Genomic DNA, 55,631 nt, shown 5'->3' with positions numbered 1-55,631 from the left:
GCATGGTCTCGGTGCCGTAGGCGGTGATGCCGTATTGCCGGCCCGCCTCCCACAGCGTCTCCCAGAGCTTGCGGCCCATCGGAGCGGGGACGTTGACCTCGAAGCCAATCTCGCCGGTGAAGCTGACGCGGAAGAGGCGCGCGGGCATGCCCGCCACGGTGCATTCCACGCAGGACATGTGCGGGAAGGCCTCCTCGGTCAGCTCCACGCCCTCGACCAGCGGCGCCAGCAGCTTGGCGGCATCCGGGCCGTTCAGCGCGACGGTCGACCACTGCTCGGTCGTCGAGGTCAGCCAGACATCCAGGTCGGGCCATTCGGTCTGCAGGTAGTCCTCCATCATCGCCAGCACGCGCGGCGCGCCGCCGGTGGTGGTGGTGACGTGGAAGCGGTCCTGGCCGAGCCGGCCGATCACGCCGTCGTCGCGGATATAGCCGTCATCGCCCAGCAGCAGCCCGTAGCGGCAGCGGCCGATGCCGAGCTTGGTCCAGGGGTTGGTGTACATGCGGTTCATGAACTCGACCGCATCCGGGCCCACGACCTCGATCTTGCCCAGCGTGGAGGCGTCGAAGATGCCGACCGAGCCGCGGGTCGCGGCGCATTCGCGCGCCACGGCCTGGTCCATGCTCTCGCCCGCCTTCGGGAAGTACCAGGCGCGGCGCCACTGGCTGACCGGCTCGAAGACCGCGCCGTTTTCCGCGGCCCAGCTATCGATATGGGTCTTGCGCAGCGCCTCGAAATGGCCGCCGCGGTGATAGCCCGCGAAGGCGCCGAAGGTGGTGGGCGTGTAGGGCGGGCGGAAGGTCGTCAGGCCGACCTGCGGCTGCTTGCGCCCCAGCGCGTCGGCGGCAATGTTCAGGCCGTTGATGTTCGACATCTTGCCCTGGTCGGTCGCCATGCCGTTGGTGGTGTAGCGCTTGACGTGCTCGATCGACTTCATGCCCTCGCGCACGGCCAGGCGCAGGTCCTTGGCGGTCACGTCGTTCTGGTAGTCGACGAAGGCCTTGGCCTTGCCCGGAGACAGGTCGGTCGGCAGCTCCTTGTGGGTCGCGCCGGTGCCGGTGCGGTCGTTCTTGACGGCCGGAACTCCTGCCACGGCCGACTGGCCGAGCGCGGCGGCGACCTCCTGGCCCTTCTCGGCCCCGTCCGCAAGCGCGGCGGCGATGCCCCAGAGGCCGCGGCCCGCGCCCGCGATCACGCAGTCCTCCGGCGTGTAGGCCGGCAGGAAGGTGGTGCGGTCGTCGTCCCAGGCCAGCTTGCCCTGGGTATGCGAGAAGAGATGCAGCGACGGCGTCCAGCCGCCCGACATCAGAAGCGCGTCGCAGGCGATTTCCTCGGCGGCGCCGACCTGGCCCGACTGCATCGGGTTCACGCGGACGGATTTCACCCGCAGCCGGCCCTTGGTGCCGGTCGCCGTATAGCCCTTGAGCACGCGGATGCCGCGCGACTTGGCGCCCTCGACGAGCTCCGCGCGGATGTCGCCGCGGGTGTCGACGATGGCCTGCACCTTGGCCCCCGCATCGGCGAGGTCGAAGGCGGCGTACCAGGCGCTGTCATGCGAGGTGACGACGGCCGGGCGCTTGCCGACGAGGACGCCGTAGCGGTTCAGGTAGGTCTGGGCGGAGCCCGCCAGCATCACGCCGGGACGGTCGTTGCCGTGGAAGACCAGCGGCTTTTCAAGCGCGCCCTGGGCAAGCACGACCTGCTTGGCGCGGACGCGCCACAGGCGTTCGCGCGGGGTGTTCTCGGGCAGGGTCTCCAGATGGTCGGTCAGCTTCTCGACCAGGCCGATCAGGTTCTGGTGGTAGTAGGCGATCGCCGTGGTGCGGGTCATGATCTTGACGCCCGCGGCCTTCAGCGCGGCCAGCTCGGCCGCCAGCCAGTCCCAGGCCGGCTTGCCGTCGATCACGGCCTGCGGCTCGGACAGCAGCGCGCCGCCGGCTTCGGGGTTCTCGTCGACCAGGACGACCTTCAGCCCCTCGACGGCCGCCGCGCGGGCGGCAGCCAGCCCGGCCGGGCCGGCGCCGACGACCAGCACGTCGCAATGCGCGTTGCGCGAGGCATAGGTGTCCGGATCCTCCTCGGTCGGGCTGACGCCCAGGCCCGCGGCGGCACGGATGAAGGGCTCGTAGACCTTGTCCCAGAAGCTGCGCGGCCACATGAAGGTCTTGTAGTAGAACCCGGCCGAGAACAGCATGTAGGCGGCGTCATTGACCGCGCCGATGTCGAATTTCAGGCTCGGGTACTTGTTCTGGGAATTGGTGGTCAGCCCCTCCCAGATCTCCTGAACGGTGGCGCGGGTGTTCGGCTCGAACCGGCCCTCGCCGCGGCGGGTGCCGATCAGCGCGTTGGGCTCTTCGGAGCCGGCCGCAACCGGGCCGCGCGGGCGGTGGTACTTGAACGACCGGCCCATCAGGTGGACGCCGTTGGCGAGCAGCGCGGAGGCCACGGTATCGCCCTTGGCGCCCTTGAAGCGCTTGCCGTCGAAGGTGAAGCTCACCGCGCGCGAGGTGTCGACGCGGCCTTTGCCGGGAACGCGGTACTGGCTCATTTGCCGTTCTCCGTCAGGGTTTCCAGCGCGGGACGCGGAGCGCCCGCCTCGTAGGTGGTGAGGAACTTGTCGGTGATCGTGTTGCGCACCGCGTTGAAGAACCGGCCGCAGCCATGGGCATGGCGCCAGCGCTCGTAATGGTTGCCCTTCACGTTCTCGCGCAGGAACAGGAAGGCTTCCCACTCCTCGTCGGACACGGCCGAGGGGTTTTCCGGGCGGGCGATATGCGCCTCGCCGGCATAGGTGAACTCGACCTCGGGCAGGGTCTCGTCGCAATAGGGGCAGTGGATCAGCAGCATGTCGTAGTCCTCAGTGCGCGACGGCGGCGGCGGCGGCTTCGTCGATCAGGCGGCCGGTGCGGAAGCGATCGAGCGTGAAGGGGGCGTTGATCGGGTGCGGCTCGTCCTTGGCGATGGTGTAGGCGAAGACATGCGCCGAGCCCGGCGTCGCCTTGAACCCGCCAGTGCCCCAGCCGCAGTTGACATAGAGGTTCTGGACCGGGGTCTTGCCGATGATCGGCGAGCGGTCCGGGGTGTTGTCGGTGATCCCGCCCCATTTGCGCAGCATGCGCATGCGGTTGAAGATCGGGAAGACCTCGGAGATCGCCGCGATCGTGTGCTCGATCAGCGGCAGGCCGCCGCGCTGCGAGTAGGACACGTACTGGTCCGTGCCCGAACCGATCACCAGCTCGCCCTTGTCGGACTGCGAGCAGTAGGCATGGACAGCGTTCGACATCACGACGCAGGGGAAGATCGGCTTGACCGGCTCGGAGACCAGCGCCTGCAGCGGCATGGACTCCAGCGGCAGCCGGACGCCCGCGGTCGCCATGACCATGCTGTTGTGCCCCGAGGCCGAGACCGCGACCTTCTTGGCCTTGATGAAGCCCTTGGCGGTGTCGACGCCCGCGACCGAGCCGTCGGGATTGCGGCGGATCGCGTTGACCGCGCAGTTCTGGATGATGTCGACGCCGCGCTCTGCCGCGCCGCGGGCATAGCCCCAGGCCACCGCGTCATGGCGCGCGGTGCCCGCACGTTCCTGCAGCGCGCCGCCCATCACCGGATAGCGCGCATCCTTGGCGATGTTGATCGGCGGGCAGTATTCCTTGCACTCCTCCGGCGTGAGCCAGCGGTTGTCGACGCCGTTCAGGCGGTTGGCGTGGATGTGCCGCTTGAAGCTCTGCACGTCATGCACGTTATGCGCCAGCATCAGGCAGCCGCGGTTCGAGTACATGACGTTGTAGTTCAGCTCCTGGCTGAGCCCCTGCCACAGGTCGACGGAATGGTCGAAGAGCCGCGCGCTCTCGTCATAGAGGTAGTTCGAGCGGATGATCGTGGTGTTGCGGCCGGTATTGCCGCCACCGAGCCAGCCCTTGTCGATCACCGCGATATTGGTGATGCCGTGTTCCTTGGCCAGGTAGTAGGCCGCGCCCAGACCGTGCCCGCCGGCGCCGACGATGACCACGTCGTACTCGGCCTTGGGCTGCGATTCAGGCCATTGCTCGGTCCAGGCCTTGTGGCCGCCGAGGGCGTTCTTCACCAGGTTGAATGCGTTGAAGCGCGTCATGTCGGGGTAGCCTTCTACGGAGGAGTAGACGGAGAATAGTTCCCGGTGCAAAGATGCGATTGGAGGAAAACGACAGCGGGAAAGCAGAATCGCGTCATGGCCATGCCGATTGCCCCATCCAGGAAGCGCCTGCGTGTCGCGTTTCTTCTTGCCGACCGCTTCACGCTCTCGGCTTTCGCGAATTTCGTCGACGTGCTGCGGCTGGCCGCGGACGAGGCGGACCAGTCGCGGCCGATTCTATGCGACTGGTCGGTGCTGTCGGACACGATGGAGAATGTCCGCTCCAGCTGCGGCGTGCGGGTGGAGCCCGACCGGCGACTGCGCGACGCGGGCGAGTTCGACTACATCGTCGTGGTCGGCGGCATCATGGGCGACCGCGCGGCGCTGTCGCAGCCAATGCTGGCCTTCCTCAAGGCGCGCGCCGCCGCGGGCGTGCCGATTGCCGGGCTCTGCACCGGGGTCTTCATCCTGCAGGAGGCCGGGCTGCTCGCGGGCTACCGCTGCTGCGTCAGCTGGTTCCACCACCAGGATTTCCTGGAGCGCTTCGAGTCCGAGCGCCCGGTCTCGGACCAGATCTTCGTCATCGACCGCGACCGGCTGACCTGTTCGGGCGGGCATGGCGCGGCGCATCTGGCCGCCTTCCTCGTGCAGCGCCATGTCGGCCAGTCGGCGGCGATCAAGAGCCTGAACATCATGATGATCGACGAGGCGCTGGAGGGCGAGCGGCCGCAGCCGGGCCAGCAGCTCAGCCGCCGCGCCAGCGACCCGCTGGTGCGCCGCGCGGTCCTGCGGATGCAGCAGCATATCGAGATGCCGCTGCCGGTGGGCGAGATCGCCGCCGCGCTCGGCGTGGCGCGGCGCACGCTGGAGCGCCGCTTCCTCGCCGATCTGCGGCAGACGCCGCTGAAGGTCTATCTCGATCTGAGGCTCGAGCGCGCGCTGGTCCGGCTGCGCGAGACCGAGGCGACCGTGGCGGATATCGCGCTCTCCTGCGGGTTCTGCGACGCCTCGCACCTGACGCGGACGCTGCGCGCCGAACGCGGCATCACCCCGGCCGAATACCGCCGCGCCCGCGCCGCGCCGGATGAGGACGCGATGGCCGTGGGGGTGATGCTGCCGCCGCGCGACTGAGCCGGTAAGAACCTTAGGTTCGCCTTGCAAGCCATTGTGAACGCTATATAATGATGCCGACTCCCAGGCAGAGGAAAGGACCCTCCCCATGGCCGATTTCCGCGATGTCCTGCCGCTCGAGGCGCTGCGCCCGGGCCTGGTCACGCCCGCGCGCATCGACGGGCAGGTGATCGCCCTGGCGCTGGTCGACGGCCAGCCGCGCGCCTTCCAGAGTCTCTGCCCGCATGACAAGGCCTCGCTTCAGGGCGGCAAGGTCGAGGGCTGCGAGCTGCACTGCCCCCGCCATTTCGCCCGCTTCGACCTGTCGACCGGCAAGGTCTCGGCCGGGTGGCGGGTCGACGACCTGAGGCTCTACCCGGCGCGGATCGCCGGGGACCGTGTCGAGGTGGACGCCGACGCCGTCCGGCAGAACCCGCCGGACGGCGCGAAGAAGGTCTGGGACTTCACCTGAGCCCGCGAGCCCAGGCGCAGGATCAGGCCCAGAGTCAGGCGAGAACCGGATCGGGGATCAGCGGCGAGTCCGCCTCGAAGCTCTCGCCGTTCTTCAGGCACATCACCGGGCGGACCAGCTTGTCGGTCACCACCTCGACGCCGGAATTGTCGAAGAGCTTGAAGCGGCCGTCAAGGATCTCCAGCACCGAGATATCCGCCGCGCGCCCGACCTGCAGCGAGCCCAGCTCGTCGGACTTGCCCAGGACGCTGGCCGGGTTCTCGGTGACGGTCGCCACCACGTCGTTCAGCGACATGCCCAGCGTCATCAGCTCGGTCATCGCGACGGTCAGGTTGAAGGGCGCGGCGCCGAAGAACGGGTTCGACTCGCGCACGTCCTTCTGCAGCCCCTCGGGCGGCACGGTGACGTTGAAGCCGTGCATGTCGGCGCCCAGCGTGAAGGGCTTGATGCCGCTGTCCAGCACCTTCTTCGCCACTTCGAAGCTGAAATGCGAGCCATGGCCGACATCGACGCGCACGCCGCGGGCGATCGCCTCGAAGACGATCGGATGGACTTCGCCCTCTTCGGAGACGAAGCCGCCGGGATGGCGGGTGAACGGGTGGGCAAGCATGTCGCCCTCTTCCATGATCGGCACCAGCTCGCGGATCAGCTCGTCGGGATCGGGCACCGGGCCTTCCTCCAGCGAGGGCCAGAGCTGGCCGAGATGGATGTAGAGCGGCAGGCCCAGCTCCTTCGAGATCTGCTTGCCGATCTTGATGACCTCCATGCCCCAGCGCGACTGGCCGCCGATCTCGGCATGGGCCTTCACGCCGCGGACGATGTCGAGATTCTCCTTGCCGACCCGCACCGTATGCTCGGCATTGACGCCGTGGGGGCCGTAGAGATCGGGATACATGTGGCCTTCGAGCCCGCCCACGAGATAGGCGGAGATGAAGCAGTAGAGCTTGGTCTTCGAGCTCTGGTCGAGATAGTGCTTGAACCCGCCCAGCGTCATGCAGGAGGGCCCGCCCTGGTCGATGATCGTGGTCACGCCCGAGCGCACGCCGACCATGTCGGGGTTCAGCCCGAACTTGCCGGTGACATGCTGGTAGACATGGCCATGGGTGTCGATCATCCCGGCGGTGACGATCTTGCCCGCCGCGTCGATCACCTCGGCCCCGTCCGCCGCGATATCCGCGCCGATCGCCGCGATCTTGCCGTCCGCGACAGCCACATCGAAGATCCCGTCCCGTCCGGTCGCCGTGTCGATCACCCGGCCGCCCTTGAGAACCGTATCGTATCCCTGTTTCATCTATATACCTCTTATTGCACGGAAACCACGGCAGGAACGCTTACGGGACAGGCAGCAAGAGCCTGACTGCAATGTCAATTCATGCGTTTCCGCGGCATCTTCTTGAATTCATCAGTAGACTGACTATCCTGCCATTTCAAGACAGGAAAGCTTATCACTCCGACAAGGACCGCTTATGGACGCGACCGTCATCAACGACCCCGAAACGCTGGAGGGGCTGGCCGCCGCCTTTGCCCGCTACGAGCGCGCGCTGACCGGCAACCTGCTGGAGGAGATGGACGATCTCTTCTGGCACGACAGCCTGACGGTGCGGCTGGGCGCGGGCGAGAATCTCTACGGCATCGAGGCGATCCGCGCCTTCCGCGCGGCGCGGCCCTCCAAGGGGCTCGACCGCAGCCTGCAGAACACCGTGCTGACCACCTTCGGCACGGAATTCGGCACCGCCTGCACCGAATTCACCCGCGAGGGCAGCCCGCGGACCGGGCGGCAGACCCAGTCCTGGGTGCGCTTCCCCGAGGGCTGGAAGATCGTCGCCGCCCATGTCTCGCTGATGGAGGGCTGAAAAATGACGATCTGGGACGGAATCGCGCCGCGCCTGACCGGCTGCCTGCCGCTTGCAGAGGCGCGGCCCGAACTGCCCGCGCGGGCGCTGCTTCATGCCGGGCCGGGCTATGCCAGTCCGGCGAACTGTCCGGTGCCGGTGCGGAACGCCGCCATTGCCGCGATCCTCGCCGAGGGCTGGGCAGAGACGCCCGACGCCGCGGCGGCGATGCTGGCAGAGGGGCGGATCCCGGTCCTGCCGGCGCAGGATCACGGGGTGGTCACGCCGCTGGCCTGCGTGGTCTCGCCCGCGATGCCGGTGCTGCGCGCCGAGGCCGGGGAGGCCGTCGCGCTGTCGCCGGTGAATGACGGCCCGCTGCCGGGCGCGCTGCGCTTCGGCGCAGCGGAGCCGGCGGCGCAGGCGGCGCGGATCGCCGAGATGCAGGCGCTGGCTGCACCGCTCGACCGGGCGCTTTCGGGCGGGATCGCGCTCTTGCCGCTGATGGCGGAGGCGCTCGGCGCGGGGGACGACCTGCATGGCTCGGTCGCTGCGATGACGGCGCTTCTGGCGGACCGGCTGGGGCTCGGGGGCGCGGCCGGGGACTATGCCCGGACGCCGCTTTTCGCGCTGAACCCGGTGATGGCGGCGGCGGCGGCGATGCTTTCGGCCGCGGCGGCCGCCAATCCGGTGCCGATGGTGATCGCGGCCGGGGGCAATGGCGTCGAGTTCGGCTGGAAGACCTCGGAGGATCCGTCCCGCTGGCACCGCGCCCCTGCCCTGCCCCCGGTCGGGCCGCGGATGGATGGCGGCGCGGCGGAGGTGCTGCCGGCGATCGGCGACAGCGCGGTGATCGACGCGCTCGGGCTGGGCGGTCCGGTTCTGCGCCATGCTCCGGCTCTGGCCGGGGCGCTGGCGCCCTTCCACCCGGCGGAGCGCTTCGCCCCGTCCGAGGCCTTCTTCGCCGCCCATCCCGATCTGCCGGAGGACATCCTTCTCGGCCTGCCGGCGGCCGCGACCGCCGCCCATCCCGGCATCATGCTGGCGATGCTGGGCGCGGGCGGCGAAGGGCTTGTCGGGCGCGGGCTCGCCCCCTGGCCCGCGGAGCCGGCCGCGGCGTGACCCGGGGGGCTGCGTCAGGAGGCGCGCAGCTTCTCCGGCTCGAAATGCGGGATCGCCGAGACCAGCTTCTGCGTATAGGCGTCCTGCGGCGCATGCAGCACCTGCTCGGCGGTGCCGGTCTCGACGATCCGGCCGCGGTTCATCACGATGACCCGCTCGCAGAGCAGCCGCACCACGTTCAGGTCGTGGCTGACGAAGATATAGCTCATCCCCAGCTCGCGCCGCAGCCGGTCGAGTAGCTGCAGCACCACCGCCTGCACCGAGACGTCGAGCGCCGAGGTCGGCTCGTCGAGGATCAGGAGCAGCGGGTCGGTGGCGATGGCGCGCGCGATGCCGACCCGCGCCTTCTGCCCGCCGGAAAGCTGATGGGGATAGCGCGTCAGGAGGTTCGCGGGCAGCCCGGCCATCTCGGCCAGCTCGGCGACCTTGCGCGCGATCTCGCCGCCGTCGCGCATCCCCGAGATGCGGCGCAGGGGCTGGGCGATGGCCTCGGCCGCCGACCAGCGCGGATCGAGGCTGTCATGCGCGTCCTGGAAGACCATCTGGATGCGGCCGCGTTCGGGCATGCGGGCGAAGCGGGCGGAAGGGTGCTGGACGATGTCCTGCCCGTCGAAGACGACCGAGCCGCTGGTCGCGTCCTGCAGCCGCGCGATGATCGAGGAGGTGGTGGACTTGCCGCAGCCCGACTCGCCCACCAGCCCGAGGCTCTCGCCGCGCATCATCTGGAAGCCGATCCCGTCGACCGCGCGGAAGGGCGCGGGCTTCTTCGCGAAAAGCCCGCCGCCGCGGCGCGGGAATTCCTTGACCAGGTCGACCACTTCCAGAAGCCGCTCCGGCCCCGGCGCGCGCTTCTTCGGCGGGGCGATCGAGGGCGGCGCCTCGGGCAGCCCGCCGGTCAGGTCCGCCAGCTCCGAGCGCGGCCCCGGCGAGGCGGCGATCAGCTTCCTTGTATAGGGGTGCTGGGGATTGGTGAAGAGCTGGGCGACTGGCGCGCGCTCCACCACATGGCCCTTCTCCATCACCACGATCCGGTCGCAATACGCGGCGGCCATGCCGAGGTCATGGGTGATCAGCACCACCGACATGCCGCGTTCGCGGGTCAGCTCCCGCACCAGATCCATCGTCGCCTTCTGCGTGGTCACGTCGAGCCCGGTGGTCGGCTCGTCGGCGATCAGCAGCCGCGGCGAGCAGGCCAGCGCCAGGGCGATCATCACCCGCTGGCACATGCCCCCCGACAGCTCGTAGGGATAGGCGGCGTAGCGTTCCTCGGGGTCGTTGATCTTCACCTGGCGCAGCAGGTCGATCGCCTTGGCCTTCGCATCCGTCCGCCCGGCCAGCCCGTGGCGCTTCAGCACGTCGCCGATCTGCTGGCCGACGGTCATGATCGGGTTCAGCGCGGCGCGCGGGTTCTGGAAGATCATCGAGATCTCGCGGCCGCGCAGCTCCCGCTCGCGTCCCTTGACCGGCTTGCCGTCATATTCGACGCCGCCATGGGTGACGCGCCCGGCCTGGTCGAGAAGCCCGATCACGGTATAGGCGCTGACCGACTTGCCCGAGCCGCTTTCCCCGACGACGCCGACCACCTCGCCCGGGGCGACCTCGAAGCTGACTTCGTGCAGGGCCTGGACCTCGCCCTTGCGGGTCCGGAAGGCGATCGACAGGGTCTCGACTTTCAGGAGCGGTGCCATGGCGGGCCTCATGTCCGGCGGGTGGGGTCGACCATGTCGCGCAGGCCGTCCCCCATCAGGTTGAAGCAGAAGACGGCGAGCATCAGCGCCGCGCCGGGGAAGAGCGCGAGCCACCATTCGCCCGAGACGATGTAGCTGGCGCCCTCGGCGACCATGATGCCCCATTCGGCGGCGGGCGGGCGGACGCCGAGCCCGATGAAGCTGAGCCCGGCCGCGTTCAGGATCGCCCATCCGAGGTTCAGCGAGATCTGCACCATCATCGGCGGCAGCACGTTGGGGAAAAGCTGGGTGGCGAGGATCCGCAGATCCGAGGCGCCCGAGAGCCGCGCCGCCTGGACGAAGCCCGCATTGCGGCGCACCGCGACCTCGGCCCGGGCGACGCGGATGTAGAAGGGCAGGTTGATGACCGCGGTGGCGTAGATCACGTTCTGCACGGTATTGCCCATGGTCGCGACCACGCCCATGGCCAGCACGAAAAGCGGGAAGGCCATGATCGTGTCGGAGAAGCGCCCGACGATCCGGTCGGTCCAGCCGCCGCGGAAGCCCGCGAGGCAGCCGAGCGCCGAGCCGATGGCGAAGGACAGCGCCACCGCCGAGAAGGCGATGCCCAGATCCAGCCGCGCGGCGACGATCACGCGCGAGAGGACGTCGCGGCCCAGATGGTCGGTGCCGAAGGGATGCGCCAGCGTCGGCGGCTGCAGCGCATTGACCGCGCGGGTGGCCAGCGGGTCATAGGGCGCGATCCACGGCCCGAAGAGCGCCATCGCCGCCAGGAGCGCGAAGAGGCCGAAGCCGATGACGGTCAGCGGGTTCTCCGAGACCGTGTAGCGGAAGCGGGCAAGTGCGGCCATCTCAGCTCTCCAGCCCGACGCGCGGGTCGATCAGGGTGAGGATCACGTCGATGAAGAGGTTCACGACGACGAAGAGCAGCGCCATGCACAAGACGAAGCCCTGCACCGCGGCATAGTCCGAGGCGACCAGCGCGCCGATCGCGTAGGAGCCGATGCCCGGCCAGGAGAAGACCTTCTCGACCAGCACATTGGCGCCGAGGAGGAAGGAGAAGACCATGCCCAGCGTCGTCAGCACCGGCAGCGCGGCATTGCGGAAGGCATAGACCCAGAGCACCCGGCCGCTGCGCAGCCCGTTGGCGCGGGCGGTGCGGACATAGTCGCCCGAAAGCGCCGAGAGCATCGCCGCGCGGGTCATCCGCGCGATCGGCGCCAGCGCGAAGAGGCCGAGCGTCACGGCGGGCAGCACCATCTGGCGCAGCGCGGCCCAGAAGACCTCCCAGTCGCCGGCCAGCAGCGCGTCGATCGTGTAGAACCCCGTCACCTGCGGCGGCGAGAGATAGAGGAAGTCGAGCCGCCCCAGCGGCGACGGCGCCCAGCCGAGGATGTAGTAGAAGATGTAGATCAGGAAGAGCCCGGTGAAGAAGGTCGGCAGCGACACCCCCGCCGTCACCAGCACCCGGCACAGATGGTCGATCCAGCTGCCCGGCCGCGTCGCCGCCAGCACGCCCAGCGGGATCGCCACGGCCATGGCGAAGAGGAGCCCGGCGAAGGTCAGCTCCAGCGAGGCCGGAAGCCGGGTCGCCAGCTCCTCCAGCACCGGACGGCCGGTCGAGAGCGAGTTTCCGAGATCCCCCTGGACGAGATCCCGGATGTAGAAGAGGAACTGGACCGGAAGCGGATGGTCCAGCCCCAGCTCTGCCCGCACCTGCGCGATGGTGTCGTCATCGGCCATCAGCCCGGCGAAGAACACCGCCGGATCCCCGGGCAGCGCCCGGGTCAGCAGGAAGGTGATGACGATCACGCCGAAGACCGGAGGGATCGCCTGCAGGATCCGGCCGCCGATGCGGGAGAGCTTTTCCATGGGTCAGCCCTTGGACATGTTCGACAGCGCCAGCTGCCGGTGGAACCAGGAGACATAGCCGTCGACTTCGGGCTTCATCGCCGCGTCCAGATAGGGCTGGTAGAGCGGGATGCGCGGCACGTCCTCGAAGGCGATCTCCATCATGCGGGTGATGTTCGGCGCATAGGCCGGATCGTCGGTCTCCATGGTCAGGGTCTCGTCGACCAGCGTGTCCATCTCGGGATTGGTGTAGTTCGACGAGTTGAACAGGTGCCCCTCGATATAGGCCCAGTAGAAGTAGTAGTCGGGATAGTTCAGCCAGCCGCCGAAATTCTCCAGATGCATCGGCAGGCGTTTCTCGACCAGCGCCGCGGTGCGCCAGTTGGCCCCCGGGATCTTGTCGAGCGTGGCGGTGATGCCGATCTTGCCGAGCGCTTCCTGGATCAGCAGCGCGGTCGGCTCCATCCAGTCGGCGAGGCCCAAATTGTAGGACAGCGTGGTCTCGAACCCGTCCTCGAAGCCCGCCTCGGCCATCAGCGCCTTGGCCTTCTCCAGGTCGGTCGCATAGGGGAAGGGCTGCGGCCATTCGATGGTCGAGGGCGACATCTCGGTGCCGCCCCACATCGGCTTGCCGCGGCCATAGGCGCCCGCCGCCAGGATGTCCTCGTAGGGCAGCGCATAGGCGATGGCCTGGCGCACCAGCTTGTTGTCGAAGGGGGCGTATTTGACGTTCAGCCCCAGCACGTGCAGGCAGTTGTCGACCGGCGCGCCCTGGACCTTGGCCTTGCCGCTCTCGCCCAGCTCCTTGGCGTCCTTGGCGGGGACGTCCATGTAGAAATCGACATCGCCGCGCTCCAGCAGCGCCCGGCGGGTCGCGGCGGAGGGCACTTCGCGGACGATGACGCGCTTCAGCGCGGGCAGCTCGCCCAGCTCCCAGTCGTCATTGCGCTCGTAGACGAATTGCTGGCCGGCATCCCAGCGGGTGATCTTGAACGGGCCCGAGCCGGCCGGGTTCTCGTGCAGGTACTCGGTCGCCCAGGGATCGTCCTCGGTCGCGTGCTCCTTGGCGACTTTCGAGTTGATGACCAGCGGCACCGGCACGGCGAGGTCGGGCAGCGCCAGCTTCGAGGGCGCGGGCAGGTCGACGCGGAAGGTGGTCTCGTCCACCGCCACGAACTGCTCGGGCTTCGACATGGAGCCCGCCGACATCTGCACCAGCGGGAAGCCGCCCAGCGTCACCGCGCGGTCGAAGGACCATTTCACGTCCTCGGCCGTGACCGGCGTGCCGTCCCAGAACTTCGCCTTGGGGCTGATCTTGAAGGTGATCGACTTGCCGTCTTCGGACACCTCCCAGCTCTCGGCGATCTCGGGCTCGATCACGGTCGAGTCGTAGGACAGCGTGCCGTCCTCCAGCGTCTTGGTGCCGAAGCGCACGAGCCGGTCGTAGACATTCACCGCCACCTGGTAGGACGGGCGGTTGGTGCCCGAGCGGTGCAGGTCGAGGCTGTTGATCGTGTCGCCGATCACCACCACGAGCGTGTCGGACCCGGCCGCTGCCGAGGCCGGCAGGGCGCGCAGGAAGGGAAGCAGGGCCGCGCCGCCAAGCGCGGCGGAGCCGGTCTTGAAAAAGTCGCGTCGTTTCATCGTCATCTCCATGTCGGTCGTCAGCTGGCCGCTGCCGCGGTCTTGCTTTCATTCTCGAGGAAGGCCCGCCAGCCGCCGAATTGCGATATCTCGGTGGCGGTCTCGGTGGCCGCGGCTTCGCAGAGGAAGCCCAGAACACTGCGGCCATCGGAAATCGTCAGTGTGCCGATGGTCAAGGGGGACGGCACGCCTTTCATGAAATTTCCCATCTGCGATGCGGGAATTGCCCAGAGCTCCACCGCGATGGAATGGCCCTGCTCATTTGCGCCGCAGCGCACGAGTCCCGGCCGCTTGGGCGGGCCGCCCGCGAGGCTGTAGAACCGGTAGGCCGGGGCCGTTTCAGCCGCCTCCAGGAAGCGCCCGCCGCGCGAGGCGATCTCGTGATTGAGCGGCAGGCCGGACATGTGGGCACCGACCGCGGCCAGCACGATCTCGTCCTCCGCCGGTCCCGGCGCGGGGCCCGAAAGCGGCGGCAGCGGCCAGCCCATCGCCCCCGGCGCGCCGGCCAGCCCGGCCTGCAGCACGCGGCCGAGCGAGGCGAGGAGCCCGTCCTTCCCGGCCGCCGCGATCAGCGTGACATTGCCCGGATGGCCGTCGCCGCGTGGCATGACCGGCACCGCCAGCGCCGCCATGTCGAGGAGGTTGACGAAATTCGTGTAGGTCCCCAGCCGCGAATTGGCGGCCACCGGCTCGGCCTCGATCTCGGCGAGCGTGCAGAGCGTCGGGATGGTCGGCACGCAGAGCATGTCGAGCCCGGCCATCATCTCCTCCGCCCGGCGCGCGAGGTCGCGGAACCGGTACTGCGCGCGGAAGGCGTCGGTGGCCGAGAAGCGCTCTGCCTTGCCGACGATCTCCCGGATCACCGGCAGGATCTCGTCGGGGGTCTCGCGCATCATGTCCTCGATCACCGCGTGGCGCTCGGCCACCCAGGGCCCGTCATAGAGCATCACGGCGATGTCGTAGAGCGGGGTGAAATCGAGCGGCCGCAACCGGTGCCCCTGGCCTTCGAGATGCGCCAGCACCGCGTCGAAATTCGCCTCCTGCAGCGCGTCGCCGAAGAATTCCCGCGTCGCCTGGTCCGGCACGCCGATGGCGAGCTGCGGCACCGGGCCGGGCGCGGGCGTGGCGACCGGGCGGGCATAGCTGTCGGCGGCGTCATAGCCTGCGGCGGCGCGGAAGGCGGCATGGGCGTCATCGACGCTCAGCGCGAAGACCGAGACCGTCTCGCAGCTCCGGCAGGCTGGAACGACGCCCGTGGCCGAGAGCGCGCCGAGGGTCGGCTTCAGCCCGACAATGCCGTTCATCGCCGCCGGGACGCGGCCCGACCCGGCCGTGTCGGTGCCCAGCGAGAAGGCGACAAGCCCCTTGCCCACCGCCACGCCGGAGCCGCCCGAGGAGCCCCCCGGCACCAGGTCGGGATTGATCGCATTGACCGGCGCTGGCCCGGTCGTGCGGGTGCCGTTCAGCCCGGTCGCGAACTGGTCGAGGCTGGCCTTGCCCACCGGGATCGCCCCGGCCGCGCGCAGCCTGGCAACGGCAAAGGCGTCGTTTTCAGGGGTATAGGCGAAGGCCGGACAGCCCGCCGTGGTCGGCCAGCCCGCCACGTCGATATTGTCCTTCACCGCGAAGGGAAGCCCGTAGAGCGGCATCGCCACCGGATCGAAGGGCCCGAGCGCCTCGGCCATGGCCACCAGCTCCGCCTCTTCGCCGAGATGCAGGAAGATGCCGGGATCGTCTGCTGCCCGGATGCGGCGCAGGCATTCGCGCATCGCATCGGCCGGCGAAAGACCCGCGGCATAGGCCGCGTGCAGGGTGGAGAAGTAGAAGGGGAGGTCCTGGATCATGCGGTCTGTCCGTTCTGGCTGCCCCCACAGGGAACCACTCGCCTCTGCAACGCGATACTGCTATTTTTGCGCCATCGCGATGCGTTTTTTGCACTGCCACCCGGAGGGGACCATGCGCTTCCAGACCACGCTGAGATATATCGACATGGTGGCGCGCACCGGCTCCATCCGCCGCGCGGCCGACTCGCTGTCGATCACCTCCACCGCGCTCAACCGCCGGATCCTCGCCTTCGAGGAAGAGCTGGGCGCCGATGTCTTCGAGCGGATGTCGACCGGGGTGCGGCTCTCGGCGGCGGGCGAGCTGCTGCTGCAATCGGCGCGCAACCAGCTCGGCGAGATGGAGCGGCTGCGCGCGCAGATCGCCGACCTGAAGGGCGAGCGGCGCGGCCATGTCTCGATCGGCTGCTCGCAGGCGCTGCTGCCCTATTTCTTCCCCGAGCAGATCGCCGCCTACCGCGCGCTGCATCCGCTGGTCACCTTCAATGTGATGCAGCGCGACCGCGCCGCCGCGGAGGAGGCGCTGGCCGATCGCAGCGCCGATCTGGCCGCGGTCTTCGAGCCCGCGCAGCTCACCGATTTCCACGTCCTTCTGGCGGTCGACCAGCCGGTCCATGCGGTGATGGCCGCCGACCATCCGCTGGCCTCCGAGGCAGCGCCGCGGCTGCGCGACTGCCTGCGCTATCCGCTGGTCCTGCCCTCGCGCAGCATCTCGGTGCGCAGCCTGCTCGACAGCGCGGCGCGGCGGGTCTCGGCGCGGATGCAGGTGGTCGCCGAGTCCGACAATTTCGAATTCATGCGCAACCTGACCCTGGCCGAGCCGGTCATCGCCTTCCAGATCCCGATCGGCCTGCCCGGCCCCGCCCGCGGCGACGGCACCGTCAGCCGGCCCGTCGACCGGCGCGACCTGGCCGCCGGGCAGATCTACCTGGGCCATCTGCGCGGGCGCGTGCTGCCGGTCGCGGTGGCGGGCTTCGCGCGGCAGATCCAGCAGGTCCTGGCCGACCGCTACGGCTGAGCCCCGCACAGGGAAAATCGGCCTGTGGACATGCGGCGGAAAATATGCACTGTAGACTGATAATCAGTATGCTTGCAAATTTGCGCAGATAAAACTCCGCAGCAGGGGGCAGGAACGTGAACATCCCGCGACAAGGCGTCGGCGCGCCGGTCAGGCGTCTCGAAGACGACAGGTATCTCGAAGGCCGCGGCCGCTTCGCCGGCGACATCCGCATGCCCGGCATGCTGGAGGTCGCCTTCCTGAGAAGCCCGGTCGCCCATGCCGGGCTGCGCGGCGTGGCCAAGCCCGAGGGCGCCGCGCACCAGGTCTTCACCGCCGCCGATCTGGAGGGCGTCCGGGGCATCCGCGCCGATAGCGGCCTGCCGGGCTTCCGCAGCTCGGTCCAGCCGGTCCTGGCCGCAGACCGCATCCGCCATGTCAACGAGCCCGTCGCCGCCTGCGTCGCCCCGAGCCGCGCCGAGGCCGAGGATCTGGCCGAGGCGACCGGGCTCGATCTCGACATCCTGCCGGCCGTCCATGACATGCTGAAGGCGCGCGACCCCGATGCGCCGCTGCTGCATGACGGCTGGGAGGAGAACGTCTTCCTCGAAAGCGGCTTCGAGCAGGGCTTCGAGGCGGCCAGCGCGGACGCGGCGATCCGCATCCGCCGCCAGTACCGCACCTCGCGGCAATGCATGTCGCCGATGGAGGGGCGCGGCGTCGTCGCCTATGTCGACGAGCAGGCCGACCAGCTGGTCGTCATCACCTCGACCCAGATGCCGCATATCGTCCGCAACGGCCTGGCCGAATGCCTCGGAATCGACCAGGGCCGGATCCGCGTGATCGCCCCCGATGTCGGCGGCGGCTTCGGCTACAAGGGCATCCTGCTGGCCGAGGAGGTCATGCTGGGCTGGCTGGCGCTGAAGCTGCGCCGCCCGGTCCGCTGGATCGAGGACCGCCGCGAGCAGCTGGCCGGGAACGCCAATTGCCGCGAGCACTGGTACGACATCACCGGCTATGCCTCGGCCGACGGCCGCCTCCTGGCCGTGGAGTGCGAGGCCATCGTCGATAGCGGCGCCTATTCCGCCTATCCCTTCTCGGCCTGTCTCGAGGCCGCGCAGGTCGCCTCGATCCTGCCCGGACCCTACAAGATGGACGGCTTCCGCTGCCGCACCTGGTCGGTGGCGACGAACAAGCCCGCGATCCTGCCCTATCGCGGCGTGGCGCGGACCGGCGTGTGCTTCGCGATGGAGCTGATGATGGACGAGCTGGCCCGCGGCATCGGCATGGAGCCCGCCGAGTTCCGCCGCCGGAACCTGGTCACCGGCAGCGAGATGCCCTTCGTCAACATCACGAACAAGATCTTCGATTCCGGCGACTATGTCGAGGCGCTCGACCGCTCGCTCGCCGCGCTCGACCTGCCCGCGCTGCGCGCGCGCCAGGCCCGGGGCGAGCCGGACGGCCGCCATCTGGGCGTCGGCATCTCGATCTTCTGCGAACAGGGCGCGCATGGCACCTCGGTCTATTCCGGCTGGGGCATCCCGATGGTTCCGGGCTTCGAGCAGGCCACCGCGCGGATGACCCCCGATGGCGGGCTGGAGCTGCGCGTCGGCGTGCAGAGCCACGGCCAGAGCCTGGAGACCACGCTGGCGCAGATCGCCAACGAGGTGCTGGGCGTCGATCCGGCGAAGGTGAAGCTGGTCCATGGCGACACCGCGCTGACCCCCTATTCCACCGGCACCTGGGGCTCGCGCTGCATCGTCATGGCCGGGGGCGCGGTGGCGACCGCCTGCGAGGAACTGGCCGAGCGGGCGAAGAAGATCGCCGGGACGCTGCTGCAGGCCGACCCCGACGCGATCGTGCTCGGCAATGGCGAGGCGCGCGGCCCCTCGGGCTCGGTCACGCTCGCCGAGATCGGCTCCGTCTGGTACCACCGTCCGCAGGATCTGCCCGAGGGCGTCGATCCGGCCGGGCTCGAGGCCACCAAGGGCTACAAGACCGTGCGCGACACCGGCACCTTCTCCTATGCCTGCCACACGGCCGTGGTGCTGGTCGATCCCGGCACCGGCGCGGTCGAGATCGAGGATTACCGCATAACCGAAGATGGCGGCGTGCTGGTCAATCCGATGGTGGTCGACGGCCAGGTCTGGGGCGGCGCGGTGCAGGGGATCGGCACCGCCCTCTACGAGGAAATGCCCTATGACAGCGAGGGACAGCCCTTGTCCACCACGCTGGCCGAGTACCTGCTGCCCGGCGCGGCCGAGGCCCCCTCGATCCCGATCGCCCATATGGAGACCCCCTCGCCGATCAGCCGCTTCGGCCAGAAGGGCATCGGCGAGAGCGGCGCCATCGGCCCGCCCGCGGCCATCGGCAATGCGGTGAATGACGCGCTGCGCGCCTTCGGCGCGGCCATCGACCAGGTGCCGATCACGCCCGAGCGCGTGATGGCCGCCCTTGCCCGGGGAGAGCGCGCATGAAGGCCGCCCGTTTCGATCTGCACCTCGCTGCCGATGCCGCCGAGGCCGTGCGCCACCTGCAGGGCGATGACGCCAAGCCCGTCGCGGGCAGCCAGTCGCTCGGCCCGATGCTGAACCTGCGCCTCGCCCGGCCCGGACTGCTGGTCGATGTCACCCGCTGCGCGGAGCTGCGCGCCGTCACCGAGGAGGCGGAGGACGTGCTCTACGGCGCGGCGCTGACCCATGCCGAGTTCGAGGATGGCGCCCTGCCCGATGCCACCCCCGGCTGGCTGGCCCCGATCGCCCGGCGCATCGCCTATCGCGCGGTCCGCAACCGCGGCACGATCGGCGGCTCGATCGCCCATGCCGATCCGGCGGCCGACTGGGTGGCGACGATGACCGGGCTCGGCGCCTCGGTGCGGATCCTCGGCCCCGAAGGCGCGCGCGAGCTGCCGATGGCGGAATTCGTCACCGGCGCGCTTTCCACCGCGCTCGGCCCGGACGAGATCGTCACCGCCATCCGCCTGCCGCGGCGCGGACCGGAGGCGCGCTGGTCCTACTGGAAATTCTGCCGCAAGGTCGGCGAATTCGCCAAGGCCTCGGCCTGCGTGCTGGCCGATCCGGCACGGGACGAATACCGCGTCCTCGCCGCCGCGATCGAGCGCGCGCCGGTCGCCCTGCCCGATCCGCGGGCGCTGATCGAGGGCCGCGCCGATCCGCGCGAGGCCGTCGAGGCCGCCCTGCCCTTCCTCAGCCCCGAGCGCCGCGCGCTCCAGGCCACCGCCACGAGCCGCGCGCTCGCCGCCCTCGAGACCGGAGTTCCCGCATGACCGCCTTCACCGTCAACGGCCAGGAGGTCCGCTTCGAGGGCGAGCCGCGCACCCATCTGGCGGATTTCCTGCGCGAGGACATGGGGCTGACCGCCACGCATCTGGGCTGCGAGCACGGCGTCTGCGGCGCCTGCACGCTGGTCAAGGACGGCCGCCCGGTGCGCAGCTGCATCACCTATGCCGCCGCCTGCGAGGGCGCCGAGATCCGCACGCTGGAGGATTTCCGCGACGACCCGCTGATGGCGCGCATCCGCGCCGCCTTCAAGGAGCATCACGGGCTGCAATGCGGCTTCTGCACGCCGGGGATGCTGGCCACCGCCTATGACATCGCCACCCGCCTGCCCGATGCCGACGAGGCGCGGATCCGCGAGGAGCTGTCGGGCAATCTCTGCCGCTGCACCGGCTACATGGGCATCGTCGCCGCCATCCGCGCGGTGCTGGCCGAGGGCCCGCATGCCCGCCCAGAAACGCCTGCGCGCGCGCCCCAGATCGGCCGCGCAAGCTTCGGCCGGCCCGCATCTCCGGCACCGGCCGCCGCTGCACCCGGTCCCGCCCCGGGCTCGACCCGGGGCCTCCCCCGGCCGCTGACGGGCGCGACGGTGCTTGCGCGCGAGATCGCCCTGCCGCTGCCCGCAGCCGAGGTCTGGGCCGTGCTCGGCGATATCCGCAAGGTCGCCGCCTGCCTGCCCGGCGCCGCGGTCGAGCGGGTCGAGGACGGCATTGCCGACGGCAGCTTCACCACCCGCATCGGCCCGATGAAGGCCGCCTTCCGCGGCACCGCCCATGTCAGCTACGACACGGAGGCGATGACCGGCCGGGTCGCGGGCCAGGGCGGCGATGCCGGCTCGCGCTCCTCGGCGCAGGGCGAGATCGGCTTCGCCCTCGCCGGAGACGGCCCGGAGGCCTGCCGCCTCTCCTGCGAAATCGGCTACCGACTGACCGGCCCGCTGGCCCAGCTCGGCCGCCCCGCCATCGTCGCGGGCATCGTCGACCGCATGCTGGAAGATTTCACCGCGAATATCGCCGCCGCTGCCCGGGGCGACGCCCCGGCGGTCGCCGCGCCACCCGGAATCGCGGGTTTGATCCTGGCCGCGCTCCGCAATATCCTGCCTGGCAAGCGAGACGGAGGAGAGGCCTCTTGACGGAAGACATGAACGCGGCGCCCGAGCTGCCGCCCGAGGACACGGGAGAGTCGCCGGCGCTCCTGCGCGCGGCCTGCGACAACGACTGGGCCGAGACCGGGCTGCGCGACCGCCCGGGCTTCCTGATCCGGCGGCTGCACCAGATCCATACCGCGCTCTTCATGCAGGAATGCGCCAGCGAGGGGCTGACCCCGGTGCAATACTCGGTGCTGACCGCGCTCGGCCAGATGGGCCCGTCCGAGCAGATCGCAATCTCCCGCGCGGTCGGGCTCGACCGGACCAGCACGGCGGATGTCATGCAGCGGCTGGAGAAGCGCAAGATGATCCGGCGGCGGACCTCGCCGAAGGACCGCCGCTCGAAGATCGCGACGCTGACCGAGGTGGGCGAGAGCCTGCTCGAGCGGATCGACGCCGCCGCTTCGGCCGCGCATACAAGGACGCTGGAACCGCTCGGCCCCGACGAGCGGCGCGAGCTGATGCAGGCGATGCGCAAGATCGTCGACGCCTATCCGGATCTTGAGCGCAAGTCCTACTGAGACGGCCGGGCGCGGGCCCGGCCGCTCCGGTCACAGCCCCATATAGGCCTCGCGGATGCGGGCATCCCCGGCCAGCACCGTGCTGGGGCCGGTCATCGTCACCCGCCCGGTCTCGATCACGAAGCCCTGGCTCGCCAGGTCGAGCGCGGTCATCACGTCCTGCTCGACCAGCAGGATCGTCAGCCCGGTGCGGTTCACCTCCATCAGCGCCTCGCCCAGCGTCTCGACCAGACGGGGCGCGAGCCCGAGGCTCAGCTCGTCGATCATCAAGAGCCGCGGCGCCGACATGATGCCCCGGCCGATGGCGCACATCTGCTGCTCGCCGCCCGACATGGTGGTCGCGTCCTGGCCCGCCCGCTCGCGCAGGATCGGGAAGGTCTCCATGACGAAGTCGAGATCGCGCGCGACCTGCGCCTTGTCCTGGCGCAGATAGGCGCCGAGCATCAGGTTGTCCCGCACCGAGAGCCCCTTGAAGAGCCGCCGGCCCTCGGGCACATGCGCCACCCCCGCGCCGAGGACCGCATCCGGCGCGGCGCCGCCGATCTCGGCCCCGCCGAGCCGGATCGACCCGGCCCGCGGCGCGATCAGCCCCGAGATGGTGCGCAGGAGCGTCGTCTTGCCCGCGCCGTTCGAGCCGACGATGCAGGTGATCGCGCCGGCCTCGACGCGCAGCGACACGTCCCAGAGCACCTGCACGTCGCCATAGCCCGCCTCGAGCCCGTCGATTTCGAGGATCGTCTCAGCCAAGGGCCATCTCCTTCTGGAAGCGTTCGGCGAATTTCGGGCCGAGATAGGCCTCGATCACCTTGCGGTCATGGACCATCTCCTGCGGCGGCCCTTCGGCGATCAGCTCGCCATGGTGCAGGACCAGCACGCGGGACGACAGGCTGAGGACCACCTTCATCAGATGCTCGATGATCAGAATCGAGACGCCGCGCGCCGCGATCCGCCGGATCAGGTCGAGCGCCCCGTCGATCTCGGTGGCGTTCAGCCCGGCATTCACCTCGTCCAGAAGCAGCACTTTCGGCGACATGGCCAGGCTTTTCGCCAGCTCCAGCCGCTTGCGGTTCGGCAGGGTCAGCGACGCCGCGGGCGATTGCGCGACATGGCCGAGCCCGACGAAGTCGAGCTCCCGCGCGGCATGGTCATGCGCCTCGGCAAGGCTCTCGGGATGGCCGCCGAAAAGCGCGGAGGCCGCGACATTCTCCAGCACGGTCATCTTCGGGAAGGGCTGCACGATCTGGAAGGTCCGCGCCAGCCCGCGCCGCGCCGCCTGGAAGGGCTTCTGCCGGGTGACGTCGCCGCCCTCGAAGAAGACCTTGCCCGCGGTGGGCGTGTGGACGCCGGTGATCGCGTTCACCAGCGTCGTCTTGCCCGCGCCGTTCGGCCCGATCAGCGCGACGATCTCGCCCTCCTCCAGCTTGAAGGAGACGTCGTTCACCGCCTTGATCCCGCCGAAGGCGCGCGAGACGTTCTGCAATTCTAGGATCGGGCTCATCCGGGCTTCCTTTCGGCAGCTTTGCGGCGCGACGGCCGGCGCAGGATCGCGCGCCAGTCGAGCTTCAGGATCCCGCCGGGCAGGAAGAAGATCAGCGCGACGACGATGGCGCCCATGATCGCGCGGTTCCATTCCAGGAAGTTGGCCCAGAAGATCTCCTCGAGCAGGACGAAGCTGACCGCGCCCACGACCGGACCCAGAAGCGTCCCCGCGCCGCCCAGCATCGCCATGACCGGCACCTTGACGGTGGTCAGGATGTCGAAGCTGTCGGTCGGGTCGATATAGCCCACCCAGGAGGCGTAGACCGCGCCGACCGCGCCGGGGAAGACCGCCGATAGCACATAGGCCGCGATCTTGTAGCGGGTGGTGTCGATGCCGACCATGTCGGCGGCGTCCTCGTTCTGCTCGATGCAGCGCAGCCCGAAGCCCAGGCGCGAGCGGTCGACCAGCACATTGGCGAGGAAGGCCGCGGCCATGATGCCGAGCATGACATAGAGGACCAGCGCCGAGACCTCGGGCGGGCGGCCCTGCAGGAGTGGCACGTTCAGCCCGTTGCCGCCGCCCGTCACCTCGCCCCAGGACGAGACCACCAGCCGCGAGATGTCCACGAGCGCGATCGAGCCGATGGCGAAGTAGTGGCCCTTCAGCCTCAGCACGATGGCGCCGATCAGGAAGGACACGCCGCCGACGAAGGCCGCCGCGGCCAGCCAGGCCAGCGCGGCCGGAACGCCCGAGCGCTGCGCCAGCGCGCCGACATAGCAGCCGATGCCGTAGAAGGCCGCGGTCGAGAAGGAGGGATAGCCGGTGAAGCCGCCGATGATGTTCCAGCTCAGCGCCAGCGCGGTGAACATGGCGATCGAGATGGCGATGCGCACCTCGTAATTGCCCAGCACGACCGGCGTCAGCGCCAAGGCCGCCAGCCACAGCGCCATGGCGATCAGCGGCCAGGGAGATTTCCGCGCCATCATTCGTATCCTTTCACGCCGACCAGGCCCTGCGGCCGCACGATCAGCAGCACCAGCATCAGCACGAAGCCGATGGTGATCGCGTTCTGCGGCCCGACGAGCACGCCCGCGAAGCTCTCGATGATGCCCAGAGCCAGCCCGCCGGCCAGCGCGCCCGAGACGCCGCCGAGCCCGCCGATCACGCAGATCACGAAGGCCTTGCCGAGGAACACGCCCGAGAGGTTCGTCGTGACCGGAAAGACCATCGCGAAGACCGAGCCCGCGGCCCCGGCCATCAGCGCGGCGATGCCGAAGGTCACGGCGTAGATGTGGTTGACCTTGATCCCCATCAGCGCGGCCGCCTCGCGGTCCATGCGGACCGCGACGATGGCGCGGCCGATGCGCGAGGTGCGCAGCACGACGAAGAGCAGCGCCGTCAGCAGGAGCGCCAGCCCCATGCCGATCAGCCGGTCGACCGGCATCGCCACGCCCCAGAATTCCAGCCGCCCGAAATCCATCGAGACGCGCCGCGGCGTGGCGGTGAAGAACACCGTCATCAGGTTGTAGAGGATCATGTCCAGTCCGAAGGTCAGCGTCAGCGTGGTCAGCACCGGCGCCGACACGACCTTGTTGATGAAGAGGTACTGCAGCGCGTAGCCCAGCCCGAAGAGCAGGACGGCCACGACGGGCAGGATCAGCACCGGGCTGATGCCGGTATAGGCCCAGGCGAAATAGGTCAGGTAGCCGCCGAGCACGATGAAGGAGCCGTGCAGCATGTTGATGACATTCAGCACCCCCCAGACCAGCGAGAAGCCGATGGCGATGCAGGCATAGAGCGTGCCGAGCACCACTCCGTTCGCCAGTATCTGTGCGAAACCCATGAGGTTCTTTCCTTGCAGGAGCCCCGGCCGGGGGGAGCCGGCCGGGGCGCGTCAGGCATCCGTTCCCGAGATCACTCGAGGAAGGTCATCTCGGCATTGGCGATGTTCTCGGGGTAGAGGATCTTGATCTCCCCGCCCTGCACCTGGATGATCGGCATCTCGCGGCCCTGGTTCATGCCGTTCTCGCCGAACTTGATCGGGCCGTAGAAGGTCTCCATGTCGGTCGCCGCCAGCGCGTCGCGCATCGCCACGGGCTCGATCGTGCCCGCGCGGGACGCGGCATCCGCCACCACGTCGAGCGCCGCGGCGCAGGAGCCGTGGACATAGTCGGGATCCTCGCCGCCCGAGGCCTCCAGGAAGTCCTGGTAGAACGCGTCGGTGGAGGACCAGGCGCCCGCCACGTCGGTATAGCCGGTCGCATGGTGCCACCAGGTGGAGCTGGTCACGCCGTCGGCGAGCTCGCCCAGGCCTTCGGTGAATTCCTTGTAGGCCGGGCCCGTGACCATGGTGATGATCGGCGCCTCGATGCCCAGATCCTGCATCTGCTTGCGGCCGAGGATCAGGTCCTGGGTGTAGCCGGTCATGTAGATCCAGTCCGGGGCCAGCGACTTGATGGTCGAGAGCGCCGCCGAATGGTCGATCGCGCCGACCGGGTAGAGCTCGTCATAGACCACGTCGAGCCCGGCCGCCTTGGCCGACTCCGAGGTCGCCGTCGCCATGGATTTCGGGAAGACGTCGTCGCGGCCGTAGATCGCCACGGTGCCCAGATCCGGCATCTTCGCCTTGAACTCGGCGACCATCGACTCGGTCATGCCGGAATTCGGCGCCAGCGTGCCGAAGAGGTACTTGAAGCCCTGGTCGTAGACCGAGGTCGAGGAGGCGACGCAGGCGACCAGCGGGATCTGGTAGCGCTCGGCGACGGCGGCGACGATCTTGGTATGGCCCGAGCCGAAGGGCGCCATCAGCACGTCGACCTCGTCGTCATTGATCAGCTTCTCGGCCAGCTGGCCCGCGCGCTTGCCGTCGGTCTGGTAGTCGTATTCGACGATCTCGACCTTCATCTTGGTGCCGCCGACATCGATGCCGCCTGCCGCGTTCACCTTGTCGGTCCACATCTTCCAGACCAGCTCCTGCTTGTGGCCCTCGTCGGCCAGGCCGCCGGTCAGCGCCAGCGGCGCGCCGATCTTCAGCACCTCTTCCGCCGCAGCCGCGCTGCCGAGCGTCAGCGCCGCAAGCGCGGCCGCGATTGCGGTATTGCGTTGGGTCGGGGTCATGTTCGCGTCTCCTCGTTGGCTACGCCGTGCCGGTATCTCCGGTCTCTCCAGGCGGCGTCCGTGCGCTCACGTTATCGTCAGTATACGGCTTAATGGAGGGCCAAATTGCGATGCCGGGTTTTTGATGCACGGGTGAGGAATCTTTCAGCACCGGGCGGCGCGCCTGACGTTTTCGTCAGCATACTGCGAATCCGGTTCTGCGGCCCCGGCGGCAAAGTCGCCGCCCATGTGCCCGCGGGCACCGCAAGGCTTTCCGGGATGCGGAAAACCCGGGGCGCTTTCGCGCTGTACAGTCCGGACGCGTACTGATTACCTGCCGCGGCAAGGTGTTGCAGATGGCAGGAGAGACAATGCTGAATTCCGCGCTCGGGCTGAAAGGGGCCTTCACCGCACCGCATCAGGCGGCCACCCAGGCGGGGCTCGGCGTGCTGGCCGAAGGCGGCTCGGCGATCGAGGCGATGGTGGCCGCGGCCGCGGCCGTGGCGGTCGCCTATCCGCACATGAACGGCATCGGCGGCGACGGGTTCTGGCTGGTCAAGCGGCCGGGCGCGGCGCCGGTCGGCATCTTCGCGGGCGGCCAGGCCGCGGGGCTCGCCACGCCCGACTGGTACCGCGCGCAGGGCCATGCCGCGGCGATCCCCGCCCGCGGGCCGCTCGCCGCGCTGACCGTGCCGGGCAGCGTCGGCGGCTGGGGCGCGGCGCTGTCGCTCTGCGACCGGCCGATGCCGCTCTCCCGCCTCCTCGCCCCGGCGATCGAGCTGGCCCGCCAGGGCATCGCCGTCACCGGCAACCAGGCGGACTGCACCGCCGAGAAGGCACCCCGATTGCAGGACGTTCCGGGCTTTGCCGACATCTACATGCCCGGCGGCGCCGCCCCCGCGCGCGGCAGCCGGATGCGCCAGGCCGCGCTCGGCGCCACGCTGGAGCAGATCGCCCGCTCCGGCACCGAGGATTACTACCGCGGCGAGATCGCGGCGACCCATGGCGCCTTCCTCGAGGCCGCGGGCAGCCCGCTGCGTGCCGCGGATCTGGCCGCCTACCGTCCCGAGCAGGTGGCGCCGCTCAGTGTCGAGACCTCGCAGGGGCGGCTGTGGAACATGACGCCGCCGACCCAGGGCATCGCCTCGCTGATGATCCTGGCGCTCTTCGACCGGCTCGGCGTGACCGGGGCCGAGGGCTTCGCCCATCTCCACGGGCTGATCGAGGCGACCAAGCAGGCCTTCATCAAGCGCAATGCCGAGCTCGGCGACGGCGCCCGGGCGCAGGACTGGCTGGCGGCGGCAGAGCTCGACGCCATGGCGGCGCGGATCGACCCGGCGCGCGCCCTGCCCTGGCCCTACGAGCCGAAGGAAGGCGACACGATCTGGATGGGCGCGGCGGATGCCGATGGCACGGTCGTCAGCTTCATCCAGAGCGTCTTCTGGGAATTCGGCTCGGGCCTGACCTGCCCCGAGACCGGCGTCGTGTTCCAGAACCGCGGCGCGGCCTTCTCGCTGGCGGGCGGGCCGAACGGGCTGGCGCCGGGCAAGCGGCCCTTCCACACGCTGAACCCGGCCATGGCCGAGCTGTCGGACGGGCGGATCCTGTCCTACGGCACGATGGGCGGCGAGGGCCAGCCGCAGACCCAGGCGGCGGTCTTCTCGCGCTACGCCATGTTCGGCCAGGGGCTGCAGCAGGCCGTCACCGCGCCGCGCTGGCTGCTTGGCAAGACCTGGGGCGACGACACCACGACGCTGAAGCTGGAGGACCGCTTCGATCCGGCGCTGGTCGATGCGCTGAAGGCGGCGGGCCACCAGGTGGAGATGATCCCCGGCTTCTCCGATCTCGCGGGCCATGCCGGCGCCGTGGTGCTGCATCCCAAGGGCCTGCGCGAGGCGGCCTCGGACCCGCGCGCCGACGGCGCCGCGCTGGCGCTCTGAGCGATGGAGCCGCATGCGTTCTGGCAGGCCGTCGAGGACGGCCCCGCCCCGCCGCCGCCCTATGAGGCACGGTTTCCGGCCGAGCTGCCCGGGGGACGGATCCTCTGGCTGCCGACGCGGGAGCTGGCGGGCACGCAGAATGCGCTGGCCTCGCTGATCCTCAACCAGGCCAGCTTCGCCGTCGAGGAGGCGCTGGCCGCGGATCTGGCGGAGGCGCTGCGGCCGCATGCGCCAGAGCTGCTGGTCGGCCTGCCGACGCTGGGGCTCGGGCTCGCCGCGGCGGTGGCGCGCCAGCTCGGCCATCGGCGCTACCTGCCGCTCGGGACCTCGCGCAAGTTCTGGTACGACGAGGCGCTGTCGGTGCCGCTGAAATCCGTCACCAGCCCCGGCGGCGGCAAGCGGCTCTATCTCGATCCGCGGATGCGGCCGCTGCTGGCCGGCCGCCGCGTGGCGGTGATCGACGACGCGCTGTCGACCGGCAGCTCGATGAAGGCGGCGCTGGGTCTCCTCGGGCTCGAGGGCATCCGCCCGGTGGCGATCGGCGCGGCGATGCTTCAGACCGAACGCTGGCGCGTGCCGCTCGGGCCCGAGATCCCGGTCTGCGGCGTCTTCCGCTCGCCCCTGCTCGAGCGCCGCGCCGACGGGCTCTGGCCGGTGGCGGAGGCGAAGGCCGATTGACCCGCCCGCGCCAGCCCCTATGATGGCCCCCGACGTCAGGGGAGTCCCGCCACGGGGACTGAGAGGCTGACAGGGGGCAACCCCGGTGACGCGACCCTTCGAACCTGACCCGGTTGATGCCGGCGTAGGAAGACCGGAGGGCATTCCCGCATCGAGTTCCGCGGCGGTCCTTTCGGGCCAGGAGGCCCATTGGCATGCCGCCATGGGCCCCGTCCCGCGCCCGCCCCCTCCGGGTCCCGATGGAGGAGCGCGGAGGAAGATGCGCAACACGGACAATCGCCTGGTCTCGGTGCTGGGCGCGGGCGTGGCCGGGCTCTGCACGGCGACGGCGCTTGCCGATCGCGGCATCGCGGCCGAACTGATCGCCCCCGCGGAGGCGCCGCAGCCCGCTTCGCATTTTGCCGGGGGCATGCTCGCCCCCTTCTGCGAGGGCGAGGCGGCGCCAGACGAGGTCGTCACCGCCGGGCAGAAATCCGTCGACTGGTGGGCCGCGCATGTGCCGGTCGCGCGCCGCGGCACGCTGGTCGTCGCCCCGCCCCGCGATGCCGCCGAGCTCGGCCGGTTCGCCCGCGCCACCCGCGGCCATGTCCCCGCCGATCCGGGCGCGCTGGAGCCCGATCTGGAGGGACGCTTCGCCCGCGGGCTCTTCTACGAAACCGAGGCGCATCTCGATCCGCGCGAGGCGCTGGCGCAGCTGCGCGCCGGGCTGGCCGCCCGCGGCGTCCCGATCCATGACGGGCCGCCCTCGGGGCGGATCATCGACTGCCGCGGGCTGGGCGCCGATCTGTCCGGGCTGCGCGCGGTGCGCGGCGAGATGCTGATCGTCGAGGCGCCCGACGTGGCGCTCTCGCGCCCGGTGCGGCTGCTGCATCCGCGCTTTCCCTGCTATATCGTGCCGCGCGCCGGGCAGCGCTTCATGATCGGCGCCACGATGGTCGAGCGCGACGATGCCGGGCCGGTCACCGCCCGCGCGGCGATGGAGCTGCTCTCGGCCGCCTATGCGCTGCATCCGGGCTTTGCCGAGGCGCGGATCCTCGAGCTCGGCGCCGGCCGGCGCCCGGCCTTTCCCGACAACCTGCCCCGCCTCGTCCGCCAGGGGGACCGGCTGCATGTCAACGGCATGTACCGCCACGGCTTCCTGATGGCGCCGGTCCTGGCCGAGGCGGCGGCAGACCAGATTGCACACGACCTGCAGGAGGACATCCATGCGCATTGAAGTGAACGGAGAGAGCGTCACGACCGGGGCGGCAAGCCTGGCGGCGCTTCTCGAGGAGCAGGGCCATGACGCGGCCTCGGTCGCGACCGCGCTCGACGGCGCCTTCGTGCCCCGGGCGGCGCGCGGGACGGCCGCGCTGAAAGACGGCGCGCGGGTCGAGATCCTCGCGCCGATGCAGGGGGGCTGAGATGTTCTACGGAACCGAACTGCAGAACCGGCTGTTCCTCGGCACCGCGCAATACCCGTCGCCGCAGATCCTCTCGGAGGCGATCGCCGTCGCGGGGTCCGAGGTCATCACCGTCTCGCTGCGCCGCGAGGGGCGCGAGGGCGCGGGGTTCCGCGACATCCTGAAAGACGCGGGCTGCCGCATCCTGCCCAATACCGCGGGCTGCCACAGCGTGCGCGAGGCCGTCACCACCGCGCAGATGGCGCGCGAGCTCTTCGGCACCGCCTGGATCAAGCTCGAGGTGATCGGCCATGCCGACACGCTCCAGCCCGACCCTTTCGCGCTGGTCGAGGCGGCGCGGATCCTCTGCGCCGAGGGGTTCGAGGTCTTCCCCTACACGACCGAGGACCTGATCCTGGGCGAAAAGCTGCTGGAGGCCGGCTGCGAGGTGCTGATGCCCTGGGGCGCGCCGATCGGCTCTGGCCAGGGGCTGCGCAATATCGAGGGGCTGCGCTCCATGCGGGCGCATTTCCCGGGCGTGCCCCTGGTGATCGATGCCGGGATCGGCGCGCCTTCCCAGGCGGCGCAGGCGATGGAGATGGGCTTCGACGCGGTGCTCCTGAACACCGCCGTGGCCAAGGCGCTCGACCCGGTGGCGATGGCGCGGGCCTTCTCGGGCGCGGTCGCGGCCGGGCAGGAGGCGCATCGCGCCGGGCTAATGCCGCGGCGCGACATGGCCGCCGCCTCCACCCCGGTCTTCGGCATGGCGGAGCTGGCCTGATGCATCTCGATCCCTTCTACCTCATTGTCGGCGACGTGGCCCTGCTGGAGCGGCTGGTGCCGCTGGGCGTCAAGCTGGTGCAGCTGCGCGTCAAGGACCGTTCCTCGGCCGAGCTGCGCGACCAGATCGCCCGTGCCCGCGACTGCTGCGCCCGCCATGGCTCGCAGCTTGTCGTCAACGACTACTGGCGGCTGGCGATCCAGCTTGGCTGCAATTTCGTCCATCTCGGCCAGGAGGACATGGACAGCGCCGATTTCGCCGCGCTGCGCCAGGCGGGGGTCCGCTTCGGGCTCTCGACCCATGACGAGACGGAGCTGGGCCGCGCGCTGGCGATGGACCCGGCCTATGTCGCGCTGGGGCCGGTCTATCCGACGCTGCTGAAGAAAATGAAATGGGGGCCGCAGGGGCTCGACCGGGTCAGCCGCTGGAAGGCGATGGCCGGGACGACGCCGCTGGTCGGGATCGGCGGGCTGACGGTCGAGCGCCTGCCCGGGCTCTTCGCCGCCGGGGCCGACAGCGCGGCGGTCGTCACCGACATCCAGCAGGCGGAGGACCCCGAGGCGCGCTGCCGCGCCTGGATCGCAGCCACGCGGGAGATGGCGGCATGAGCCGCTACGACCGCCAGACCCGGCTGCCCGGCGTCGGCGCGGATGGCCAGGCGCGGATCGGGGCGGCCCGGGTGCTGGTGATCGGCGCGGGCGGGCTCGGCTCCACCGTGCTGCCGCTTCTGGCCGGGGCCGGCGCCGGCCATCTGCGCATCATCGACCCGGATGTGGTGGAGGAGAGCAACCTGCACCGCCAGACGCTCTACCGCATGGCCGATCTGGGACGGCCGAAGGCCGAGGCCGCGGCCGAGAGCCTTGCCGCGCTCAACCCGGGCTGCACCGCCTCGGCGCTGGCGGCGCGGCTCGACCCGGCGCTGGCGCGCGACGAGCTGGAGGCGGCGGATCTGGTCGTCGATGCCGCCGACAGCTTCGCGGTGACCTATGCGCTGTCCGATCTCTGCCACCGCCGCGGCCTGCCCCTGGTCTCGGCCTCGGTCACCGGCTGGCGCGGCTATGCCGGGGGGTTCTGCGGCGGCGCGCCGAGCTACCGCGCGGTCTTTCCCGACCTGCCGCCGCGGGCGGGCAGCTGCGCCGAGACCGGGGTGATGGGCCCCGCCGTGGCGGCGCTCGCGGCGATCCAGGCGCAGATGGCGCTGTCGCTGCTCCTCGGCCACGCGCCCTCGCCGCTCGGCCAGCTGATGACGATGGACCTGCAGAGCTGGCAGGTCTCGGGCTTCCGCTTCGACGGCGCGCCGGAGCCCGAGGCGCCCGGCCCGGCGATCCTGGCGCCCGCCGATCTCGGCCCCGGGGATCTGGTGATCGAGCTGCGCGATGCCGCCGAGGCGCCCGTCCTGCCGGTGCCCGGCGCGCGGCGCTGCCTGCCGGGCGAAATCGACGGGATCACCCCGGCGCCCGGACAGCGCGTGGTCTTCGCCTGCGCCACCGGCCTGCGTGCCTGGCGCGCCGCCCGCGCCTTCGGGGCCCGCAGCGAGGTCCCGGCCGCGATCCTCGGCTGAGCGCGCCGGGGCGGCCGCCGCCCCGGCATACCCCCTTCGGTGCATATCCTGCACTGCAGCATCCCCCTAACCTCCCTCTCATCGCGCCAGGCAGGACCCCGGCGCCGCTTCTACCGACAGGGAAGAAAGGGACCCAGGATGAGGACTTCCGCAACCGGCGCGCTCGCAGGCGCCGCAACCATCGCCTTTGCCGTCAGCGCCGCCCATGCCGCCGACACTGTCGCCGTCGGCGTGCTGCAATCGCTCTCGGGCACCATGGCCATCAGCGAAGTCACGGTGAAGAACGCCGAGACCATGGCCATCGACGAGATCAACGCGGCCGGCGGCGTGATGGGCCACCAGATCGAGGCGGTGATCGAGGACGGCGCCTCGGACCCGGCGATCTTCGCCCAGAAGGCGTCGAAGCTGATCCAGAACGACGATGTCGCCACCGTCTTCGGCGGCTGGACCTCGGCCTCGCGCAAGGCGATGCTGCCGGTCTTCGAGCGCGCGGACAGCCTGCTGTGGTACCCGGTGCAGTTCGAGGGCAACGAATGCTCCGCCAACATCATGTATTCCGGCGCCCAGCCGAACCAGCAGATCCTGCCCGCCTATGAATGGGCCAAGGCGGAGGGCAAGAAGAGCTACTTCCTGGTGGGTTCCGACTACGTCTTCCCGCGCACCGCGAACCTGATCGTCAAGAAGCACCTCGCCGAGGACGGGCTGGACCTGGCGGGCGAGCAGTACGTGCCCCTCGGCGGCACCGACTTCTCCGCCGTGATCGCCAAGATCCGCGCGGCGAAGCCCGACATCATCTTCAACACGCTCAACGGCGACTCGAACGTGTCCTTCTTCAAGCAGATGGCCGCCTCGGGCATGGGCCCCGACAGCGTGCCGGTGATGAGCTTCTCCATCGCCGAGCAGGAGGCCCGCGCCATGGGCACCTCGCTGGTCGAGGGCTCCTACGCCACCTGGAACTACTTCGAGACCCTGCCCTCCGACGCGAATGCCGACTTCGTCCAGGCCTACCGCGCGCTCTACGGCGAGGACGCCGCCGTCACCGACCCGATGCTGCACGGCTACCTGAACGTCTATGCCTGGAAGGCCGCCGTCGAGGCCGCAGGCAGCTTCGACACCGACGCGGTGCGCGCCGCGGCTGTCGGGCTCGACATCGACACGCCGATGGGCACCGTCTCCTTCGCGCCGAACCAGTCGCTGCGCCAGACCGCCTATGTGGGCCAGCTGGACAGCCAGGGCCAGTTCGACATCATCTGGTCCTCGGACGCGATGATCGAACCGGAGCCGTATGACGCCCTGACCTTCCCGGGCAAGACCTGCGGCGTTGCAACCAACTGACCCTGGCGGCCGCCCCCGATCCCCGGGGGCGGCCATTTTCCCACCCGAAAGGAACTCGACATGCTCGATGCGACCCTCTTCGCGGGCCAGGTCTTCAACGGCTTCTCCGTCGCCTCGCTCTTCGTCCTCGCGGCCCTCGGCCTGGCGCTCAGCTTCGGGCTGATGCGGGTCATCAACATGGCCCATGGCGAGATGCTGATGCTGGGCGGCTACCTGGCCTATCTCACCTACCTGATCGTCCCGGGCCCTGCGGCCATCCTCGTCGCCATGCCGGTCGCCTTCCTCGGCGCGGCGCTGGTCGGCGGGCTGCTCGAGCTGACGGTGATCCGCAGGCTCTCCTCGCGGCCGCTCGACACGCTGCTGGCCACCTGGGGGGTCAGCCTGATCCTGCAGCAGGCGGCGCGCTCCGCCTTCGGGCCGATCGGCGTCGGCGTGACCGCGCCCGACTGGCTGAACACCGGCCTGTCGCTGGGCGGGCTCTACTTCCCCTCGACGCGGATCTTCATCCTCGCGGTCGCGGTCGTCGTGCTGGCCGGGCTGGGCCTGCTGATCGCACGCACCCGGCTGGGCCTCCTGGTCCGCGCCGTCAACCAGGACCGGATGATGGCCGCGGCCTCGGGCATCAACACCCGCCGCGTCGATCTCGCGGTCTTCTGCCTCGGCACCGGCATCGCGGGGCTCGCGGGCGTGGTGCTGTCGCTGCTCGGCCCCGTGACCCCCTCGGTCGGGCAGAGCTACATCGTCCCGGCCTTCCTCGTCGTGGTCATGGGCGGGCTCGGCTCGATGGTCGGCACCACCATCGCGGCGGTGATCCTCGGCCTCGTCTCCGCGCTGTCGCAGATCTTCCTGGACGTCTCGATGAGCCAGGTCCTGATGCTGCTCTTCGTCATCATCTTCCTGCAGTTCCGGCCGCAGGGCGTCGTCGCAACCCGTTCCCGTGCCCTGGAGGGCTGATCCATGTCCGGTCATCCGATCCTCCGCCACGCCTGGATCCCGCTCATCGGGCTCGCGGTGCTGGCGCCCAGCCTCGTCTCCTCCTACGACCTCAACCTGCTCGGCCGCTTCCTCGCCATGGCCATCCTCGCCATCGGCATCGTGCTGATCTGGGGCGAGGGCGGCATCCTGACCCTGGGCCAGGGCGTGTTCTTCGGCCTCGGCGGCTATTCCATCGCCATGTACCTGAAGCTCGCCTCGCTCGATCCGGGCTACCTGCCGGATTTCATGGAATGGTCGGGCGTGATGTCCCTGCCCTGGTGGTGGGTGCCCTTCCGCTCGCCGCTGCTGGCGCTCCTTGCCGTCGTGCTGCTGCCGGCGCTCTTCGCCGGGCTCTTCGCCTGGCTCGTCTTCCGCCGCCGCATCGCTGGCGTCTATTTCGCGCTGATCACCCAGGCGGTGGCGCTGACCTTCGCGACGCTGCTCACCAGCCAGCAGAGCACCACCGGCGGCTATAACGGGCTGACCGGCTTCACCACGCTCTTCGGCATGGAGCTCGGCACAGAAAGCGCCAACCGCACGCTCTACTGGGTGACACTGGGCCTGCTGGCGGCGGTCTTCGCGGGCACGAAATGGCTGATCGGCTCGCGCTTCGGCACGCTCCTGCGCGCCACCCGCGACGGCGAGAACCGCGTCCGCTTCCTCGGCTACGACACCACCCCCTACAAGGTCGCGGCCTTCGCCCTCTCGGCGGTCTTCGCCTCGATCGGCGGCGCGCTCTTCACGCTGCATGCCGGCGTCGTCTCTCCGGCCTTCGTCGGCGTCGTCCCCTCGATCGAGATGATCGTCTGGGTCGCGGTCGGCGGCAGGAACAGCCTCTGGGGCGCCGTGGCCGGCGCGCTGATCGTCAACTTCGCCAAGGACATCGTCTCATCGGCGATGCCCGAAGCCTGGCTCTACGTGCTCGGCCTCGTCTTCATCCTCGTCGTCACCTTCCTGCCGAACGGCCTGGCCGGGCTTGTCGACGACCTGATGAAGCGCCGCCGCAACCGCGCGGACGCCCCCCGCGCCGCGATGCTGGAGGAAGCGAAATGACCATGCACACTGCCATCTCCGCCCCGGCGCCGCTTCTGGAAGTGACGGACATCACGGTGGATTTCGACGGGTTCAAGGCGATCGACGGCTTCTCGCTCAGCCTCCAGCCCGGCGAGCTGCGCATCCTGATCGGCCCGAACGGCGCGGGCAAGTCGACCTTCTGCGACACGGTGATCGGCCGGGTGCAGTCGGCCGCGGGCTCGGTCCGCTTCAAGGGCGACGAGATCACCAACCTGCCCGAGCACGAGATCGTCCGGCGCGGCATCTGCCGCAAGTTCCAGACCCCCGGCGTCCTGCCGAGCCTGTCGGTGCGCGACAACCTCGCCGTCGCCGCCGCGAAGGACCGGCGCTGGTGGACCACCTTCAGCCACCACCGCGCCGCGGAAGAGACCCGCCGGGTCGAGGAGATCCTCCAGACCGTGGGCCTGGCCGACCGGGCGGAGACCCTGGCCGCCGATCTCGCCCATGGCGAGAAGCAGTGGCTGGAAATCGGCATGGTCGTGGCCACCGACGCGGATCTGCTGCTGCTCGACGAGCCGACCGCCGGGATGGGGCCGAACGAGACCTCGAAGACCGCCAAGCTGATCCACTCGCTTCTGGGCCGGCATGCGGTGCTGGTGATCGACCATGACATGACCTTCGTCGAAGAGCTCGGCGGCACGGTCACGGTGCTGCACCAGGGCCGCTTCCTGAAGCAGGGCAGCGTGGACGAGGTCCGCGCCGATCCCGAAGTCGCCGCCGTCTATCTGGGCCGGGCAAAGGAGTAACCCCATGGACTCGCTTCTCAACATGCAGGGCGTCGCCGCCCATTACGGCCAGAGCCAGGTGCTGTGGGACATCGATCTCGACGTGGAGAAAGGCGGCGCGCTGGCACTGATCGGCCGCAACGGGGTCGGCAAGACGACGCTCCTGAAGACCATCATGGGGGTGCAGAAGGCCACGGCCGGGGCGATCCGGCTCGATGGCGAGGACGTGACGCGCCAGGCCTCGCATGAACGTTCCCGCGGCGGGATCGGCTATGTCCCGCAGGGCCGCCATGTCTTCCCGCACCTGACGGTGGAGGAGAACCTCTCCAGCGGGCTCTCGGCGCTGGCCGGGCGCGGCAAGGGGAAGATCCTCAAGGGCATCCCGGGCCATATCTTCGACCTCTTCCCCAAGCTCGACCAGATCCGCCACCGCAAGGCCGGCGTGCTCTCGGGCGGCGAGCAGCAGCAGCTGGCCATCGGCCGGGCGCTGGCGGGGCAGCCGAAGCTTCTGCTTCTCGACGAGCCGACCGAGGGCATCCAGCCCAACGTGGTCCAGCAGATCGAGGACGCGCTGCGCCGGGTCCGGACCGAGCTGGGGGTGACGATCGTCATCGTCGAGCAGTATCTCGACTTCGCCTGGTCCTTCGCCGACGAGTACTGCGTGCTGATGCGCGGCCGCACCGTCCGCCGCGGCCGCACCGCCGAGGAAAGCGCCGACGAGGTGGCGCATCTGGTCAATGTCTGACCCGCGCGGGCCGGGCCGGGCTCAGCCCAGCTCGGCCAGCAGCTGCACCGCCATCGCCGCCGCCGTCGCCCGGTTCTCCACCCCGAGCTTGGCGTAGATCTGAAGAAGGTGCTTCTTCACCGTGGCGGCGGAATTGCCGAGGATCGCGGCGATGTCCTGGTTCGACTTGCCCGCCGCCAGCCACAATAGCACCTCCGCCTCGCGCGCGGTCAGCCCGAACCGGTCGCGCAGCGCCGCCTCCCGCGCGCCGGGGCGCGACTCCGTCACCCGGTAGAGCGCCTCGCCCGGCCGCACCGGCGCCAGGTACTGGAATTCCAGCAGCCGCTCGCCCACGGTCAGCCGCGACCGGCTGTCCGCCGCGCCCCGCATTGACAGCAGCTGGCCCGCCAGCGCGTCGCTGAGCACCAGCCGCCCGTTCTCGAAGAGATCGGCGAGGATCTCCTCGGCCCGCGGCGTCGACCACAGGAGCCGCCCCTCGCCGTCGAGCGCCATGAGGCTGCGCCCGGCCGCATCCAGCGCCGCCCGCGCGCCCTGCGCCAGCCGAGCATTGGTCAGGTGGACACGGATGCGGGCGATCATCTCCTCCAGCACGACGGGCTTCGTCACGTAGTCGACGCCCCCCGCCGCCAGCCCCTTCACCACATGCTCGGTCTCGGTCAGCCCGGTCATGAAGATCACCGGGATATGTTCGCGCCCCGGCATCTGCTTGATCGCCCGCGTGGTCTCGAACCCGTCGAGCCCGGGCATGATCGCGTCCATCAGGATGACATGCGGCTCGACCTTCGCCAGCAGCTCCAGCGCCGCCTGGCCGCGGATCGAGACCAGCGCCGTCATCCCCTCGCGCTCCAGCGTGTCGGTCAGCAGCTCCAGCGTCTCGGGCTGGTCGTCGACGATCAGGACGGTGTCGCCAAGCGCGGTCATTCCGGCATCTCCTGCAGATCGGCGGCAATGGCGGGCAGGTCGAAGCGCGCGGCAAGCGCCCGCCAGCGCGCCAGCTGTCCCGGCGCGGTTCCCTCCGCCTCCAGCCGGTCGAGCGCCTCGGTCACGCCGCGCCGGTGGCCGATCCCGGCCGCATCGCGCAAGGCGGCAAGCGCCGGGCCCGCTGGGGCGGCGGCGGGCCGGGCCGGCGCAGGTGCCGCAGGCGGCGGCACGGCCGGCGGCTCCGGCGCGTCGCCGCGGATCCAGGCAAGGTCCAGAAGCCCGCCCGCCGCCTCGAAAAGCGCGTCGGCCTCGAAGGGCTTCGCCAGGAAGGCGTCGTGATCCGCCCCGGCCTCGCGCCGCGCCCCGGCCTCGGCATCCTGGGCATTGGCCGAGACCATCAGGATCCGCAGCCCCGGAAACAGCGCGCGCAGCTTCGCCGCAAGCTCCCAGCCGGTCATGCCCGGCATCGACACGTCGAGCACCGCCAGATCGGGGGCCAGCGCCGGCGCGATCCGCAGCGCCTCGCTGCCCGAGCGCGCGGTCGAGACCGCGAAGCCCAGGGGCGCCAGCAGCCGCCGCGCCAGCTCCAGATGCTCGGCCGTGTCATCGACCAGCAGCACCCGGCGGCGCGGACCGGCATAGCCCAGGATCGGCGCGGTCTCCTCGGCGGCCGGGCCCGCCGCCTCGAACATCATCAGCCGCAGCGTGATCCGCGTGCCCGCGCCGGGGCGGCTCTCCACCGAGAGCGTGCCGCCCATGATCTCGCTCAGCAGCTTGGTGATGGTCAGGCCCAGCCCGGTCCCCGGGATCGCCTGCGCGGCGGCCGAGCTGCCGCGGTCGAAGGGCTGGAAGATCCGCTCCAGATCCGCCTCCGGGATGCCGATGCCGGTGTCGAAGACTTCGATCTCCAGCGTCGAGCCGCGATAGGAGGCGCGCATCCCCGCCTCGCCGGTCTCGGTGAACTTCACCGCATTGGCGAGGAGGTTGATCAGCACCTGGCGCAGCCGCTTGCGGTCGGCCATGACATGGCGCGGCAGCCGGCCCCGGGGCTCGTAGGAGAAGCCGATCCCCTTGGCCTCCGCCTGCAGGCGGAACATGCCGGCCAGCTGCTCCAGCAGGTCGCGCAGCGCGATCCGGTCGCGCGACAGCACCAGCGTGCCGCTTTCGACGCGCGAGATGTCCTGCAGCCCCTCGATCAGGTCGGTCAGGTGCTCGGCGCTGCGGCGGATCACGGCGGTGGCAGTCTTCTGGGTCTCGGGCGCGCGCTCCATCAGCTGGGCATAGCCGAAGATCGAGTTGAGCGGCGAGCGCAGCTCGTGGCTGAGCCCGGTGAGGAAGCGCGACTTGGCGAAATTAGCCGCCTCCGCCGCCTCGCGCGCCTTCTGCGCCGCCTCGTCGGAGGCCCGGCGGCGGGCATTCTCGTCGAAGAGCTCGCCCGCCTGGCGCTCGAACTCTTCCTCCACGGCGCGGCGGCCCTCGGCATTGAGCACCAGGAACCAGGCCATCAGCCCCGAGAGGATCGCGAGCGCGGCGAAGACCGCCCAGAGCGCGCGGGAGACAGCGGCAAATTCGGCCTCTGGCAGCGATGGGGCGAGCTGGTGGGCGACCGCCCCGAGAAGCCCGGCAAGGACCAGCGCCAGCACCAGCGCCAGCCCGCCGACCTGGGCGATCCGCGACCGCGTGCGCCGCGCGAGCCCGGGCGGCAGCAGCCAGTCGGCGACCGCCGCCGCCTGCTGCGAGGCGCGCCCCTCGGTCTTGCAGCGGTCATGGCAGCGCCCCTCGAGCGAGCAGCAGAGCGAGCAGATCGGCAGCGCATAGGCCGGGCACTGCGCCATGTCCTCGGGGTCGAAGCGGTTTTCGCAGAGCCCGCAGGTGCACAGCCCGTCCGCCTCCGGCGCCACGGCCGAGCGGCGCGCGATATAGAACCGCCCGCCGGTCGCCCAGGCGATCAGCGGCGCCGCGGCGAAGGCGGTCGCCAGCCCGATCGGCACGCAGAAGGCCCGCGCCATCTCGCCGCCGAACCCCGCGAGGCAGGCCACCGCCGTCAGCACCGACAGCAGCATCGCGCCGCCGCCGACCGGGTTGATGTCGTAGAGATGGGCGCGCTTGAACTCCATCTCCTTCGGCGCCAGCCCCAGCGGCCGCGAGACCACGAGGTCGCCCGCGATGGCGCCGAGCCAGCCGACCGCGAGGATGGCGAAGAGGTCGAGGATGCTCTCCAGCGCGCGGAAGATGCCGAATTCCATCAGGAACAGCGCCAGCCCGGTGTTGAAGACCAGCCAGACGACCCGCCCGGGATGCGAATGGGTCAGCCGCGAGAAGGTGTTCGACCAGGCGATCGAGCCGGCATAGGCGTTGGTGACGTTGATCTTCACCTGGCAGATGCAGACGAAAATCCCGGTCAGCGCCAGCGCGATCCCGGGATGGCCGGTCAGCCCCTCGAAGGCCATGCGGAACATCTCGGCCGGCTGCGCGGCGCGCTCGGCCGGCACGCCCTGCGACAGCGCCAGCCAGGCCAGCATCGAGCCCAGCACCAGCTTGCCCGCGCCCAGGAACACCCAGCCCGGCCCGGCCAGCACCAGCCAGCCCCACCAGCCCGCCGAGCGCTTCGCGGGCATGAAGCGCAGGTAGTCGACCTGCTCGCCGATCTGCGGCAGGAGAGACATCAAGAGCGACAGCGACGCCCCGACGAGCAGCGGGTCGATCCCCCCCGTGCCGCCCGTGCCCGCCGCGCCGGAGAAATCCAGCCAGCCCGGCATGGCCCCGGCCTCGGAGAAGGCCAGCACCGCCAGCGGCGCGACCTGCAGCACGAGCCAGACCGGCTGGGTCCAGAGCTGCAGCCGCGAGATCCGGCGGATGCCGAAGGCCGCGATCGGCAGCACCACCAGCGCGGAGATGAGATGCGCCAGCCACAGCGGCAGGCCCAGCACCATCTCGAGCGCCACGGACATGATGCTGGCCTCTATGGCGAAGAGGACGAAGGTGAAGGTCGCGTAGATCAGCGAGGTGATGGTCGAGCCGAGATAGCCGAATCCCGCCGCCCGGGTCAGCAGGTCGATATCGAGCCCCGCCTTCCCCGCCGCCGAGACGATGGGCAGGCCGATGGCGAAGGCCGTTACGGTCAGCAGCGCGATCGCCACCAGCGCATTGGCCGTGCCGTAGCTCAGCGTCAGCGCGCCGCCGATCGCCTCGCAGGCGAGAAAGGCGATGGCCCCGAGCGCGGTCTGCGCCACCCGCCCAGCAGGCAGCCGCGCGCTGCGCGCGGTAAAGCGCAGCGCGTAGTCTTCCAGCGTCTCGTCGGCGACATACTGGTTGTAGCGGCGCCTCTCGGGCACGATCTGCTGCGCCTGGCTCATGGATCCCCGTTGCGGTGCGGTCTGGCGAACTGTCCCCCCGCGCCGCGCGGGACGCAACCGGAGGCGGCCATTCTGCCGCTCCGGCCGCCGGGTGCAAGTGCAGCGGACGGGCCATCTGCCGCATCCTGAGGCAGCCGGCCCCCTGGCGGGACCGGCCGGCAGGTCAGCCGAAGGCGACCTTGCGCAGCATGTTGAGCGCGACGAGCACCAGGAAGACGGCGAAGACGCGTTTCAGCGGCTTCGGATCGAGCGAATGCGCCAGCTTCACGCCCAGAGGCGCGGTGATCAGCGTCATCGCGATGACGATCAGGAAGGCCGGCAGGTTGACCGCGCCCAGCGTGTAGGGCGGACGTGCGGCGGGATCGAGCGACAGCAGAAGGAAGCCCGCCGTCGAGGGCGCCGCGATCAGCACGCCGAACCCCGCCGCGGTGGCCACGGCGCGGTGGATCGGCACGCCATGCAGGCTCATCAGCGGCACGCCGAAGCTGCCGCCGCCGATCCCCATCAGCACCGACAGGAAGCCGACCGCGGGCGAATAGGCGGCGCGGCGCGCGCCTTTCGGCATCTCTTCGGCCAGGCGCCAATGGGCCTTGCCGAGCCCCATGTAGAGGCCGATTACCAGCGCCAGGCAGCCGAAGATCGCCTGCAGCACGATCGAGCGCAGCGAGGCGGCGACCAGCACGCCGACGACCGCGCCGATGACGATGCCCGGCGCCCAGGTCCTCAGGATGTCCCAGTCGACCGCGCCCTTGCGGTTGTGGCTGAGCAGCGAGCGCACCGAGGTGACGATGATCGTCGCCAGCGAGGTCGCCAGGCAGACCTGCATCAGCTGCGGGCCGCCATAGCCCAGCGTGGAGAAGGCGTAGAAGAAGGCGGGCACCAGCACGATGCCGCCGCCGACGCCGAGCAGCCCGGCCAGAACGCCGGCGAAGGCGCCGATCACGGCCAGCAGGATCAGCATCAGGAAAAGCAGGGAGGGATCGGTCATGACGGACATCCGTTCGGTCAGTTACTCGGAAAGGGGCCGCGTGGCGGCCAGGAAGGCGCCGGCGACATGGGCCTGCATCGCCAGTCGCGCGGCATCGGGGTCGCCCGCGCGGATCGCCGCGGCGATCGCCCGGTGCTCGCTGCGCGAGCGGGCCTGCCGCCCGGCATCGCGGGCGAAGTTCATCGCCCGCCAGGGCAGGGTCTGCAGCTCGAGCGCCTCGAGCGTGCGCGCCAGGACGGGGCTGCGGGCGCCGGCGCGGATCGCGGCATGGACCCGCAGGTTCAGCGCGGAATAGGCGGCGGGATCGGCCTCGCGCTCCTCCTCCAGAAGCCCCGCCAGCGCGGCCCGCTCGATCTCGGTCATCCGCCTGGCCGCCAGCGCGGCAATCGCGCCCTCGATCTCGCCCACCGCCTCGAAGAGCCCGGCCATCTCCGCCGGGTCGGGCGTCTTCAGCGCGAAGGCGCGGCGCGGGCCGCGCTCGGCCAGCCCGTCGCGCGCCAGCCGCTGCAGCGCCTCGCGCACCGGGGTGCGGGACACGCCGAATTCCTCGGCCAGCGCGGTCTCGGCGAGCGCGGCGCCGGGCTGCAGGCGCCCCTCCGAGATCCGCGCGATCAGCGCGGCATGGATCCTCTCGGCCGATCCGGCGGTCATCGCGGGCTCTCCTCTGCTTCGCGGCATATGTATACAGGTTGACATCACATGTACACTCTTTTTCAATGGCGCCACGGGATCCGCCGCGGCGCCCGGCAGGGGCCGCGCGGCAGAACGGGGTAGACGCGCCCCGTCCGCGCGATGCAGGCTGGCCCTGCCGCACCCGCATCCGGGGCGGGCGCGCCCGACCCGCGCCAGGAGACCCGACATGGCCATCGACCCGTTCGTGACGACCTTTGACGAAGGCGCGCTGCCGCCGCGGGACGGACCGCTTTCGGGGCTGCGCCTGGCGGTGAAGGACAACCTGGACATCAAGGGCCATGTCACCGGCTCGGGCCATCCCGGCTGGGCTGCGCGCCAGGCGCCCGCCACCGCCACTGCGCCGGTGGTCGCGGCCCTTCTGGACGCCGGGGCCGAACTGGCCGGCAAGACGCATATGGACGAGCTGGCCTATTCGCTGATGGGCGAGAACGCCCATTACGGGACGCCGCTGAACCCGGCCGCGCCCGACCGGGTGCCCGGCGGGTCCTCTTCTGGCTCCGCCTCGGCGGTGGCGCAGGGGCTGGCGGATCTGGCGCTCGGCACGGACACGGGCGGCTCCGTCCGGCTTCCCGCCTCGTTCTGCGGGCTCTGGGGCTGGCGGGCAAGCCACGGGCTGCTGCCCGCTGCGGGGATGCAGCCGCTGGCGGCCAGCTACGACGTGCCGGGGCTCTTCGCCGCCGATGCCGGGACGCTGCTGCTCGGCGCGGCGATCCTGGCGCCTGAAACGGATCTGCCCGCGCCGCGCTTCCTCGCCCCGGCCGATCTCTGGGCGGAGGTGCCCGCGGCCACGGCGGCCGCGCTGCGCCCGCTGCTGCCCCCGGCCGATCCGGCGCCGCTGCTGTCGCCCGCCGAGATCGCCGAGCTGCAGCCGGTCTTCCGCGTCGCCCAGGCGGCCGAGATTGCCGAGGAGTTCGGCGACTGGATCCGCGCCGCATCCCCCGAATTCGGCCCCGGCGTGCGCGAGCGCTTCGAGGCGGCGATGGCGCTGAGCGCGGAGGAAATCGCCGAGGCCCGGACCGCCCGCGACCGGCTGCGCGCGCGGATCCGCGCGGCCCTTGACGAGGACGGCATCCTGCTCCTGCCAACCGCCCCCGGCGCGGCGCCGAAGCTCGGGGCGGGCGGCGCGGAGATGGAGGCCTTCCGCACGGCGGCGATCCGGCTCCTGAGCATCGCCGGGCATGCCGGGCTGCCGCAGGTCTCGATGCCGCTGGCCATGGTGGAGGACGCCCCGCTCGGCCTGTCGCTGATCGGTCCGGCCGGCAGCGACCTCGGCCTGATCGCGCTTGCCGCCGAACGCTTCGCCGCCCGGCGCGAGCTGGCCTGACCCGCTCCGGCTCCGGGACGGCTGCTGCCGTCCCTTGAATTCCGCGCAACAGGCAGCGGCAGGCGCTAGCCCGCCGCCGCGCGAAGGATCCGGCCCAGAGCCTCCGCCGCCTCCCCCAGCCGCGGCTCCTCGAAGCCGGCATAGCCGAGGATCAGCCCTTCGGGCGCATCGGGCAGGCGCGCATGGGCGGAGAGCGCGCGCAGCACCATCCCCTCCGCCGCGGCGCGGGCAGAGATCTCGCGGTCCGGGACCCGCCCGGCCAGATCCGGGCCGAGGGGCAGCATCAGATGCATGCCAGACGGGTCGGCGGAAAGCGACAAGAGCCCCTCGAACGGCGCGAGGCAGGCAAGCAGATGCGCCTGCCGCCGCGCATAGACGCGCCGCATCCGCCGCAGATGGGTGGCGAATTCGCCGCTTTCCATGAAGGCCGCCAGCGCCGGCTGCGGCAGCAGCGAGGCGCGCGCGCCGGTCACCTCCAGATGGTCCCGCGCCGCGCCGGTCAGCGCCTCGGGCAGGACCAGGTAGCCGATCCGGAGACCGGGGCTGAGGAGCTTCGAGAAGCTGCCCATGTAGACCGTGCGGCCGAGCCCGTCGAGCCCGGCCAGCGAGGGCAAGGGCTGCCCCTGGTAGCGGAACTCGCTGTCATAGTCGTCCTCGATCACCAGCGCGCCCTCGGCCTCCGCCCAGCCGAGCAGCGCCAGCCGCCGCGCCAGCGGCATGGCGGTGCCGGTCGGATAGTGGCGCGAGGGCGTGACGATCGCCGCGGCGAGCCCGCCGGGCAGCCGCGCCGGGTCGAGCCCCTCGCCGTCTATCCGCACAGGACAGGGCGAAAGCCCGCCGCGCTGCAGGAGCTTCTGCTGCGTCGGCCAGCCCGGATCCTCGACGGCGATCCGCGCGCCCGCCTGCAGGGCCGCGCCGCGCAGCAGGTCGAAGGCGTCCCAGGCGCCCGAGGTGACCACGATCTGGCCGGCGTCGCAATCGAGCCCGCGCCAGGCCGCCAGATGCGCGGCGATCGCCTGGCGCAGCGGCGCCCAGCCCAGCGGATCGGCCCGCGCGAGCAGCGCCGGGGCCGGGCGCGTCCAGGCGCGCTCCAGATGGCGGGCCCAGGCGCGGTGCGGAAACAGCGCCTGGTCCGGCAGGCCGGGATGGAAGGGCGCGGGCGGCACCGGCGGCGCGGGCGCAGGCCGCGGCCGCTTCGGCGCCGGGACGAGATGCGGCAGGTGGTCCGCGACATAGGTGCCGTCGCCCCGCCGCGTCGCCAGGTAGCCCTCGGCGGCAAGCTGGTCATAGGCGGTCGTCACCGTCATCCGCGACACGCTCAGCTCGGCCGCCAGCACGCGGCTGGCCGGCAGCTTCCGCCCGGCGAAGCGCCCGCCGATCAGGAGCCCGCGCAGCGCATCGGCCAGCTGCAGGTGCAGCGGCGCGCCTCCGCCCCGCTCCAACGCCAGGGCGAAGAGCGCCGCCTGAAAATTGGACTGGGCATAATCTTCTGGATTGGACATGTTGCCAGGGCCAATACCGCGCTAGCAGCGGCGGGACAAGCCAGCAAAGGAGTCCCGCCATGAGCGATACGCTCGCCGTCACCGACCGTTCCCGCCTGCGCCGCTCGCATCCCCGCGGCAGCTTCGCGCGCGAGGACGTCAACGCCATCCTCGACGCGCAGCCGCTGTGCAGCGCCGCCTATGTGATCGACGGCCGCCCCTATGTCACTCCGACCCTGCAATGGCGCGAGGGCGACCATGTCTACTGGCACGGCTCGGCCGCCAGCCGCGCGCTGAAGGCCGGGCGCGATGCCGAGGTCTGCCTCAGCGTCTCGATCCTCGACGGCTTCGTGCTGGCGCGCTCGGGGATGCACCATTCGGTCAATTCGCGCTCGGTCACGCTGTTCGGGACGGCCTTCCGGGTCGAGGACGAGGCGGAGAAGCTGGCCAAGCTGGCGCGCTTCGTCAACGGGCTCTTCCCCGGCCGCTATGACGGGCTGCGGCCCGACCACGCGCAGGATCTGAAGGCGACCACCGTGCTCGGCATGAAGATCGAGGAAGGCGCCGCCAAGGTGCGCACCGGCGGGCCGAATGACGAGGAGCCGGACTACGCGCTGCCGATCTGGGCCGGGGTGATCCCGGTGCGCATGGTCGTCGGCACGCCCGAGCCCGATCCGCGCAACCTGCCCGGGGTCGAGCTGCCCGCCCATGTGCGCGACTTCCGCCTGGGCTGAGGCGGCTCAGGCGCTGGCGCGCTCGATCAGCCGCCCTTCGAAGATCCGGGAGAAGTCCCGGGTCTCGGAACTGTTGAGCACCTCGACCAGGTACTCGGCCATCTCGGTCAGCGGCTGGCGGTAGGTGGTCAGCTGGTAGTTCAGGCTGTCGGCCTGCGGGATGTCGTCGAAGCCGGTCACGGCGATGTCCTCGGGCACGCGCAGTCCCAGCCGGTGGCGCAGGATGTCGATCGCGCCGATCGCCAGCGCGTCGTTCTCGCAGACCAGCACATCGGGCAGATCCGCGCCCCGCCCCGCCAGAGCCGCCTCAACCGCCGCCCCCGAAAGCGCCGGGTCGTAGGCATCGACATTGACGCAGTCGGGCCGGCGGCCATGGCGCTCGATCCAGTAGTCGCGGAAGGTCTCCTTGCGCAGGAGATGCGCCGAGGAGGTGCGCGGCCCGGCGACGAACATCGGCCGGCGGTAGCCCCGGGCATCGACATAGGCGGCGATCTCCTTCATCGCCGAGACATCGTCGACCGCGATCGAGATCGTGTCGGGGTTGGCCGAGCTGCGGGCGAAGATCAGGAGCTTGGGAAAGCGCCTGGCATGCTGCGCGGCGGCCAGCACCTCGTCGTCGAATTGCAGCCCGATCAGGATCACCGCATCGACGCGGCGCTGGCTGGCATTGATCAGCGCCGGGCCCGCATCGGCCTTGTCGAGCGTGTTGACCAGCAGCGTGTCCCAGCCCTCGCGGCGCATCACCCGGGTCAGCCGCTCCATCATCACCAGCTTGTGGGGGTTGGCGAAATCGTCGACCAGCAGCGCCACCAGGTTCGAGCGGTCCGAGGCCAGGCTCGCCGCGCGCAGATCGGGTACGTAACCCAGCCGCTCGGCCGCCTGCATCACCTTCTCGCGGCTCCGGGCGGAGATCGAGGCGTCCTTCTTGAAGGCGCGGTTCACCGTCCAGCGCGACACCCCCGCCTCTGCGGCGACATCATCTGCCGTGACATTGCTTCCCGGTGGCATGCTCCGCTTGGTCCTCCTGGCTCGCCCATGCCCAGCCTAGCCCGGCCGCGCGGTCCGTCATAGCGCGAAGCGACCCGCTTGCCAAAGTTTTTGCTCGCGCGTGCAAATTCATCTTGCACGCGCGTGCAAGGATTGCGATGACTCGGGCGGAAAGCGGCGAGGGGCCGCGATTCGGGAGGAATACATGCTCAGAGTTGGGTTGCTCGGCGCCGGCCGTATCGGTCAGGTGCATGCGGTGAATATTGCCGGCCATGCCCGCAGCGAACTGGCGGCCGTGTCGGACGTCTTCACGGCGGCCTCGGAATCCCTGGCGGCGAAATACGGCGCGCGGGCGGCCAGCTCGGAGGAGATCCTGGCCGATCCGTCGATCGACGCGGTGCTGGTCGCGACCTCGACCGACACGCATTCGGACCTGATCGAGAAGGCCACCGCCGCGGGCAAGGCCGTGCTCTGCGAGAAGCCGGTCGACCTGTCGCTGGCCCGCGCGCTGGAATGCCAGCGCCGCGCCGCCGCCGCAGGACAGCCGGTGATGATCGGCTTCAACCGCCGCTTCGATCCGAATTTCGCGGCGATGAAGGCCGCGCTGGAAGCAGGCGAGATCGGCAAGGCAGAGCTCTTGTCGGTGACCAGCTTCGACCCGGCGCCGCCGCCGGTGAGCTACATCAAGGTCTCGGGCGGGCTGTTCCGCGACATGATGATCCACGATTTCGACATGGCCGCCTTCCTGATGGGCGGACGCCCCGCCACGGTGCAGGCCACTGGCAGCGCGATCGTCGATCCGGCGATCGGCGAGGCCGGGGATGTCGACACTGCGGTCGTCACGCTGACCTATGCCGACGGCCGCATCGCGGTCATAAAGAACAGCCGCCGCGCGGTCTACGGCTACGACCAGCGGGTGGAGCTTCTCGGCTCCGAGGGGCTCCTGTCGGCGGCCAACATGCTGGAGAACACGCTGAGCAAGTCGACCACGGCCGGCGTGACCAGCGCCAAGCCGACCTATTTCTTCCTCGAGCGCTACATGCCCGCCTACGAGAGGGAATGGGACGCCTTCGTCTCGGCCGTGCTCGACGGCGCGCCGATGCCGGTGACGCTGGGCGACGGGATCGCCGCGCTGGCACTGGCGGAGGCGGCGACCGAGTCGCTGAAGACCGGGCTGCCGGTCCGGATCGATCCCGCGCCCGCCATGGCGGCCGGAGAGCCGGTGGCCTAGCCCCCGGAAGACGGACAGCCTGCGCGGGCTGGAGGGACTCCGCGCAGGCCAACGGCGCGCCACGGAGGGCGCGCAGCGGGCGGCCCCCGCCGTCCGTGCCATCAGACCCACAGGGAGGAACCCAATGAAGACGCTTCTCGCTTCCGTCGCGGCTGCCGCGACTCTGGCCGCCATGCCGGTCCTGGCCGCCGACATCATCGTCGTCGCTCATGGCCAGGCCAACGACCCGTTCTGGTCGGTCGTCAAGAACGGCGCCCAGGCCGCCGCCGAGCAGACCGGCGCCAATGTCGATTTCCGCTCGCCCGAGACCTTCGACATGGTGCAGATGAGCCAGCTGATCGACGCCGCGGTGAACCAGGAGCCCGACGGGCTGGTGGTCTCGATCCCCGATGCCGACGCGCTGAGCCCGTCGATCAAGCGCGCCGTCGAGGCCGGGATCCCGGTCATCTCGATGAACTCGGGCGGCGATGTCGCGCATGAGCTGGGCGCCAGGCTGCATGTCGGCCAGTCCGAATACGATGCCGGCGTGGCCGCGGGCCGCAAGCTCGCCGAAATGGGCGGCAAGAAGGGCATCTGCGTCAACCAGGAGGTCGGCAACGTCTCGCTCGACGCGCGCTGCGCGGGCTTCACCGAGGGCTTCGGCGGCAATGTGCAGGTGATCCCGACCATGAACGACCCGGCGGAGGTGCAGTCCAAGGTCCGCGCCGCGCTCGACAGCGACGAAGAGCTCGACACCGTGCTGGGCCTCTCGGCGCCGCTGGTCGGCGAACCGGCCGTGGCCGCGGTCGAGGCGATGGGGCTTGCAGGCGAGGTGCTGGTCGCCTCCTTCGACCTCTCGCCCGGCTTCCTCGAGGCGGTGGCCGACGGCAAGGCCGCCTTCGCCATCGACCAGCAGCAGTTCCTGCAGGGCTACCTGCCGGTCGTCTTCCTGGCGATGAATGCCGAATACGGGCTGATGCCCGGCGGCGACGTGCCCTCGGGGCCGAACCTGGTGACCCAGGAGGCCGCCGCCAAGGTGATCGATCTGGCTGCCCAGGGCATCCGCTGACCGACCGCCGCCCCGGCGCGGCCTCTCCCCGCGCCGGGGACCCCATGCCAGAGGACACCGACATGCCCACGGATGCTGCACTGATGATGGACGAGCGGATCAAGACCGAGCCCTTCGTCGCCCGCCTGATGAAACGACCCGAGCTTGGCGCCATCGGCGGCGTCATCCTCGTCACCCTGTTCTTCCTGGTCACCGCCGACAGCTCGATGTTCACGCTGTCCGGGATCATGAACTTCCTCACCCCCGCCGCCCAGCTCGGCATTCTCGGCATCGCCGCGGCGATGCTGATGATCGGCGGCGAGTTCGACCTTTCCATCGGCTCCATGGTCGCCTTCGCGGGCATGATCTTCGGCGTGCTGACGGTCAATCTGGGCCTGCCGCTGATCGTCTCGATCCCGCTGACGATGATCTTCGCCGCAGGCGTGGGCGCGGTGAACGGGCTGATCGTGATCCGCTCCGGCCTGCCCTCCTTCATCGTCACGCTTGCCGGGCTCTTCATCCTGCGCGGCGCGTCGCTTGTCGGGCTGAAGCTGTTCACCGGCGGCTCGACCCAGCTGCGCGGCGTCCGCGAGGCGGTCGAGGGCGATTTCCTCGCCCCGCTCTTCTCCGGCGACGCCTTCGGCTTCGTCTTCCGCTGGCTGGCCGAGATCGGCGTGATCGAGAAATTCCGCTCCGGCACGCCCAAGGTGCCCGGCATCCCGGTCGAGATCCTCTGGTTCGTCCTGGTCGCCGCCGTCGCCACCTACGTGCTGCTGCGCACCGCCCGCGGCAACTGGATCTTCGCCGCCGGCGGCGACCGCAACGCCGCCTCGAACTCCGGCGTGCCGGTCGACAAGGTCAAGATCGCGCTCTTCATGGCCACCGCCTGCGCTGCCGCCCTCGTCGCCGTCATCACCGTGATCGACAGCGGATCGACCGATGCCCGCCGCGGCTTCATGAAGGAATTCGAGGCGATCATCACCGCGGTGATCGGCGGCTGCCTGCTGACCGGCGGCTACGGCTCGGCCATCGGCGCCTTCTTCGGCGCGATCATCTTCGGCATGGTCACGATCGGCCTGACCTACACCAATTTCGACCAGGACTGGTTCCAGGTCTTCCTCGGCGGCATGCTCCTGATCGCCGTGCTCTTCAACAACGCCATCCGCAAGCGCGTGACCGGAGAACGCTGATGACCATCGACAGCACGTTCCACCATGGCGACCCCGTCACGGGCGCACCGATCGTCGAGATGAAGGGGATCGAGAAGCATTTCGGCAATGTCATCGCGCTTGCCGGGGTCAGCTTCGACATCCGCCCCGGCGAATGCCACTGCCTGCTGGGCGACAACGGCGCGGGAAAGTCCACCTTCATCAAGACCATGTCGGGCGTCCACAAGCCCACCAAGGGCGAGATCCTATTCGAGGGGCGGCCGATGTCCTTCTCCAGCCCGCGCGACGCGATGGAGGCCGGAATCGCCACCGTCTTCCAGGATCTCGCGATGATCCCCTTGATGAGCGTCACCCGCAACTTCTTCATGGGCCGCGAGCCGAAGAAGGGCGAGGGCCTCTTCCGCCGGATGGATCTGGGCGCCGCCAACGAGATCTGCGTCGAGGAGATGCGCAAGATGGGCATCAACCTGCGCGGCCCCGACCAGGCGGTCGGCACGCTCTCGGGCGGCGAGCGCCAGACGGTCGCCATCGCGCGGGCGGTCTATTTCGGCGCCAAGGTGCTGATCCTCGACGAGCCGACCTCCGCGCTCGGCGTGCGCCAGACCTCGAACGTGCTCGCGACCATCGACCGGGTGCGCAAGCAGGGCGTCGGCGTCGTCTTCATCAGCCACAATGTCCGCCATGCGCTGGCCGTCGGCGACCGCTTCACCGTGCTCAACCGCGGCAAGACGCTCGGCACTGCCACCCGCGGCGACATCACCCCCGAGGCGCTGCAGGACCTGATGGCCGGCGGCCAGGAAATGGCCCAGCTCGAAGGCTCGCTCGGCGGCACGATCTGATCCTCCCCGGCGGGCCGCTCCCCCGGCCCGCCGCCCTTCCCTTCCCAGGTGCAGCAATGACCTTTCCGATGCCCGACCGCCCGCTGGGGGTCTGCCTGATCGGCACCGGCTTCATGGGCAAGTGCCATGCCATGGCCTGGCGCAATGTCGCCACGGTCTTCGGCGGCGCCCCGCCCCGGCTGGAGATCCTCTGCGACATGGCCGGGCCGCAGGCGGAGCGCTTCGCCGCGCAATCCGGCTTCGCCCGCGTCTCGGCCGACTGGCAGGCGGCGGTGGCCGATCCGGCGGTGGATGTCGTCTCGATCACCACGCCGAACGCGCTGCACCGCCCGATGGCGGAGGCGGCGCTGGCGGCGGGCAAGCATGTCTGGCTGGAAAAGCCGATGGCGCTGACGCTGGCGGATGCCGAGGCCATGGCCGCGCTGGCCGCCGCCTGCCCCGGACAGGTCACGATGCTCGGCTACAACTACCTGCGCTCGCCCGCCTTCCAGGAGGCGCAGCGGCTCGTGGCCGAAGGCGCGATCGGCACGCCGCACAGTTTCCGCGGGGTCTATGACGAGGATTATTCCGCCGATCCAGAACAGCCCTGGTCCTGGCGGCTGACGCGGCAGGGCGGCGGGCTGGGCGCGCTCGGCGATCTCGGCTGCCATCTCGCCAGCCAGATGGTCGCGCTGATGGGCCCCGTCGCCGAGCTGACCGCGATCACCGCCACCCCGATCGCGCTGCGCCCCTCGCCCGAGGGTCCGAAGCCGGTGGAAAATGACGACACCGCCCATGCGATCCTGCGCTTCGCCAGCGGGGCGACCGGCAGCTTCGCCACCTCGCGCATCGCTGCGGGCCGCAAATGCCGCCTTGCCTGGGAACTCCACGGCTCCGGCGGCACGCTCGCCTTCGACCAGGAGACCATGAACGAGCTCTGGCTCCATCGCAGGGGCGAGCCGGGCCTGACCCGGCTCCTCTCCGGTCCGGACCAGCCGGACTTCGCCGCCTTCTGCCCGGCGCCGGGCCACAATTTCGGCTTCAACGAGCAGAAGACCGTCGAGGCGCGCGACCTCCTCTCCGCCATCGCCGGCGTCCCGCAAAGGGGCCCGGATTTCGCCGCCGGGCTCGACATCGAACGCATCATCCACGCCATGGCCGCCTCCGAAGGCCGCCCCGTGGCGCTCACCTGAAGGACCACCCCATGATCCGCTTCGGCACCAACCCCATCGCCTGGGCCAATGACGACGACCAGAGCATCGGCCGCGACATCCCCACGGAGCGCATCCTCGAAGAGGCCGGCCACCTGATCGGCTTCGACGGGATCGAGAACGGCCATCGCTGGCCCGAGGACCCCGAGGCGCTGAAGGCGCTGCTCGGCAGCTACGGGCTCGCCTTCATCTCCGGCTGGTACTCGACCGAGCTGCTGGCCCGCTCCGTCGAGGAGGAGATCGCCGCCGTCCAGCCGCATCTGGCCAGGCTCCGCCACAATGGCTGCGCCGTCTGCATCGTCTGCGAGACCTCGAACGCCATCCATGGCGACCCCGCGCGCCCGGTGAACGGCAAGCCGGTGCTGAGCGCGGCCGGGATGGCGGATTTCGGCGCGAAGATCGAGGCCTTCGCCGCCTATCTCGCCAGCCAGGGCGTGACCCTCGCCTATCACCACCACATGGGCACCGTCGTCGAGACCCCGGAGGAAATCGACGCCTTCATGGCGGCGACCGGGCCCGCGACGCATCTGCTGTTCGATGCCGGGCACTGCACCTTCGGCGGCGGCAACCCGGCGGAGGTGCTGGCGCGCCATGCCGCCCGCGTCGCGCATTTCCACGCCAAGAACATCCGCCCGGCGGTCACCGCGCGGGTCCGCGCCGAGGGGATGAGCTTCCTTGGGGGCGTGCTGGCCGGGGCCTTCACCGTGCCCGGCGACCAGGAGGGCGGCATCGACTTCAAGCCGCTACTGCAGATCCTCGCCGACACGGGCTATGACGGCTGGATCGTCATCGAGGCCGAGCAGGACCCGGACGTCCGCAACCCGCTGCTCTACCAGACGCTCGGGCTCCACACGCTCAAGCGCCTCGCCGCCGAGACCGGCCTGGCCCGCCGCACCGGCAAGGCCGCCTGAAGGAACCCGCAAGATGACGACATTCCCGCTTGCCGCCTGCGCCGAAATGCTCTGGCAGGACCGCCCGATCGACTGGCGCTGCGCGCGGCTGAAGGAGATGGGCTTCGGCGTCGGCCTTTGGAACTGGCCGGATCACGACCTGGCGAAGCTCGAGGCGACCGGCGCCGAGTTCACCATCATGAACGGCTACCTGACCGGGCGGCTGGCCGATGACGAGGGCGCCGACGAGCTCCTGCGCTCGGCGCGCGAGACCGCGCAGGTCGGCAAGCGGCTGGGCGTGGCGCGGCTGAACCTGCATGGCACCGGGCTCGGCGAGGGCGGCCTGCCTGTCGTGCCCTGCGAGACGGTGACGGGCGCGATGTGGCTGAAGGCGCGCGACACGCTCTGCCGCATCGCAGAGATGGCCGAGCAGGAAGGCGTGACCTTCACGCTGGAGAACCTCAACCTGCCGGTCGACCACCCCGGCGTGCCCTTTGCCCGCGCCGAGGACACGATCGCGCTGGTCGCGGCGGTGGACCATCCGCGGCTGCGGCTGAACCTCGACCTCTACCATGTGCAGATCGGCGAGGGGAACCTGATCGAGTGCTGCCGCCGGGCCCTGCCCTGGATCGGCGAGGTGCAGGTCGCGGACGTGCCCGGCCGCTGCCAGCCAGGCACCGGCGAAATCGCCTATCCCGCCATCGCCCGCGCGCTGGCGGAGATGGGATATGCGGGTCCCGTCGGCATGGAGGCCTTCGCCCGCGGCGATCCCGACGCCGCGCTCGAGGCCTTCCGCGCCGCCTTCACCCTCTAGCAGGCCGCTGACAAAGCAGTCCGCGACGGCGCCGTCGCGGAGATCGTTCCGGTTCTGGCCAGGACGGCTCCCTGAATCGGGCAGGCCCTGCGGCCTTCCGGACCTCCTTCCCGGTTGAGCCTCCGGCCTGCGTGGCCGACCAGGCTTTCCCGGCACGGTTCCGGGCCCGGCAGCGCGCGGCCCGATCCGCAGATCCTTCGCCGGGATTGCGACAGCCGCGCGGGCCTTCCTTGCGGCTGTCTTGCAGCGCGCGCCCGGGCGGCGGCATCGCCGGAGCCCGGAAAGGAAGCACGCGCCCGGGCGTTCATCGCCTGCGGGCCCCGGACAGGGGGAGGCGTCCGGCGGGGTGCTGAAAAAGCCCGTGCGGCGACGGAGTGCAGGGCTAGACTGGAAAATTTGTCCGGAATGCGGCTGTACGTGATCTTCTCTCGGCGATGCTTCAGCCGAATACGGAACAGTTTCCGCCCTGGCGACGCCCCACAGCCATTTTTCCGCCCCCTGCACTCATGATCGCCGCCACCCCCTTGTTCCAAGGCGAATCCTCCGGCGGTGCCGGGCGCGGCGGGTTGGAGATGCGCAAGGCCGG

At 70.4% G+C, this 55,631-nt stretch carries 50 protein-coding genes and 1 riboswitch (1 of these 51 running past the window's edge); of the genes, 30 read left to right on the top strand and 20 right to left on the bottom strand.

Annotation, left to right across the window (positions count from 1 at the left end; all coding sequences use genetic code 11):
• The 3 genes in view from FGX59_RS07820 to FGX59_RS07810 are tightly spaced (at most 10 nt apart) and all read right to left on the bottom strand, a layout consistent with a single transcriptional unit that may run on beyond the window.
• On the bottom strand, positions 1-2,548 hold the 5' portion of the coding sequence (locus FGX59_RS07820) for a sarcosine oxidase subunit alpha (protein WP_138465973.1). It extends 443 nt beyond the left edge of the window; 2,548 of the gene's 2,991 nt are visible here — the first part of the coding sequence; the start codon lies at positions 2,546-2,548; its stop codon lies off the left edge, out of view.
• Positions 2,545-2,847: a sarcosine oxidase subunit delta gene (locus FGX59_RS07815; protein WP_138465972.1), complete on the bottom strand. Its 303-nt coding sequence runs from the start codon at positions 2,845-2,847 to the stop codon at positions 2,545-2,547. Before FGX59_RS07815 ends, FGX59_RS07820 begins: the two co-directional genes overlap by 4 nt.
• Positions 2,848-2,857: 10 nt before the next feature.
• The gene (locus tag FGX59_RS07810; protein WP_138465971.1) at positions 2,858-4,111 is read right to left on the bottom strand and encodes a sarcosine oxidase subunit beta family protein; all 1,254 of its coding nucleotides are present in this window, start codon (positions 4,109-4,111) and stop codon (positions 2,858-2,860) included.
• 96 nt (positions 4,112-4,207) lie between these two features.
• On the opposite strand from FGX59_RS07810, the gene FGX59_RS07805 reads away from it, so the two are divergent.
• Together FGX59_RS07805 and FGX59_RS07800 are read left to right on the top strand one after the other, a co-directional pair.
• A complete protein-coding gene (locus FGX59_RS07805; protein ID WP_206078311.1) occupies positions 4,208-5,242 on the top strand; it encodes a GlxA family transcriptional regulator in 1,035 nt (344 codons plus the stop codon).
• 88 nt (positions 5,243-5,330) lie between these two features.
• Positions 5,331-5,693, top strand: a complete 363-nt coding sequence (locus FGX59_RS07800) for a Rieske 2Fe-2S domain-containing protein (RefSeq protein ID WP_138465970.1) — start codon at positions 5,331-5,333, stop codon at positions 5,691-5,693.
• A 34-nt stretch (positions 5,694-5,727) separates the two neighbouring features.
• Here the strand turns inward: FGX59_RS07800 and FGX59_RS07795 are convergent, their stop codons facing one another.
• Positions 5,728-6,984, bottom strand: coding sequence for an amidohydrolase/deacetylase family metallohydrolase (locus FGX59_RS07795; protein ID WP_138465969.1), 1,257 nt, complete (start codon positions 6,982-6,984; stop codon positions 5,728-5,730).
• A gap of 175 nt (positions 6,985-7,159) precedes the next feature.
• Between FGX59_RS07795 and hpxZ the strand changes: the two genes are divergently transcribed.
• Both hpxZ and FGX59_RS07785 read left to right on the top strand, forming a co-directional pair.
• Positions 7,160-7,546: an oxalurate catabolism protein HpxZ gene (hpxZ, locus tag FGX59_RS07790; RefSeq protein WP_138465968.1), complete on the top strand. Its 387-nt coding sequence runs from the start codon at positions 7,160-7,162 to the stop codon at positions 7,544-7,546.
• Between the two features lie 3 nt (positions 7,547-7,549).
• On the top strand, positions 7,550-8,644 hold the full coding sequence (locus FGX59_RS07785; protein ID WP_138465967.1) for a DUF1116 domain-containing protein: 1,095 nt from the start codon (positions 7,550-7,552) through the stop codon (positions 8,642-8,644).
• A 14-nt stretch (positions 8,645-8,658) separates the two neighbouring features.
• On the opposite strand, the gene FGX59_RS07780 is transcribed toward FGX59_RS07785, so the two are convergent.
• From FGX59_RS07780 to atzF, 5 genes are read right to left on the bottom strand one after another with little or no spacing between them, the layout of a single operon-like run.
• Entirely contained in the window at positions 8,659-10,332 is a 1,674-nt protein-coding gene (locus FGX59_RS07780; protein ID WP_138465966.1) for an ABC transporter ATP-binding protein, read from the bottom strand.
• Positions 10,333-10,340: 8 nt separating this feature from the next.
• On the bottom strand, positions 10,341-11,183 hold the full coding sequence (locus FGX59_RS07775; protein ID WP_138465965.1) for an ABC transporter permease: 843 nt from the start codon (positions 11,181-11,183) through the stop codon (positions 10,341-10,343).
• 1 nt (position 11,184) lies between these two features.
• Positions 11,185-12,204, bottom strand: a complete 1,020-nt coding sequence (locus FGX59_RS07770; protein WP_138465964.1) for an ABC transporter permease — start codon at positions 12,202-12,204, stop codon at positions 11,185-11,187.
• 3 nt (positions 12,205-12,207) lie between these two features.
• On the bottom strand, positions 12,208-13,827 hold the full coding sequence (locus FGX59_RS07765) for an ABC transporter substrate-binding protein (RefSeq protein WP_138465963.1): 1,620 nt from the start codon (positions 13,825-13,827) through the stop codon (positions 12,208-12,210).
• A 20-nt stretch (positions 13,828-13,847) separates the two neighbouring features.
• Complete coding sequence (atzF, locus tag FGX59_RS07760) at positions 13,848-15,671, bottom strand: allophanate hydrolase (protein ID WP_138465962.1); 1,824 nt, start codon at positions 15,669-15,671, stop codon at positions 13,848-13,850.
• A 112-nt stretch (positions 15,672-15,783) separates the two neighbouring features.
• Here atzF and FGX59_RS07755 point away from each other — a divergent pair, with 112 nt between their 5' ends.
• From FGX59_RS07755 to FGX59_RS07735, 5 genes are all read left to right on the top strand, one after another.
• Entirely contained in the window at positions 15,784-16,686 is a 903-nt protein-coding gene (locus FGX59_RS07755; protein WP_138465961.1) for a LysR family transcriptional regulator, read from the top strand.
• Positions 16,687-16,802: 116 nt separating this feature from the next.
• The gene (locus FGX59_RS07750; protein WP_240722315.1) at positions 16,803-19,142 is read left to right on the top strand and encodes a xanthine dehydrogenase family protein molybdopterin-binding subunit; all 2,340 of its coding nucleotides are present in this window, start codon (positions 16,803-16,805) and stop codon (positions 19,140-19,142) included.
• Positions 19,139-19,951: a xanthine dehydrogenase family protein subunit M gene (locus tag FGX59_RS07745; RefSeq protein WP_206078309.1), complete on the top strand. Its 813-nt coding sequence runs from the start codon at positions 19,139-19,141 to the stop codon at positions 19,949-19,951. The genes FGX59_RS07750 and FGX59_RS07745 overlap by 4 nt, the downstream gene beginning before the upstream one ends.
• Entirely contained in the window at positions 19,948-21,093 is a 1,146-nt protein-coding gene (locus FGX59_RS07740; RefSeq protein WP_138465960.1) for a 2Fe-2S iron-sulfur cluster-binding protein, read from the top strand. The genes FGX59_RS07745 and FGX59_RS07740 overlap by 4 nt, the downstream gene beginning before the upstream one ends.
• A complete protein-coding gene (locus tag FGX59_RS07735; RefSeq protein WP_206078308.1) occupies positions 21,090-21,629 on the top strand; it encodes a MarR family winged helix-turn-helix transcriptional regulator in 540 nt (179 codons plus the stop codon). Before FGX59_RS07740 ends, FGX59_RS07735 begins: the two co-directional genes overlap by 4 nt.
• A gap of 30 nt (positions 21,630-21,659) precedes the next feature.
• Here FGX59_RS07735 and FGX59_RS07730 read toward each other — a convergent pair whose 3' ends face one another.
• The 5 genes from FGX59_RS07730 to FGX59_RS07710 all read right to left on the bottom strand — a co-directional run bounded on the left by FGX59_RS07730 (position 21,660) and on the right by FGX59_RS07710 (position 26,226).
• Positions 21,660-22,376, bottom strand: a complete 717-nt coding sequence (locus FGX59_RS07730; RefSeq protein ID WP_138465959.1) for an ABC transporter ATP-binding protein — start codon at positions 22,374-22,376, stop codon at positions 21,660-21,662.
• Positions 22,369-23,127: an ABC transporter ATP-binding protein gene (locus FGX59_RS07725; protein ID WP_138465958.1), complete on the bottom strand. Its 759-nt coding sequence runs from the start codon at positions 23,125-23,127 to the stop codon at positions 22,369-22,371. Before FGX59_RS07725 ends, FGX59_RS07730 begins: the two co-directional genes overlap by 8 nt.
• Positions 23,124-24,092 (bottom strand): branched-chain amino acid ABC transporter permease, encoded by a 969-nt coding sequence (locus FGX59_RS07720; RefSeq protein WP_138465957.1) that lies wholly within the window; start codon positions 24,090-24,092, stop codon positions 23,124-23,126. Before FGX59_RS07720 ends, FGX59_RS07725 begins: the two co-directional genes overlap by 4 nt.
• Positions 24,092-24,952, bottom strand: a complete 861-nt coding sequence (locus tag FGX59_RS07715; RefSeq protein WP_138465956.1) for a branched-chain amino acid ABC transporter permease — start codon at positions 24,950-24,952, stop codon at positions 24,092-24,094. The genes FGX59_RS07720 and FGX59_RS07715 overlap by 1 nt, the downstream gene beginning before the upstream one ends.
• Positions 24,953-25,023: 71 nt before the next feature.
• The gene (locus FGX59_RS07710; RefSeq protein ID WP_138465955.1) at positions 25,024-26,226 is read right to left on the bottom strand and encodes an amino acid ABC transporter substrate-binding protein; all 1,203 of its coding nucleotides are present in this window, start codon (positions 26,224-26,226) and stop codon (positions 25,024-25,026) included.
• A 350-nt stretch (positions 26,227-26,576) separates the two neighbouring features.
• Between FGX59_RS07710 and FGX59_RS07705 the strand changes: the two genes are divergently transcribed.
• The 12 genes from FGX59_RS07705 (at position 26,577) to urtE (ending at position 37,401) form a co-directional block, all read left to right on the top strand.
• Positions 26,577-28,145: a gamma-glutamyltransferase family protein gene (locus tag FGX59_RS07705; protein WP_138465954.1), complete on the top strand. Its 1,569-nt coding sequence runs from the start codon at positions 26,577-26,579 to the stop codon at positions 28,143-28,145.
• A 3-nt stretch (positions 28,146-28,148) separates the two neighbouring features.
• Positions 28,149-28,823 carry a phosphoribosyltransferase gene (locus FGX59_RS07700; RefSeq protein ID WP_138465953.1) on the top strand — a complete coding sequence of 225 codons (675 nt, stop codon included), beginning with the start codon at positions 28,149-28,151 and terminating at the stop codon, positions 28,821-28,823.
• Positions 28,824-28,850: 27 nt separating this feature from the next.
• A riboswitch (TPP riboswitch) is annotated at positions 28,851-28,971 on the top strand.
• 111 nt (positions 28,972-29,082) lie between these two features.
• Positions 29,083-30,039 (top strand): FAD-dependent oxidoreductase, encoded by a 957-nt coding sequence (locus FGX59_RS07695; protein ID WP_138465952.1) that lies wholly within the window; start codon positions 29,083-29,085, stop codon positions 30,037-30,039.
• The gene (gene thiS / locus FGX59_RS07690; RefSeq protein ID WP_138465951.1) at positions 30,029-30,226 is read left to right on the top strand and encodes a sulfur carrier protein ThiS; all 198 of its coding nucleotides are present in this window, start codon (positions 30,029-30,031) and stop codon (positions 30,224-30,226) included. The genes FGX59_RS07695 and thiS overlap by 11 nt, the downstream gene beginning before the upstream one ends.
• Position 30,227: 1 nt before the next feature.
• Complete coding sequence (locus FGX59_RS07685; RefSeq protein ID WP_138465950.1) at positions 30,228-30,986, top strand: thiazole synthase; 759 nt, start codon at positions 30,228-30,230, stop codon at positions 30,984-30,986.
• Positions 30,986-31,594 (top strand): thiamine phosphate synthase, encoded by a 609-nt coding sequence (locus FGX59_RS07680; protein WP_138465949.1) that lies wholly within the window; start codon positions 30,986-30,988, stop codon positions 31,592-31,594. The genes FGX59_RS07685 and FGX59_RS07680 overlap by 1 nt, the downstream gene beginning before the upstream one ends.
• A complete protein-coding gene (locus FGX59_RS07675) occupies positions 31,591-32,547 on the top strand; it encodes a HesA/MoeB/ThiF family protein (RefSeq protein ID WP_138465948.1) in 957 nt (318 codons plus the stop codon). The genes FGX59_RS07680 and FGX59_RS07675 overlap by 4 nt, the downstream gene beginning before the upstream one ends.
• Before the next feature lie 138 nt (positions 32,548-32,685).
• The gene (gene urtA / locus FGX59_RS07670; protein ID WP_138465947.1) at positions 32,686-33,882 is read left to right on the top strand and encodes an urea ABC transporter substrate-binding protein; all 1,197 of its coding nucleotides are present in this window, start codon (positions 32,686-32,688) and stop codon (positions 33,880-33,882) included.
• A 60-nt stretch (positions 33,883-33,942) separates the two neighbouring features.
• The gene (gene urtB, locus FGX59_RS07665; protein ID WP_138465946.1) at positions 33,943-34,836 is read left to right on the top strand and encodes an urea ABC transporter permease subunit UrtB; all 894 of its coding nucleotides are present in this window, start codon (positions 33,943-33,945) and stop codon (positions 34,834-34,836) included.
• A gap of 3 nt (positions 34,837-34,839) precedes the next feature.
• Complete coding sequence (urtC, locus tag FGX59_RS07660) at positions 34,840-35,910, top strand: urea ABC transporter permease subunit UrtC (protein ID WP_138465945.1); 1,071 nt, start codon at positions 34,840-34,842, stop codon at positions 35,908-35,910.
• The gene (gene urtD / locus FGX59_RS07655) at positions 35,907-36,677 is read left to right on the top strand and encodes an urea ABC transporter ATP-binding protein UrtD (RefSeq protein ID WP_206078307.1); all 771 of its coding nucleotides are present in this window, start codon (positions 35,907-35,909) and stop codon (positions 36,675-36,677) included. Before urtC ends, urtD begins: the two co-directional genes overlap by 4 nt.
• 4 nt (positions 36,678-36,681) lie before the next feature.
• The gene (urtE, locus tag FGX59_RS07650; RefSeq protein ID WP_138465944.1) at positions 36,682-37,401 is read left to right on the top strand and encodes an urea ABC transporter ATP-binding subunit UrtE; all 720 of its coding nucleotides are present in this window, start codon (positions 36,682-36,684) and stop codon (positions 37,399-37,401) included.
• Positions 37,402-37,422: 21 nt separating this feature from the next.
• On the opposite strand, the gene FGX59_RS07645 is transcribed toward urtE, so the two are convergent.
• From FGX59_RS07645 to FGX59_RS07630, 4 genes are all read right to left on the bottom strand, one after another.
• A complete protein-coding gene (locus FGX59_RS07645; protein WP_138465943.1) occupies positions 37,423-38,322 on the bottom strand; it encodes a DNA-binding response regulator in 900 nt (299 codons plus the stop codon).
• On the bottom strand, positions 38,319-41,678 hold the full coding sequence (locus tag FGX59_RS07640) for an ATP-binding protein (protein WP_138465942.1): 3,360 nt from the start codon (positions 41,676-41,678) through the stop codon (positions 38,319-38,321). The genes FGX59_RS07645 and FGX59_RS07640 overlap by 4 nt, the downstream gene beginning before the upstream one ends.
• A gap of 163 nt (positions 41,679-41,841) precedes the next feature.
• Positions 41,842-42,666, bottom strand: coding sequence for a sulfite exporter TauE/SafE family protein (locus tag FGX59_RS07635; RefSeq protein WP_138465941.1), 825 nt, complete (start codon positions 42,664-42,666; stop codon positions 41,842-41,844).
• 21 nt (positions 42,667-42,687) lie between these two features.
• Positions 42,688-43,317 carry a GntR family transcriptional regulator gene (locus FGX59_RS07630; RefSeq protein WP_138465940.1) on the bottom strand — a complete coding sequence of 210 codons (630 nt, stop codon included), beginning with the start codon at positions 43,315-43,317 and terminating at the stop codon, positions 42,688-42,690.
• A gap of 208 nt (positions 43,318-43,525) precedes the next feature.
• On the opposite strand from FGX59_RS07630, the gene FGX59_RS07625 reads away from it, so the two are divergent.
• Entirely contained in the window at positions 43,526-44,683 is a 1,158-nt protein-coding gene (locus FGX59_RS07625) for an amidase (RefSeq protein ID WP_138465939.1), read from the top strand.
• 65 nt (positions 44,684-44,748) lie between these two features.
• Here the strand turns inward: FGX59_RS07625 and FGX59_RS07620 are convergent, their stop codons facing one another.
• Complete coding sequence (locus FGX59_RS07620) at positions 44,749-46,185, bottom strand: PLP-dependent aminotransferase family protein (RefSeq protein WP_138465938.1); 1,437 nt, start codon at positions 46,183-46,185, stop codon at positions 44,749-44,751.
• Positions 46,186-46,244: 59 nt separating this feature from the next.
• Between FGX59_RS07620 and FGX59_RS07615 the strand changes: the two genes are divergently transcribed.
• The gene (locus FGX59_RS07615) at positions 46,245-46,898 is read left to right on the top strand and encodes a pyridoxamine 5'-phosphate oxidase family protein (RefSeq protein ID WP_138465937.1); all 654 of its coding nucleotides are present in this window, start codon (positions 46,245-46,247) and stop codon (positions 46,896-46,898) included.
• A gap of 6 nt (positions 46,899-46,904) precedes the next feature.
• Here the strand turns inward: FGX59_RS07615 and FGX59_RS07610 are convergent, their stop codons facing one another.
• A complete protein-coding gene (locus tag FGX59_RS07610) occupies positions 46,905-47,906 on the bottom strand; it encodes a LacI family DNA-binding transcriptional regulator (protein WP_138465936.1) in 1,002 nt (333 codons plus the stop codon).
• A 184-nt stretch (positions 47,907-48,090) separates the two neighbouring features.
• Between FGX59_RS07610 and iolG the strand changes: the two genes are divergently transcribed.
• The 7 genes from iolG (at position 48,091) to FGX59_RS07575 (ending at position 55,045) form a co-directional block, all read left to right on the top strand.
• Entirely contained in the window at positions 48,091-49,116 is a 1,026-nt protein-coding gene (iolG, locus tag FGX59_RS07605) for an inositol 2-dehydrogenase (protein WP_138465935.1), read from the top strand.
• Between the two features lie 124 nt (positions 49,117-49,240).
• The gene (locus FGX59_RS07600; protein WP_138465934.1) at positions 49,241-50,164 is read left to right on the top strand and encodes a sugar ABC transporter substrate-binding protein; all 924 of its coding nucleotides are present in this window, start codon (positions 49,241-49,243) and stop codon (positions 50,162-50,164) included.
• Positions 50,165-50,226: 62 nt separating this feature from the next.
• Entirely contained in the window at positions 50,227-51,333 is a 1,107-nt protein-coding gene (locus tag FGX59_RS07595; RefSeq protein WP_138465933.1) for an ABC transporter permease, read from the top strand.
• Positions 51,333-52,151: an ATP-binding cassette domain-containing protein gene (locus FGX59_RS07590; protein WP_138465932.1), complete on the top strand. Its 819-nt coding sequence runs from the start codon at positions 51,333-51,335 to the stop codon at positions 52,149-52,151. The genes FGX59_RS07595 and FGX59_RS07590 overlap by 1 nt, the downstream gene beginning before the upstream one ends.
• A gap of 56 nt (positions 52,152-52,207) precedes the next feature.
• On the top strand, positions 52,208-53,323 hold the full coding sequence (locus tag FGX59_RS07585; protein WP_138465931.1) for a Gfo/Idh/MocA family protein: 1,116 nt from the start codon (positions 52,208-52,210) through the stop codon (positions 53,321-53,323).
• 11 nt (positions 53,324-53,334) lie between these two features.
• Positions 53,335-54,252, top strand: a complete 918-nt coding sequence (gene iolE / locus FGX59_RS07580) for a myo-inosose-2 dehydratase (RefSeq protein ID WP_138465930.1) — start codon at positions 53,335-53,337, stop codon at positions 54,250-54,252.
• Positions 54,253-54,265: 13 nt separating this feature from the next.
• Positions 54,266-55,045, top strand: a complete 780-nt coding sequence (locus FGX59_RS07575) for a TIM barrel protein (RefSeq protein WP_138465929.1) — start codon at positions 54,266-54,268, stop codon at positions 55,043-55,045.
• Positions 55,046-55,631 lie beyond the last annotated feature (586 nt).

Source organism: Poseidonocella sp. HB161398 (assembly GCF_005870025.1).
Classification (GTDB): domain Bacteria; phylum Pseudomonadota; class Alphaproteobacteria; order Rhodobacterales; family Rhodobacteraceae; genus Mangrovicoccus.
The sequence above is the reverse complement of the archived record's forward strand: the minus strand, read 5'-3'. Positions and strand labels throughout refer to the sequence as shown.

Excerpts from the sequence above, each read along its gene's own strand:
- FGX59_RS07815 (WP_138465972.1), bottom strand. The coding sequence starts at position 2,847 with ATGCTGCTGATCCACTGCCCCTATTGCGACGAGACCCTGCCCGAGGTC.
- FGX59_RS07810 (WP_138465971.1), bottom strand. The coding sequence starts at position 4,111 with ATGACGCGCTTCAACGCATTCAACCTGGTGAAGAACGCCCTCGGCGGC.
- FGX59_RS07805 (WP_206078311.1), top strand. The coding sequence starts at position 4,208 with ATGGCCATGCCGATTGCCCCATCCAGGAAGCGCCTGCGTGTCGCGTTT.
- FGX59_RS07800 (WP_138465970.1), top strand. The coding sequence starts at position 5,331 with ATGGCCGATTTCCGCGATGTCCTGCCGCTCGAGGCGCTGCGCCCGGGC.
- FGX59_RS07795 (WP_138465969.1), bottom strand. The coding sequence starts at position 6,984 with ATGAAACAGGGATACGATACGGTTCTCAAGGGCGGCCGGGTGATCGAC.
- hpxZ (WP_138465968.1), top strand. The coding sequence starts at position 7,160 with ATGGACGCGACCGTCATCAACGACCCCGAAACGCTGGAGGGGCTGGCC.
- FGX59_RS07785 (WP_138465967.1), top strand. The coding sequence starts at position 7,550 with ATGACGATCTGGGACGGAATCGCGCCGCGCCTGACCGGCTGCCTGCCG.
- FGX59_RS07780 (WP_138465966.1), bottom strand. The coding sequence starts at position 10,332 with ATGGCACCGCTCCTGAAAGTCGAGACCCTGTCGATCGCCTTCCGGACC.
- FGX59_RS07775 (WP_138465965.1), bottom strand. The coding sequence starts at position 11,183 with ATGGCCGCACTTGCCCGCTTCCGCTACACGGTCTCGGAGAACCCGCTG.
- FGX59_RS07770 (WP_138465964.1), bottom strand. The coding sequence starts at position 12,204 with ATGGAAAAGCTCTCCCGCATCGGCGGCCGGATCCTGCAGGCGATCCCT.
- FGX59_RS07765 (WP_138465963.1), bottom strand. The coding sequence starts at position 13,827 with ATGAAACGACGCGACTTTTTCAAGACCGGCTCCGCCGCGCTTGGCGGC.
- atzF (WP_138465962.1), bottom strand. The coding sequence starts at position 15,671 with ATGATCCAGGACCTCCCCTTCTACTTCTCCACCCTGCACGCGGCCTAT.
- FGX59_RS07755 (WP_138465961.1), top strand. The coding sequence starts at position 15,784 with ATGCGCTTCCAGACCACGCTGAGATATATCGACATGGTGGCGCGCACC.
- FGX59_RS07745 (WP_206078309.1), top strand. The coding sequence starts at position 19,139 with ATGAAGGCCGCCCGTTTCGATCTGCACCTCGCTGCCGATGCCGCCGAG.
- FGX59_RS07740 (WP_138465960.1), top strand. The coding sequence starts at position 19,948 with ATGACCGCCTTCACCGTCAACGGCCAGGAGGTCCGCTTCGAGGGCGAG.
- FGX59_RS07725 (WP_138465958.1), bottom strand. The coding sequence starts at position 23,127 with ATGAGCCCGATCCTAGAATTGCAGAACGTCTCGCGCGCCTTCGGCGGG.
- FGX59_RS07720 (WP_138465957.1), bottom strand. The coding sequence starts at position 24,092 with ATGGCGCGGAAATCTCCCTGGCCGCTGATCGCCATGGCGCTGTGGCTG.
- FGX59_RS07715 (WP_138465956.1), bottom strand. The coding sequence starts at position 24,952 with ATGGGTTTCGCACAGATACTGGCGAACGGAGTGGTGCTCGGCACGCTC.
- FGX59_RS07710 (WP_138465955.1), bottom strand. The coding sequence starts at position 26,226 with ATGACCCCGACCCAACGCAATACCGCAATCGCGGCCGCGCTTGCGGCG.
- FGX59_RS07705 (WP_138465954.1), top strand. The coding sequence starts at position 26,577 with ATGCTGAATTCCGCGCTCGGGCTGAAAGGGGCCTTCACCGCACCGCAT.
- FGX59_RS07700 (WP_138465953.1), top strand. The coding sequence starts at position 28,149 with ATGGAGCCGCATGCGTTCTGGCAGGCCGTCGAGGACGGCCCCGCCCCG.
- FGX59_RS07695 (WP_138465952.1), top strand. The coding sequence starts at position 29,083 with ATGCGCAACACGGACAATCGCCTGGTCTCGGTGCTGGGCGCGGGCGTG.
- thiS (WP_138465951.1), top strand. The coding sequence starts at position 30,029 with ATGCGCATTGAAGTGAACGGAGAGAGCGTCACGACCGGGGCGGCAAGC.
- FGX59_RS07685 (WP_138465950.1), top strand. The coding sequence starts at position 30,228 with ATGTTCTACGGAACCGAACTGCAGAACCGGCTGTTCCTCGGCACCGCG.
- FGX59_RS07680 (WP_138465949.1), top strand. The coding sequence starts at position 30,986 with ATGCATCTCGATCCCTTCTACCTCATTGTCGGCGACGTGGCCCTGCTG.
- FGX59_RS07675 (WP_138465948.1), top strand. The coding sequence starts at position 31,591 with ATGAGCCGCTACGACCGCCAGACCCGGCTGCCCGGCGTCGGCGCGGAT.
- urtA (WP_138465947.1), top strand. The coding sequence starts at position 32,686 with ATGAGGACTTCCGCAACCGGCGCGCTCGCAGGCGCCGCAACCATCGCC.
- urtB (WP_138465946.1), top strand. The coding sequence starts at position 33,943 with ATGCTCGATGCGACCCTCTTCGCGGGCCAGGTCTTCAACGGCTTCTCC.
- urtC (WP_138465945.1), top strand. The coding sequence starts at position 34,840 with ATGTCCGGTCATCCGATCCTCCGCCACGCCTGGATCCCGCTCATCGGG.
- urtD (WP_206078307.1), top strand. The coding sequence starts at position 35,907 with ATGACCATGCACACTGCCATCTCCGCCCCGGCGCCGCTTCTGGAAGTG.
- urtE (WP_138465944.1), top strand. The coding sequence starts at position 36,682 with ATGGACTCGCTTCTCAACATGCAGGGCGTCGCCGCCCATTACGGCCAG.
- FGX59_RS07645 (WP_138465943.1), bottom strand. The coding sequence starts at position 38,322 with ATGACCGCGCTTGGCGACACCGTCCTGATCGTCGACGACCAGCCCGAG.
- FGX59_RS07640 (WP_138465942.1), bottom strand. The coding sequence starts at position 41,678 with ATGAGCCAGGCGCAGCAGATCGTGCCCGAGAGGCGCCGCTACAACCAG.
- FGX59_RS07635 (WP_138465941.1), bottom strand. The coding sequence starts at position 42,666 with ATGACCGATCCCTCCCTGCTTTTCCTGATGCTGATCCTGCTGGCCGTG.
- FGX59_RS07630 (WP_138465940.1), bottom strand. The coding sequence starts at position 43,317 with ATGACCGCCGGATCGGCCGAGAGGATCCATGCCGCGCTGATCGCGCGG.
- FGX59_RS07625 (WP_138465939.1), top strand. The coding sequence starts at position 43,526 with ATGGCCATCGACCCGTTCGTGACGACCTTTGACGAAGGCGCGCTGCCG.
- FGX59_RS07620 (WP_138465938.1), bottom strand. The coding sequence starts at position 46,185 with ATGTCCAATCCAGAAGATTATGCCCAGTCCAATTTTCAGGCGGCGCTC.
- FGX59_RS07615 (WP_138465937.1), top strand. The coding sequence starts at position 46,245 with ATGAGCGATACGCTCGCCGTCACCGACCGTTCCCGCCTGCGCCGCTCG.
- FGX59_RS07610 (WP_138465936.1), bottom strand. The coding sequence starts at position 47,906 with ATGCCACCGGGAAGCAATGTCACGGCAGATGATGTCGCCGCAGAGGCG.
- iolG (WP_138465935.1), top strand. The coding sequence starts at position 48,091 with ATGCTCAGAGTTGGGTTGCTCGGCGCCGGCCGTATCGGTCAGGTGCAT.
- FGX59_RS07600 (WP_138465934.1), top strand. The coding sequence starts at position 49,241 with ATGAAGACGCTTCTCGCTTCCGTCGCGGCTGCCGCGACTCTGGCCGCC.
- FGX59_RS07595 (WP_138465933.1), top strand. The coding sequence starts at position 50,227 with ATGCCCACGGATGCTGCACTGATGATGGACGAGCGGATCAAGACCGAG.
- FGX59_RS07590 (WP_138465932.1), top strand. The coding sequence starts at position 51,333 with ATGACCATCGACAGCACGTTCCACCATGGCGACCCCGTCACGGGCGCA.
- FGX59_RS07585 (WP_138465931.1), top strand. The coding sequence starts at position 52,208 with ATGACCTTTCCGATGCCCGACCGCCCGCTGGGGGTCTGCCTGATCGGC.
- iolE (WP_138465930.1), top strand. The coding sequence starts at position 53,335 with ATGATCCGCTTCGGCACCAACCCCATCGCCTGGGCCAATGACGACGAC.
- FGX59_RS07575 (WP_138465929.1), top strand. The coding sequence starts at position 54,266 with ATGACGACATTCCCGCTTGCCGCCTGCGCCGAAATGCTCTGGCAGGAC.